The 57,671-nt window shown below is 58.9% G+C and carries 46 protein-coding genes (2 of these 46 running past the window's edge); 25 read left to right on the top strand and 21 right to left on the bottom strand.

The annotated features are described in order from the left end of the window. The 8 genes in view from Q0K02_RS03650 to Q0K02_RS03615 are tightly spaced (at most 60 nt apart) and all read right to left on the bottom strand, a layout consistent with a single transcriptional unit that may run on beyond the window. Positions 1–856, bottom strand: partial view of a DUF4422 domain-containing protein gene (locus Q0K02_RS03650; protein WP_294485166.1) — the beginning only. The gene continues 1,082 nt to the left of window position 1, outside the view; the window shows 856 of its 1,938 coding nt (coding positions 1–856); it begins with the start codon at positions 854–856; its stop codon lies beyond the left edge, outside the window. Between the two features lie 13 nt (positions 857–869). Continuing rightward, the gene (locus Q0K02_RS03645) at positions 870–1,847 is read right to left on the bottom strand and encodes a glycosyltransferase (RefSeq protein WP_294485164.1); all 978 of its coding nucleotides are present in this window, start codon (positions 1,845–1,847) and stop codon (positions 870–872) included. Positions 1,848–1,859: 12 nt separating this feature from the next. Continuing rightward, positions 1,860–3,011, bottom strand: coding sequence for a UDP-galactopyranose mutase (gene glf / locus Q0K02_RS03640; RefSeq protein WP_294485162.1), 1,152 nt, complete (start codon positions 3,009–3,011; stop codon positions 1,860–1,862). Positions 3,012–3,025: 14 nt separating this feature from the next. Continuing rightward, entirely contained in the window at positions 3,026–3,949 is a 924-nt protein-coding gene (locus tag Q0K02_RS03635) for an NAD-dependent epimerase/dehydratase family protein (RefSeq protein WP_294485160.1), read from the bottom strand. Position 3,950: 1 nt separating this feature from the next. Beyond that, positions 3,951–5,009: a CDP-glucose 4,6-dehydratase gene (rfbG, locus tag Q0K02_RS03630; protein ID WP_294485159.1), complete on the bottom strand. Its 1,059-nt coding sequence runs from the start codon at positions 5,007–5,009 to the stop codon at positions 3,951–3,953. 6 nt (positions 5,010–5,015) lie between these two features. After that, positions 5,016–5,798 carry a glucose-1-phosphate cytidylyltransferase gene (gene rfbF / locus Q0K02_RS03625; protein WP_294485157.1) on the bottom strand — a complete coding sequence of 261 codons (783 nt, stop codon included), beginning with the start codon at positions 5,796–5,798 and terminating at the stop codon, positions 5,016–5,018. 60 nt (positions 5,799–5,858) lie between these two features. Next, on the bottom strand, positions 5,859–6,938 hold the full coding sequence (locus Q0K02_RS03620) for a glycosyltransferase (protein ID WP_294485155.1): 1,080 nt from the start codon (positions 6,936–6,938) through the stop codon (positions 5,859–5,861). Positions 6,939–6,975: 37 nt separating this feature from the next. Then, entirely contained in the window at positions 6,976–7,812 is an 837-nt protein-coding gene (locus tag Q0K02_RS03615; RefSeq protein WP_294485153.1) for a site-specific integrase, read from the bottom strand. 1,317 nt (positions 7,813–9,129) lie between these two features. Between Q0K02_RS03615 and Q0K02_RS03610 the strand changes: the two genes are divergently transcribed. The 7 genes from Q0K02_RS03610 (at position 9,130) to Q0K02_RS03580 (ending at position 16,828) form a co-directional block, all read left to right on the top strand. Continuing rightward, positions 9,130–9,888, top strand: coding sequence for a GntR family transcriptional regulator (locus tag Q0K02_RS03610; RefSeq protein WP_294485151.1), 759 nt, complete (start codon positions 9,130–9,132; stop codon positions 9,886–9,888). 32 nt (positions 9,889–9,920) lie between these two features. Further along, entirely contained in the window at positions 9,921–10,889 is a 969-nt protein-coding gene (locus Q0K02_RS03605) for a tripartite tricarboxylate transporter substrate binding protein (protein ID WP_294485149.1), read from the top strand. A 27-nt stretch (positions 10,890–10,916) separates the two neighbouring features. Further along, a complete protein-coding gene (locus tag Q0K02_RS03600; RefSeq protein ID WP_294485147.1) occupies positions 10,917–11,348 on the top strand; it encodes a tripartite tricarboxylate transporter TctB family protein in 432 nt (143 codons plus the stop codon). A gap of 64 nt (positions 11,349–11,412) precedes the next feature. After that, the gene (locus tag Q0K02_RS03595) at positions 11,413–12,927 is read left to right on the top strand and encodes a tripartite tricarboxylate transporter permease (RefSeq protein WP_294485145.1); all 1,515 of its coding nucleotides are present in this window, start codon (positions 11,413–11,415) and stop codon (positions 12,925–12,927) included. A gap of 12 nt (positions 12,928–12,939) precedes the next feature. Beyond that, positions 12,940–14,616: an FAD-binding protein gene (locus Q0K02_RS03590; protein WP_294485173.1), complete on the top strand. Its 1,677-nt coding sequence runs from the start codon at positions 12,940–12,942 to the stop codon at positions 14,614–14,616. Continuing rightward, positions 14,616–15,647 (top strand): hypothetical protein, encoded by a 1,032-nt coding sequence (locus Q0K02_RS03585; RefSeq protein ID WP_294485143.1) that lies wholly within the window; start codon positions 14,616–14,618, stop codon positions 15,645–15,647. The genes Q0K02_RS03590 and Q0K02_RS03585 overlap by 1 nt, the downstream gene beginning before the upstream one ends. A 251-nt stretch (positions 15,648–15,898) precedes the next feature. Beyond that, entirely contained in the window at positions 15,899–16,828 is a 930-nt protein-coding gene (locus tag Q0K02_RS03580; RefSeq protein ID WP_294485141.1) for a DNA-processing protein DprA, read from the top strand. A gap of 238 nt (positions 16,829–17,066) precedes the next feature. Here the strand turns inward: Q0K02_RS03580 and Q0K02_RS03575 are convergent, their stop codons facing one another. Genes Q0K02_RS03575 through Q0K02_RS03565 form a run of 3 tightly spaced genes read right to left on the bottom strand, consistent with a single transcriptional unit; the run spans position 17,067 to position 23,595 of the window. Further along, entirely contained in the window at positions 17,067–17,510 is a 444-nt protein-coding gene (locus tag Q0K02_RS03575; RefSeq protein ID WP_294485139.1) for a hypothetical protein, read from the bottom strand. Next, the gene (locus Q0K02_RS03570) at positions 17,507–20,851 is read right to left on the bottom strand and encodes a UvrD-helicase domain-containing protein (protein ID WP_294485138.1); all 3,345 of its coding nucleotides are present in this window, start codon (positions 20,849–20,851) and stop codon (positions 17,507–17,509) included. The genes Q0K02_RS03575 and Q0K02_RS03570 overlap by 4 nt, the downstream gene beginning before the upstream one ends. Continuing rightward, positions 20,848–23,595, bottom strand: a complete 2,748-nt coding sequence (locus Q0K02_RS03565; protein ID WP_294485136.1) for a PD-(D/E)XK nuclease family protein — start codon at positions 23,593–23,595, stop codon at positions 20,848–20,850. The genes Q0K02_RS03570 and Q0K02_RS03565 overlap by 4 nt, the downstream gene beginning before the upstream one ends. Before the next feature lie 165 nt (positions 23,596–23,760). Here Q0K02_RS03565 and Q0K02_RS03560 point away from each other — a divergent pair, with 165 nt between their 5' ends. The 5 genes from Q0K02_RS03560 (at position 23,761) to Q0K02_RS03540 (ending at position 30,012) form a co-directional block, all read left to right on the top strand. Continuing rightward, positions 23,761–24,711, top strand: a complete 951-nt coding sequence (locus Q0K02_RS03560; protein ID WP_294485134.1) for a WYL domain-containing protein — start codon at positions 23,761–23,763, stop codon at positions 24,709–24,711. Positions 24,712–25,725: 1,014 nt separating this feature from the next. Beyond that, positions 25,726–25,989 carry a type II toxin-antitoxin system HicB family antitoxin gene (locus Q0K02_RS03555; RefSeq protein WP_294485132.1) on the top strand — a complete coding sequence of 88 codons (264 nt, stop codon included), beginning with the start codon at positions 25,726–25,728 and terminating at the stop codon, positions 25,987–25,989. Between the two features lie 119 nt (positions 25,990–26,108). Then, positions 26,109–27,128: a GNAT family N-acetyltransferase gene (locus tag Q0K02_RS03550; RefSeq protein ID WP_294485130.1), complete on the top strand. Its 1,020-nt coding sequence runs from the start codon at positions 26,109–26,111 to the stop codon at positions 27,126–27,128. Positions 27,129–27,531: 403 nt separating this feature from the next. Further along, positions 27,532–28,329 (top strand): hypothetical protein, encoded by a 798-nt coding sequence (locus tag Q0K02_RS03545; protein WP_294485128.1) that lies wholly within the window; start codon positions 27,532–27,534, stop codon positions 28,327–28,329. Between the two features lie 504 nt (positions 28,330–28,833). After that, entirely contained in the window at positions 28,834–30,012 is a 1,179-nt protein-coding gene (locus Q0K02_RS03540) for an MFS transporter (protein ID WP_294485126.1), read from the top strand. Positions 30,013–30,162: 150 nt separating this feature from the next. Here Q0K02_RS03540 and Q0K02_RS03535 read toward each other — a convergent pair whose 3' ends face one another. The 4 genes from Q0K02_RS03535 to Q0K02_RS03520 form a co-directional block, all read right to left on the bottom strand. Then, positions 30,163–32,613, bottom strand: a complete 2,451-nt coding sequence (locus Q0K02_RS03535) for an ATP-binding protein (protein WP_294485124.1) — start codon at positions 32,611–32,613, stop codon at positions 30,163–30,165. Next, on the bottom strand, positions 32,610–33,557 hold the full coding sequence (gene hemC / locus Q0K02_RS03530; protein ID WP_294485121.1) for a hydroxymethylbilane synthase: 948 nt from the start codon (positions 33,555–33,557) through the stop codon (positions 32,610–32,612). Before hemC ends, Q0K02_RS03535 begins: the two co-directional genes overlap by 4 nt. Before the next feature lie 391 nt (positions 33,558–33,948). Then, positions 33,949–34,188: a zinc ribbon domain-containing protein gene (locus Q0K02_RS03525; RefSeq protein WP_294485120.1), complete on the bottom strand. Its 240-nt coding sequence runs from the start codon at positions 34,186–34,188 to the stop codon at positions 33,949–33,951. Positions 34,189–34,192: 4 nt separating this feature from the next. Then, on the bottom strand, positions 34,193–34,807 hold the full coding sequence (locus Q0K02_RS03520; RefSeq protein WP_294485118.1) for a D-sedoheptulose 7-phosphate isomerase: 615 nt from the start codon (positions 34,805–34,807) through the stop codon (positions 34,193–34,195). Between the two features lie 394 nt (positions 34,808–35,201). Between Q0K02_RS03520 and Q0K02_RS03515 the strand changes: the two genes are divergently transcribed. The 6 genes from Q0K02_RS03515 to ychF all read left to right on the top strand — a co-directional run bounded on the left by Q0K02_RS03515 (position 35,202) and on the right by ychF (position 43,097). Then, complete coding sequence (locus tag Q0K02_RS03515; protein WP_294485116.1) at positions 35,202–36,077, top strand: NAD(+)/NADH kinase; 876 nt, start codon at positions 35,202–35,204, stop codon at positions 36,075–36,077. Between the two features lie 446 nt (positions 36,078–36,523). Beyond that, entirely contained in the window at positions 36,524–37,960 is a 1,437-nt protein-coding gene (gene gatB, locus Q0K02_RS03510) for an Asp-tRNA(Asn)/Glu-tRNA(Gln) amidotransferase subunit GatB (RefSeq protein ID WP_294485114.1), read from the top strand. 68 nt (positions 37,961–38,028) lie between these two features. Then, on the top strand, positions 38,029–40,680 hold the full coding sequence (locus tag Q0K02_RS03505) for a PBP1A family penicillin-binding protein (RefSeq protein WP_294485112.1): 2,652 nt from the start codon (positions 38,029–38,031) through the stop codon (positions 40,678–40,680). Positions 40,681–40,925: 245 nt separating this feature from the next. Then, positions 40,926–41,108, top strand: coding sequence for a hypothetical protein (locus Q0K02_RS03500; protein WP_294485110.1), 183 nt, complete (start codon positions 40,926–40,928; stop codon positions 41,106–41,108). After that, on the top strand, positions 41,105–41,962 hold the full coding sequence (locus Q0K02_RS03495) for a ubiquinone/menaquinone biosynthesis methyltransferase (RefSeq protein ID WP_294485108.1): 858 nt from the start codon (positions 41,105–41,107) through the stop codon (positions 41,960–41,962). Before Q0K02_RS03500 ends, Q0K02_RS03495 begins: the two co-directional genes overlap by 4 nt. Positions 41,963–41,993: 31 nt before the next feature. Continuing rightward, positions 41,994–43,097 (top strand): redox-regulated ATPase YchF, encoded by a 1,104-nt coding sequence (gene ychF, locus Q0K02_RS03490; protein ID WP_294485106.1) that lies wholly within the window; start codon positions 41,994–41,996, stop codon positions 43,095–43,097. A 262-nt stretch (positions 43,098–43,359) separates the two neighbouring features. On the opposite strand, the gene Q0K02_RS03485 is transcribed toward ychF, so the two are convergent. The 3 genes from Q0K02_RS03485 to Q0K02_RS03475 form a co-directional block, all read right to left on the bottom strand. Continuing rightward, positions 43,360–43,779: a lysozyme inhibitor LprI family protein gene (locus tag Q0K02_RS03485; RefSeq protein WP_294485104.1), complete on the bottom strand. Its 420-nt coding sequence runs from the start codon at positions 43,777–43,779 to the stop codon at positions 43,360–43,362. A gap of 415 nt (positions 43,780–44,194) precedes the next feature. Next, positions 44,195–44,896 carry a DUF533 domain-containing protein gene (locus Q0K02_RS03480; RefSeq protein ID WP_294485102.1) on the bottom strand — a complete coding sequence of 234 codons (702 nt, stop codon included), beginning with the start codon at positions 44,894–44,896 and terminating at the stop codon, positions 44,195–44,197. Positions 44,897–45,004: 108 nt separating this feature from the next. Next, positions 45,005–46,450 carry a phospholipase D-like domain-containing protein gene (locus Q0K02_RS03475; protein ID WP_294485101.1) on the bottom strand — a complete coding sequence of 482 codons (1,446 nt, stop codon included), beginning with the start codon at positions 46,448–46,450 and terminating at the stop codon, positions 45,005–45,007. 204 nt (positions 46,451–46,654) lie between these two features. Between Q0K02_RS03475 and Q0K02_RS03470 the strand changes: the two genes are divergently transcribed. From Q0K02_RS03470 to Q0K02_RS03460, 3 genes are all read left to right on the top strand, one after another. Further along, positions 46,655–47,440 carry a nitroreductase family protein gene (locus tag Q0K02_RS03470; protein WP_294485099.1) on the top strand — a complete coding sequence of 262 codons (786 nt, stop codon included), beginning with the start codon at positions 46,655–46,657 and terminating at the stop codon, positions 47,438–47,440. Beyond that, a complete protein-coding gene (locus tag Q0K02_RS03465) occupies positions 47,437–48,294 on the top strand; it encodes a DUF368 domain-containing protein (protein WP_294485097.1) in 858 nt (285 codons plus the stop codon). The genes Q0K02_RS03470 and Q0K02_RS03465 overlap by 4 nt, the downstream gene beginning before the upstream one ends. 206 nt (positions 48,295–48,500) lie before the next feature. Further along, a complete protein-coding gene (locus Q0K02_RS03460) occupies positions 48,501–49,136 on the top strand; it encodes a hypothetical protein (protein WP_294485096.1) in 636 nt (211 codons plus the stop codon). 456 nt (positions 49,137–49,592) lie between these two features. Here Q0K02_RS03460 and Q0K02_RS03455 read toward each other — a convergent pair whose 3' ends face one another. Both Q0K02_RS03455 and ligA read right to left on the bottom strand, forming a co-directional pair. Beyond that, on the bottom strand, positions 49,593–50,021 hold the full coding sequence (locus Q0K02_RS03455; RefSeq protein ID WP_294485094.1) for a TOBE domain-containing protein: 429 nt from the start codon (positions 50,019–50,021) through the stop codon (positions 49,593–49,595). Positions 50,022–50,223: 202 nt separating this feature from the next. Then, positions 50,224–52,299: an NAD-dependent DNA ligase LigA gene (gene ligA, locus Q0K02_RS03450; protein ID WP_294485092.1), complete on the bottom strand. Its 2,076-nt coding sequence runs from the start codon at positions 52,297–52,299 to the stop codon at positions 50,224–50,226. Between the two features lie 151 nt (positions 52,300–52,450). On the opposite strand from ligA, the gene Q0K02_RS03445 reads away from it, so the two are divergent. Next, the gene (locus tag Q0K02_RS03445; RefSeq protein ID WP_294485091.1) at positions 52,451–53,500 is read left to right on the top strand and encodes a lipoate--protein ligase; all 1,050 of its coding nucleotides are present in this window, start codon (positions 52,451–52,453) and stop codon (positions 53,498–53,500) included. Between the two features lie 163 nt (positions 53,501–53,663). Here the strand turns inward: Q0K02_RS03445 and yfcE are convergent, their stop codons facing one another. Beyond that, complete coding sequence (gene yfcE, locus Q0K02_RS03440) at positions 53,664–54,212, bottom strand: phosphodiesterase (RefSeq protein ID WP_294485089.1); 549 nt, start codon at positions 54,210–54,212, stop codon at positions 53,664–53,666. A 904-nt stretch (positions 54,213–55,116) separates the two neighbouring features. On the opposite strand from yfcE, the gene Q0K02_RS03435 reads away from it, so the two are divergent. The 3 genes from Q0K02_RS03435 to Q0K02_RS03425 form a co-directional block, all read left to right on the top strand. Continuing rightward, positions 55,117–55,803 carry a cytochrome c3 family protein gene (locus tag Q0K02_RS03435; protein ID WP_294485087.1) on the top strand — a complete coding sequence of 229 codons (687 nt, stop codon included), beginning with the start codon at positions 55,117–55,119 and terminating at the stop codon, positions 55,801–55,803. A gap of 135 nt (positions 55,804–55,938) precedes the next feature. Next, a complete protein-coding gene (locus Q0K02_RS03430; RefSeq protein ID WP_294485085.1) occupies positions 55,939–57,060 on the top strand; it encodes a 4Fe-4S dicluster domain-containing protein in 1,122 nt (373 codons plus the stop codon). Between the two features lie 42 nt (positions 57,061–57,102). Next, positions 57,103–57,671 carry the 5' portion of an RnfABCDGE type electron transport complex subunit D gene (locus tag Q0K02_RS03425; RefSeq protein ID WP_294485082.1) on the top strand. The gene runs 433 nt beyond the window's last position, so only the first 569 of its 1,002 coding nucleotides appear in the window; its start codon is at positions 57,103–57,105; its stop codon lies off the right edge, out of view.

Raw genomic sequence — 57,671 nt, 5'->3', positions numbered from 1 at the left:
CGACAGGTATATTATTTTGAGAAAATGCAGGAGAAATCTTTTTTACTATAGCAGTATCTTTAAAAACTACAAGAGGAAGTTCCAGAGATCGTATCTGTTTGTCAGTTTTTAACCATGTATAATAGATACCAAAAAGGCGTTCTCCTAGATGTCCCGGTGTTCTGTAACCTTCAACAGAATAGCTAGACATATCTACACGTTTTTCAAACTCTTCAAGAATATCAAAAAGCCATGCACAATAGTCGTGGAACAATTTTTTATTCATAATAAAAATATTTCCAAAGTACGCTTTTGTCCCGTTTATATAGGCATGAGCTACTTCACTGAATTCAGGATACATTTCATCAATAATATCCAACATGGTATCAATATCGGATATATGAAGAAGATTTCCATCTTTTTTATATTGTTCGTAAACAGATTTTCTATCTACATCCTTCATGTCTGCAGGAATCATAGTAATAATATCATACTGCGAAACTTTATTTTGGATATATTCACAATCATTAAGAAAATGTTCACGGCATGAATTTTCGTCTAAGCGCGGCACAATAACATTACTCCAGCTATCTCTTTTTACTGTATCCGCTTCATTAAAAGAAAGATACCTACGATAATGGCACAAACCATAATAGTCGGCATTTACATTCTTCCATGCCCAATACTGAACAGTAAGCTCACAATAACTTTCACGCTTATCAGATATATTTACACCGGTATCATCACCGATCATATCAGGATTTTCCCGTTTATCAAAACATGCTCCACATCGAACAGGTACATAAATATTGTTATCGATCTTGAAGCTCTCAAGATCTATTCGATGAGAAACAAAAACTTTTATATTCTTTTTCATAAATCACTCCCTTCTATGCTATAACTTCACATGCTTTCGTATAATCATTATTTTTTAATGCCAACAAAAAATTCCTAGATTGAGTATCAAGTATTCTTTTCGTTATATTATACATTTTATTATCAACGCATGAACAAAGATCTATAAAAAACAGCTTCTGTTCTTTTGTCATTTTACAATTTTTAAAGTGCATTATTGCTTGACTAATAAAATGAATAGCATAAAAATACCATATATCTTCATTTGATCCATATTTTTTTAGTTTTTCCTTGGCATATCTACGCGTAAAAATAAAATCATGTCTGCATTTTTTATTTTTTGATTCATTATCTGTTATTGAACCTCCAGCATTTTTTCTGTAAAATAAAAGATGATCAGGCACAATTACTATACTTGAAGCGTTTACTATGCAATCAATATGGAATGGTACATCTTCGTAAATAATACCTGGTATGAATTTTATATTGTATTTTTCAAGAAAACTTTTCCTTATCAACCTATCCCAGGCTGCAATACAATTAACAATTTGCCCTTCTGAGCGAAGGTCAAATATCTTGAATTTCATATGATAATAAAAAATTTCGTCACGATAGTAGCCGTAGGTTTTAGTATCATTAAAAAATAGCTTAAAATTGCAAATAGTTATTTCAGCCTGTGTTAATTCTGCTTTTGTATGAAGCATATCCAACATGTCAGGATGCATAAAGTCATCACTGTCTAAAAAGCTGATATATTTGCCATGAGAATACTTCAATCCCATATTTCTTGCGCTGCTCAGGCCTTGATTTTCCTGAGAAATAATGTAAATTCTATTATCTTTTTTCTGATATTCTTTTAGAATATCAAGACTTCCATCTGTTGAACCATCATTGACACATATAATTTCGAAATTTTGAAATGTCTGTGCAAGAACACTATTTATACATTGATGTAAAAATCGTTCCACATTGTAAACAGGAATGACGACAGAAATCTCAGGAGCTGTATTCACAATAATACCTCATTAATATGTTGACAAAATAACTTCACTTATATTCAGAGCTCGCTCCAAAGCCTGATCCATATTGTAGTATTTAAAGTCTGCCAACCTTCCGCAAATATGCAAATGTTTCAGTTGATTAGCCATAGCGGCATAACGTTTATATTGTTCCTGACTGTTTTGTGTAAGTACAGGGTAATACGGTTCCGTATCGCCGAACGGGTCGTACGATAACGGATACTCTACTTCGTAGGAAGAACCTTCAATGTCTTGCCCAGAAAAATGTTTAAAGTCGACGATACGGGTGTATCCTTCAGCTTGCGGATATGCTACGACAGGGTATGGCTGTATAGATCCTTTTTCCTTGTATTTCCATTCAAAATGCAAACTTCTATAGGGGAGTGGGCCTTCTTTGATGCCGAAAAGTTCATCCAATGCGCCCGTATAGATCACAGGGAACTCGACTGGAATTCCACCGAGCAGTAACTGATTCCCCTCAGCGTTCACCTGAAGATGATTCAGAGCATCAACGCCAAGTTCTACAGAGATATTGGGATGATCAAGCAGATTCTTAAAGAAATGTGTGAAAGAAACTTTTGGCATTACTTGGAATTCGTCATCAAAATATCCTTCATCGTAACTGAAACGCAAGGGAACGCGTTTCAAGATGCTAGGATCTATATCATTAGGTGAGATACCCCACTGTTTAGCTGTGTAAAGACTATAATCCTTTTCAAAAAGGAATTCGGCATAGCTGCGTACCATGGGGTCGGCGCATTCCAATACTTCCACTACTGCTGCACTGCTTCTCCCAGAGAAAACCACAGTAATACGCCTTTTCAGCTCTGCTGCTTCTTCCGGTGCGTAGAAGTCGTCGATAGTCTTGAAATTAAAGGGGGTCGGTGTATAGATACCGTCAATCTGTGCACCGCATATCAGATGAAAATCCTGCCATTCGGCATAGCGACGGACATAGTTTATAATTTTAATATTAGATGTATGAAATGCATGAGGTCCATATTTATGCACAAGTATGCCGTGATCATCTATATAATCGTACATATTACCGCCAATATGATCACGACGTTCCCATATGACAACTTTTTTTCCGGCTTCTGCAAGTTCTCGTGCAATGACACTTCCAGAAAGTCCACAACCTACAACAAGAGCATCCATAGCTTTTCCCGATATTACTTGACCCCAAGTTCTGCTTTCCACCACCGGATTACCCGACTACATCCTTCTGAAAAGCCAACTTTTGATTTGAAGCCCGTGTCTCTCATGGTTAAAGAAGTATCAAACACTGATAAATCCAAATTTACTCCTGTAAAAGGAACCGTTCCAAAAATAAATTCCAGCTGTGGGGCGACAGCAGCTTGCATTTCCAAAAGAAATTCACGAAGTGGTCGAGCATGACCACTTCCGATTAAGTAATTTCTGAAAGAAATACCTTTTTCAGCAATAAGACGGAATGCAAATGCTGCATCATCGATGTAGACAAAGTCATAATATTGTGTTGCAGCGGTAAATTGAGGAGATTCTCCATGTAAACATTTGAGAATCGATGTGTTGATCAAACGCCGACTATGGTCACCTACACCATAAATATTGGTAAGTGTACACCAGATAAAATCAATACCTACCTGTACCGCAAGAGCTTTACACATTGAGTGTGCCGTTAGTTTGGCTGCACCATAAACATAGCCCATGCCAAGACGGCAGTCCTGGGCCAAGGTCGCAGCCAATGTCTCTTGTTCCATGATACTTCCCGCGCCTATGAAGCGGAAACACCCAAGTTTTTTGGCTGTCTGCAGACATTCAGTGCTTGCCTGCACATTCTTCAGTTGAAGAGCGGTATCTATGCGTTGATCTGGAGAGACCCCTGCCCATGCAAGGTGTATAAAAACAGCTTGTTCCCCTGTCGGGATTTTTTCCACGAGAGACGAAATGTTCGCCAAATCGCAGAATACGGGAATGCAGTTCACATTTGAGGGAAGCGTCGCTTCCCGTCCCTCACGCACTACGGCATAGACCTTGTAGTCGTGAGCGAGCAGCTCCCGCAGAACAGCGCCGCCCACAAAGCCGCTGGCACCGGTGACAATGGCTGTTTTCATGCTATTTCTCCAGATACCCGGCAATTTCTCTGTCCATTTCGGCGGGAATGTCGCCGCCTGCAAGCCATACTTTCGCCCAGGCACAGGTCTTTTCCACAGCCTCGGCGATATGCCAGCGCGGCGACCAGCCAAAGGTTGTCTTGATTTTTGTGCAATCGAGCTTGAGGTAGTTCGCCTCGTGAGGGGCGTTCTGCTCTGCCTGATTTTCCCAGCGGGCGTCTCCTCCCCAAGTCTCACAGAAAAGATCCACAAGCTGTCCGGTGGTCACACAGTCGCAATCATCCGGGCCCACGTTGTACCAGCCCGCGAGCGAAGGATTTTTCCACTGAGCCTGCACGATCATGAGATAAGCCATAACGGGTTCGAGAACGTGCTGATATGGTCTTGTGGAGAAAGGGTTGCGCACTCCAATGACTCTGCCCGCCTGCTGCGCACGCACACAGTCGGGAATGATGCGGTCGTTGGCGAAATCACCGCCGCCGATGACGTTTCCCGCGCGGGCCGTACTTATGGGAAGCGTGCCGCCCGCAAAGAAGCTGCTCTTATAGCTGTGCGTCACAAGTTCCGAGCAGCTCTTGCTGTTGGAATACGGGTCGAATCCGTCCAGAGGTTCGTTTTCCCGATAGCCCCAGCACCATTCGTTATTATGGTACACCTTGTCTGTAGTGACGTTGAGAAAGCTCTTCACGCAAGATGAGAGCCGCTCGCATTCCAGAAGGTTTACCGTGCCCATGACGTTGGTTTCGTAGGTGTAACGTGGATCCTTGTAGGAATCACGCACGATGGGCTGGGCAGCAAGATGAATGACGATTTCCGGCTGTGCCCTGTCAAACGCCTCCTTCAGCATGGCGAAGTCTCGGATATCCCCAATGACACTCGTCATTCTTCCTTCAAGACCGGCTATGGAAAACAGATTGGGCTCTGTGGGCGCTGGCAGGCTGTAACCTGTCACTTCCGCGCCCACACCAAGAAGAGCACGGCACATCCAGCTGCCTTTGAATCCGGTATGACCGGTGACAAACACGCGTCTGCCACGGAAAAAGTCGAGAGAAAAAGTCATAGCGGATCAGTCCTCCCACACCTTCCACGGAGCCTTGCCGGAATCCCACATTTCGTTGAGTTCAATCTTGTCTTTCAGCATGTCCATGGGATGCCAGAAGCCGTTGTGCTTGTAGGCCTTGAGCTCACCATCCCGGGCAAGCCCCATGAGCGGCGTGCGTTCCCAGATGGTCTTGTCACCTTCGGTGATATAGTCAAAGATCTTCGGTTCAAGCACAAAGAAGCCTGCGTTGATCCAAGCGGAAGAGGCGTTCTTTGGTTTTTCCTGGAAAGAACGGATGGTACTGCTCTCGTCCAGATCCAGTACGCCGAAACGCCCCTGAGGCTGAACGGCGGTGAGCGTAGCGAGACGCTTGCTCTTCTTATGGAAGTCCACAAGTTTGGCTATATCCACATCGGAAACACCGTCACCGTAGGTGAGCATGAAGGTGCCGTCCCCCAGAATGTCCTGCGCCCGCTTGATGCGCCCACCGGTAAGAGTGCCGGAACCGGTATCCAGCAGCGTGACTTTCCATGGTTCGACGTGCTTGTAATGCACCTCGACTTCTCCTTTGGACAGGTCGAACGTAACATCAGAATTATTGGTGAAGTAATTGGTGAAATATTGCTTGATGTATTCCTGCTTGTATCCGCAGAGCACCACGAACTCGTTGTACCCGTAATGGGAGTATATCTTCATGATGTGCCAAAGTATGGGCTTTCCACCGATCTCGACCATGGGTTTGGGGCGAATGTTCGTCTCTTCTCCAAGTCTTGTGCCGAGCCCTCCGGCAAGAATAGCTACCTTCATAACATCTCCATTATTCAGATGGTTGTATGTTTTGCAGTACTATTGACAATAATAGTTCTATTATATATTATATATTTTTCTTCTCCAACTTGCAATTTTTATGGAAAAAATACACACTATCTTCATATTATTGCAGTTTCCAATATATAAAATTTTTTCAAAACCTTTTAATTTTTTTAACATTGTAACATCTTTTCCTGGAAATTTTCCTATACGTAAGCTTAATAATCCATTCTTTATACTACTAAGTATGTTATTTTTAGGAGTCATATTCCAGTTATACATTGAACGAGCCATTTCATATACAAGTCCTGGTCGTTCCCATGCCTGACAGATGCTTATGGCTGCACGAAAATAAAAAACACAAAATTGTTCAAACAAAGGCTGGTTTTCAGGCAGCAATTCCCATTTTCTCCAGAAAGAATGAATTTCATCAAGAATATGGATATAATCAAAGGCTATGCCTGTCTTTTTTGAATAGGCCATCCCTGTGATAGAATCGGTTCTACGAAAATATCGATAGAGTTTTTTCTGAACAAAACGTACTTTATGATGTAAGGAAAAGAAATTGATGATGAATGCGTTGTCTTCAAAACATAGGCCTTCTGGAAAACGAAGATTAATGCTTTCTATTTTTTCACGAAGAAAAAGTTTATCCCATACAACCATGGAAAAATGGGAAATTTCATCGATAGTTACCACATGGATACCGGAAAATTTCACCTTGAAATAGTCGGAACTCACGTTTTTCAGATTGTTTCCGTCCCTAATAAATTCTTCTGCACTGAAATATACAGCATCCTCATAGCCTGTATGTGCTAAAAGTGTTTTATACATGTCTGGATGGATTTCATCGTCACTGTCCACAAAAGATATCCATTGGCCATTGGCCGCATCCAATCCAGCATTGCGCGCAGCAGAAGCACCACGGTTTCTCTGTGTAAAAATACGAATGCGTTCATCTTTAGCAGCATATCTGTGAAGAATAGATAACGATGAATCTGTAGATCCATCATCTATACATATAATTTCAATGTCATTAAAGCTTTGATTAAGTACGCTATTAAGACATCTATCAATGTATTTTTCAACATTGTATACAGGAATGATGACAGATATAACAGGAGAATACTTGCTCATGATATTTATATATTGTTTTGCTTGTAGTAAGTATAATTTATTTCATGGTGTTAAAACATCCCATGAAACTGCACAGTTCCGTCTGCGGAATCCCCATATCCATCAGAAAACCTGCAAAACTGTGCCGGAGATCCTGAATGCGGAGATCCGGTCTTCCCAACCTGGTGCGCAGAAGATTCCAGGTATAAAAAACAGAAGTGAGACGCTGCCCGGAGGATGAAGCAAAGAGCCACGGCACATCTTTGCGCCGGGGAAGTCTGCGAATGAGTCTGATGGATTCGGTATTCAGAGGAATAAGTCTGCTCTGCCCCGTATAGGTCATCGTTGTAGCAAGAACGGCACGTCGCAGATGCACGTCCTGCCAGCGGGCGTAGAGAATTTCCGACTTGCTGGCTCCGGTCAGCAAAAGCAGATGGATGGCCTGCGCGCTGGGGCGATCGGCATATTCCTCAAGCAGGTGAACAAGCTTCAATGCTTCTGCAGGCGTAAGAATTTCAGGAGCCCGTTGCTGCTTGTTCTTGCGCACGACCATATTCTGGAATGCGGCATCACTCTTGAGCTCTCCCATCCGCACGGCAAAGTTCAAAATATATTTGACGAGCCAGAACAGACGATACTGCGAGCTGGAGGACAGGCCGTTGTCTTCCAAAGTGGAGAGCCATCCCCTGAGTTTTTCTTCGGAAATTTCAGTCAGAGGACAGCTTCCAAGGTAGGGCAGGATATGCCGGTTCAGATAACGCTCGTCGGTCTTCCAGCTCCTCTTATGTTGCTGCACGTAAGGAAGATAGCTGCTCCTGACGAAATTCTCGAACAGACACAGCTTATTGATATCCCTCACACAGTTTGTGATGAGACGATGTTTTCCCCCTGCCATACGCGAGTCCTTTAATCGGAGCGTCCAAAAAGTGTACTTTTTGGTTGGTAAGGAGCGAGGGAAAATTGACGTTATTTTTTTGCTGGAATTTTCGGATGTTCCCTGCTATAGGTCTGGAAAGAAACTGACAGTATTATGAGTGTCAAAAAAGTACACTTTTTCGACATGTTATCAAAAATTATATTGACTTTTTTTCAGTGCCCAAAATGCCAGATCTGAAATAAAAAATTCTTCTTTTTCTTTTCCAGCATGGGCACATCCATACTATTAAAATACCTTCATATTGATCGGATTCGCTTGAAAACACTGTATATAAAAACATAAAATCATATAAAACATATAGATATCACTTCAAAAAACGTTTAAGAGAAGTTTTGGCGCCGTCGAAACTTCTCTTTTTATTATCTTTAAAATTCACAATTCTCTCTCAAATATCACAAAAACCATCTTAGGCTATGGGCATCGTTCAACAGTAAATTCAGTCATTCAGCAAAGATGCAAAAAAGCCTTTCACAGGCAACGAATACGCGATTCACAATGCTGTCATGAAAGCCTGGCATGCTCTTCTTTTTCCCTGCGGTGCTCAGGCGTCCCCCACTCCCCTGCCCTGCTCTTAGAGAATGGGGAACCTGTCGACTTGGAAATGCGACTCACCCCGGAATCCTGTCTGTAGATTTTCAGCACAAGCATCATCCCTAGCCGAAAAACGCTCCGCAACGGATGAGCAACGCCGCCACATGTGTCCGTCGGTATTCTCTGCGCTATCACGGCACAGTGACGGAAGATAACAATAGAAATACAGCCTCGATTTTCCTCAAACAGACCCAACGAAACTCCATCCCCACAAAAGAAGCTCCGCAGAAATAAAAGGTCTTCGGAAAGCACCAAAAGACGGCACGACATCCATCCTGTGCCGACCACAGGAAGACCTCCGCCGTATCTTAAAGAATATACGGATCCAGTGTGGGCTTCCGCGGCAGTGCGATCGCAACGCTCCTGACGATCCTCAAAAAAAGCCGTCCATCACGCCTTCCCCTGTCTGCCTCACATTCCCGCCAGAGCCAGCCCAAAACTTTGCGCCTCAAGTTTTTTCAGACATTATGCTGTCGAAACCGCACTATCAAAAAAGTAAACATTTTCTTAAACACGTCTCAAAGCTGCTCCTCCCGCTTTCAGGTTGGAATATATTAATTTTTTCTTTTTATTATAAGATATTATCAAAAAAATAATCTATTTTTGCCCCCTGGTGCTTCTTGGGATGATTGACAAAAAAATTGCTTTATTCATATATAGCAATAAACAAAATTGGAAAAAAATATGAAACAAGCTCTCGACTCCTCCTTCTCCCCGGTCTATGCCCGTCTGTACCGGGAACTTGTGGCCAAAATTTCTTCAGGCCAATGGAAGCCCGGAGAACAGCTTCCCACGGAGCGTCAGCTGGCGCAGGAAAATCAGCTCAGTGTCGGTACCGTGCGAAAAGCCATGGAACTGCTCGTCCAGGCAGGCTACTGCTACCGGATTCAGGGCAAAGGCACCTTTATTTCCGACTATGCCAGCAGTCAGACCAAGTTTTTCTATAAATCTCGCCACTCTCTGTTCGACAAGGATGTCGATATTCTTCCCCGTGAAGTCGCCGTCGAGGAAATCCGACTGCCTGACGACGTGGCTGGATATCTGAACTGCGCCCCGCAAAGTCGCGGCATTCAGGTGCGGCGCACGCTGCTCGGCAGAGATGAAAACGGCATGTTTCCTCTGGCCTGGTGCGTTTCCTACTTTCCCTATGCCGAAGCCTCCGCGCTCATGGACATACCGTCCGACGACTTTGTCAAATATCCCCTCTATCTCATTCTGGAAAAACACTGCCATCTCTCCACCGTGTTCTGCGACGAGTTCCTGCAGATATGCACGGAACTGCCGGCACGCGTACAGGAGGCGCTCGGTCGTCCTCGCCACACCGTATGTTTCGAGATGAGCATGGTTTCCTATACCTTCGGCAAAATTCCCTTTGAATTCCGCCTGAGCTACATGCTCAACGAATCGACCGGAATGATCCGCAGGCATGACTTCCGTCAGTAATCTGACAACACTCAACGCACCTGGAGACTGTTATGAACAAGCTGCTGTCGTCCTTACTCGTCGGCACTCTCCTGCTTTTCGGGGCCGCGCCCGACACACAGGCCGCCTTTCCCGAAAAACCCGTCACCATCGTCGTCAGCTTCGCTCCCGGCGGAACCGGGGATCTGACCGTCCGCATGCTGGCCAATCCGCTGGAAAAAATTCTCGGTCAGCCGGTAGTCATCGTGAACAAGGGCGGCGGCGCAGGCATGCCGGGCTTCGAGTACGTTCTCAAGTCGAAGCCGGACGGCTACACCATTTCCGCTCCCGGCGTCGGCGCCTGCATTTCTTCCGCCATGTTTCTCCGCAACAAGACCTACAATTTCGACGACATGTCCATCGTCGGCGGCTACATGCTTCTGGACCGCATTCTGCTCGCCAGACCCGACAAGCCCTACAAGACCTGGCAGGAATTCATCGACTATGTGAAAGCCAATCCCGGCAAGGTGTCCGTCGGCAGCGGAGCCTCTCAGGAAGCCACCGAAGTGCTCCGTTCGTTTGCGCTGAAAAACGGTCTGGACATCAACTTCGTCATGTACAAGAGCGGCGGCGAGGCCTCTGCCGATCTCATCGGCGGACACATCGACGCCTGTGAGCTCGGCGTAGGCACGGCCGCCTATCAGGCTGCGCGCAAGGGCGAACTGAACGTTCTGCTCAACCTCGGTCTCAGCGACATTCCCGACATTCCCAACGTGCCCAAGCTGCACGCCGATCTCGGCCATCCCTTCTACGCCAGCCTGAGCTACGGCTTCATTCTGCCCAAAGGCACCCCGGAAGACATCCGCGCCACGTGGGAAAAAGCCCTCAGGCAGGCCCTGAGCGATCCGATGGTTCAGCAAAACATGCTGAAGGCCGGTCTGACGCCGAAGTTCATTGCGCCCGCGGAATACCGTCCCATGCTTGACGAAACGACTCAGAACCTCGTGAAGCTCGTAGAGTACATCAAAGACGCGAAAAAATAGCGAGCCTTTCAGCTTTTCGGAGTTTTCATGAACAATGACAGATGGATCGGGCTGGGATTTCTTGTCCTGTGCGCCCTTATGTGGTTCGTCATCATTCCCGGGCAGACGGAAGGAGCGGATGAGGCATTCGTGCCGAGACTGACGGTGATCGGCCTTGCCGTTCCTTCCCTCATCATGCTTCTCCGTCGTCCGCAGAGCGTGACGCCGCTGAACTTTGATCCCGGCGCCTTCGCGCGTTCCACGCTGCCTGTCCTCGGCCTGTTTATTGCCTATATCGTCGGGGTGAGCTTCGTGGGATTCTATGTGTCCACGGCCTGCTTTCTTGTCCTGTCCCTGCTTCTTTTCGGCGAACGACGGGCGAAAACGCTGATTCTGGCCCCCGCCGGTCTGCTTGTGTCCGTCTATGTGGTGGTTTCCGTGTTTCTCAACTTTCAGCTGCCTGCCGGTCTGCTTATCTGAGGAGCGCCTATGAGCCATATGCAACGTCCATCCGACAACATCTGCAAGGCAGAAGGAGCAGCGCATGTTTGATCAACTTATGGAAGCCCTGGGCATGGTGCTGCAATGGCAGAACTTCTTCTGGGCTCTGTTCGGCGTGACCTTCGGCATCATCATGGGAGCCATCCCGGGGCTGAGCGACAACATGGCCATCGTGCTGCTTCTGCCCTTCACCTACTACCTCGGTCCCATTCCCGGCATCGCCATGCTCATGGGCCTGTCCAAGGGGGCCAACTTCGGCGGCTCCATTCCCGCCATTCTGTTCAACATTCCCGGTACGCCGCAGGCCATGATCACCACGTTTGACGGGTATCCGCTGGCAAAAAGCGGAAAAAGCGGCAAGGCTCTCAAAACGGCCCTGTTCGCCTCCGTCACCGCCGATACCGCCAGCGACCTCGTGCTCATCTTCCTGGCGGCTCCCGTCGCCTCCGTCGCGCTGCGCATCGGCCCGCCCGAGTACAGCATGATTCTGCTGTTCTCCCTGGTCATCATCAGTCTGGCCGCCTCCGGCAGTCCCTGCCGCGGCCTCATTGCCACATGCCTCGGTCTGCTGCTCTCCACTGTCGGCTGCGATCCGGAAATGGGCACGCCCCGCTTCAACTTCGGATTCATCGAGCTGGCGGAAGGCATAGGCATCATGCCCATGGCCATAGGTCTGCTGGCCTTTTCCGAAGTGCTTCTGCAGGCGGAATCCTGGTACAGGGATCGCCGCTCCGGCAAGAAACTGGAGGAAGTCCGTCTTTCGGCCAGGGGAACCGATGCCGACAGACTTACGCCTGCCGAAATGAAGCAGTGTCTTCCCACCATTGCCCGCTCCACCCTCATCGGATCGTTCGTGGGCATCGTGCCCGGCATAGGCACGACGGTAGGCGCGTACCTCAGCTATATCTGGAGCAAAAAGAAGTCCAAGCATCCCGAGATGTTCGGCAAGGGCGCCCTGGAAGGCATAGCCGCCTCCGAAGCCGGCAACAATGCCGTGAACGGCCCCAACCTCGTGCCTCTGGTCACCCTCGGTATTCCCGGAAACCTCGCGGCGGCGCTCATTCTCGGCGGCTTCATGATCAAGGGCCTCATTCCTGGACCCCAGTTCATGGAAAGCAATGCACCCCTGCTCTACGCCCTGTTCATCGTTCTGCTCATCAGCAACCTCTACACGTTCGTTGTGGGCGCAGCCTTCATCCGCTGTGCAAGAAAACTGGTCTCCATTCCCAAGCCGGTGCTCTTCAGCGTTGTTCCCATGTTCTGCCTCATCGGCTCGTACGTGAACAACAGCAGCCTGTTCGACATATGGCTCATGCTCGTCTTCGGCGTGCTGGGCTATGTTTTGACCAAGCTGAGAATCAGCCTGCCGACCATGATCGTGGCCTTCTTCCTGGGATCTCTGCTTGAGCACAAGATGCGCCAGAGCCTGCTCATTTCCCGCGGAGACTGGACGGTCTTCCTCGACAGACCCATCGCCTGTGCATTTCTGCTGCTCACGGTGGCCATCATTCTTCTGTACATCGTGCGTCACGGCTTCGGCAAAAAGAAACAGGCCTGAGCCGGCAACCTCATACGCAAGGACATTTCTATGAAATTGCAAGCCATGGAAACGGATTTCCTCATCATCGGCGGCGGCAGCGCCGGCTGCATCGCGGCCATGCATGCCCTGCAGCTGAATCCCGATCTCAACGTCACCATCTTTGAAAAAAGCGACATCGTGTACGGCGGCTCCATTGCCCGCGGCATGGACGCTCTGAACATCGTGGCCATTCCCGGACAGACCACGGCGGAACTTTATCTGGAATCCGTGCGCGCCATGACGGCGGGCGTGGTGGACGCCGGTCCCAGCTACGTCATGGCCGAACGTTCCTATGCTCTGCTCAAGGAAATGGAAAGCTGGGGCGTCACCTTCCCCAAGGATGAGAACGGCCAGTACAAGACGCTGAAATATCATGTCAAAGGCAAGTTCCAGACGGCCATGGACGAGCCCGAGCTCAAGGCCATGCTGGTGAAAAGAGCGCTCGATCTCGGCACGCGTCCCGTCAATCGCGTAATGGCGCTGCGTCTGCTCATGGACAACGGCCGCGTGGCGGGCGCCGTGGGCATGAACGTCCGCACGGGCCAGATGGTCGTATGCAAGGCCAAGACCGTGCTGGTGGCTTCCGGCGGCGTGAGCCGCTTCACCCTGCCCAATTCCGAATATCTTTACGGCGTGTACGACTATCCCGGCAACACCGGCGACGGCTTCGTCATGGCGCTGCGCGCGGGCGCCGGAGTGACCGGCATGGAATACACCCAGCGCACCATGCTCATCAAGGACACCAACATGCCGCTGCTGGCCATCTGCGTTTCCCGCGGAGGCAGGGTGCTCGACTGCGAAGGCAACATTCTGATGGAAGGCGAAGTGGCGAACACCAACGTGATGAACGAAGCCTTCACCAAGGGTCGCGGTCCCGTTCACATTCAGCTCAGCCATCTGCCCGAAGAACGCATCCGCGAGATCGAGCACATACTGTTCACCACGGAACGTCCGGTCAACGAGCGCTTCTTTGCCGGTCGTCACATCGACTTCCGCAAGCAGGACATCGAGCTGTGGCCCACGGAATACTATCTGTGCGGCGGTCACGGTCTTGCGGGCATACGCGTCAACGAGCGCGCCGAAACCGCCGTGCCCGGACTGTACGCGGCAGGCGACGTGGCCAGCGTGGCCAAGCAGCATCTGACCGGCGCGTTCGTGTTCGGCGAAGTTGCCGCGGAACAGGCCGTGAAGTACGTGGCCGAAGCCCCGGACACCGCCATCAACGAAAACGACGTGGCCGCCGTCAAGGCCGAACTCGACGAACGTTTCACGGCCAGAAACCGCGACATCGACGTTCACGATCTGGAACGCAAGGTGCGCCGCATGGTGGCCGACTATCTGGTGTCGCCCAAGAACGCCCACAAGTTTGAGCTCTGGCAGTACTGGTCGAAGACGTTCCGCGAAGACATCAAGCACGTCGCCGTACACAACGGACACGAACTTTCCAAGCTCTATGAAGTGGAAAACATTCTGCTGTGCGCCGACTGTTCCGCCGTTGCCGGAGACTTTCGCAAGGAAAGCCGCTGGGGCGAAAGTCACTACCGCAGCGACTATCCCCAGCGCGACGACGCCAACTGGAAGTGTCATGTGGTCATCAAGATGAAGGACGGCAAGCTCAATGCAGAAAAGGTCAGGGTTTCGGAACTGAATGAGGAGGTCTCCCTGTGATGAACGACAGCAATATCGCCATTGACGTTTCCAAATGCCTTGCCTGCGGCAATTGCGTTGACCGCTGCATCATGGACAATCTTCGTCTGGTGCTTCCTCCCTGCCGTCAGGCTTCCCTGCTGGACATCAACTATCAGGGCATCCTGCGCCTTGCCGCTCAGGGAAACATGACCGAAGCGGCCCGCGAACTGCGCCGCTGCACGCCTTTCGGCGGCTTTCTTGCCGCTTGGGGCGACGCTCCGGCTTCCCGCGCCTGCTCCCGCGGACACAGCGGCGGCGCGCTGAACTTTGCCGGCATTCTCGCCTATCTCGTGCGCACCCAGGAAGACGCCGTGTACGGCCCGGCCGATCGTCTTCCCCGCTCCCACAAAAAAGCCGTGGTGGCAGGCAGCGACGCGGCCGCCCTTCAGGCCGCCTTTTCCCTCCGCATGGGCGGCCACGCCGTCACCGTTCTGAGCGCTTCGCCCTGCCCCTCGGTGGAAGGCGTGCCCGCTCCGGTTCTGGAAAAGACCATGACCATGCTCAAGGGCATGGGCATAGCGTTTGAAACGACCGACGCCTTCAACGTCGAAGAACTCTGCAGGATCTTCGACGCAGTCATCCTCACCGGCGCTGCCGCGGACGGCATGAGCGCCGACGAATACGGATTTGTCCGCGACAACCTGTTTGCCGTCATCGGCGGCGACAGTCGGAATCCCATGCAGGCCATGGCCGGAGCAATGCGCGCCGCTCACGCCGCCCGCAACCTTCTGGAAGGCTTCAGCGTGGACTATGAAGGCAACCAGCGCGTGGCCCGCGGTCTGGAACGCTTCCACGGCCTTTCCGAAGAGCAGGAAGACGCTCCCGAGGCCGCGCCCGTGGTCTGCTCCGGCGACGGCTTCACGGAAGAGGAAGTCAAGGCCGAAGCGTCGCGCTGCCTCGGCTGCGGACGCCCCGTCGAGCGCAACATGACCTGCTGGTACTGCCTGCCCTGCGAAGTCGTATGCCCCACGCAGGCTCTGCATGTGCGCATTCCGTATCTGATCCGCTGATGCGCGTCTGACGCGTCTCATCAACCTGACAAGGCCGGCACGCCCCAACGCGCCGGCCTTGTCGTTTCTTTGCCTTTCTTCCCCGTTCCGCAAAAGCCTTTCGCCTCTGCGTCTTCTTCGCGCCCCCGCCGTCACGATTTCAAGGCGAATCGTCCACCCTGCCATAGATCAGAAAACAAAAGCTTCTCTGCGGCCATCCGCCGCATTGCTATATTGAGCATCTCCTTCAATCTCATCAAAGGATCATGGAGATGTTGTCATCCCGGCACATTATTGCTCTTCAGTCTGTAAAAGGTCTTGGAAACATCAGCGTCAAGCGCATTGCCGACCATGCTTCAGAAGACGACATTCCTTCCGACGAGGCGCTCTGCGCACTTGTCACGACGTGCATTGCGGAAAAAATCATCACAAGAGTAAAAAACGTCACGGCGGAATCCGTGCGGCAGGGGCTGGACGCCTCCGACCGCATCATGGAAAAAGCCGCCCGCAGCGGGGTCGGCATTCTCTCCTACGGAAGCGACAACTACCCGCAGGAAATGCTTTGCGCCGTCAACTGCTCCGGCAGACCCGACATTCCCCTCACGCTCTACTGCAAGGGCAACCTCGAAGCGCTCCAGCACCCCGGCGTGGCCGTCATCGGCACCCGCCATCCTTCTCCGGCCGGTCGCAGGCATGCCGAATACTGCGGAGAGCGACTGGCGGAAACGGGCTGCAACATCATCAGCGGCCTTGCCGCGGGCTGCGACGCCGCGGCGCATCGCGGCGCGCTCTCCTGTCCCGGCGGCAGAACGACGGCCCTGCTCGGGCACGGTCTGGACACCGTGTATCCCAAGGAACACGCGTCGCTGGCCCGGGACATTCTGGAGCACGACGGACTTCTGATAAGCGAATATCCTCTGGGGACCCGGGTCACGCCGTTCACGCTGACGGCCCGGGACCGTCTTCAGGCCGCGCTTGCACGGAGCGTTCTTGTCGTGCAGGCCTCCGCCCAAGGCGGAACCATGCTGACCGCCCGCATGGCGCTGGCCGCCGGAAAAGCGCTGTTCTGTCTGCACTACGCCGCCGACGATCCGGCGGAGGAAGAAAAGACGCAGGGCAACCGCATGCTGATACAGGAAGGCGGAACGGCACTTGATCCCCGACTCTTTGCCGACAACATTCTTGAAATTCTCAACACCTGAGAACGGCGCGAGGTCCCGCAGGCTGTCGAAGCGCCGCACTATGCGGCGCTTCGACAACGCATGTCAGGCGGAGCGTCCGCCCCCATTTCTGAAACGGCCACGGCGTGAAGAGACGCCCCGATCCGGCAATCCGGCGCGTCATTTCCACCGCTCGGCCGACGGCCCCTTTTCCGAAAACACGCGCCGACAAACATCGGAGGCCGCGCCCTGCAACACCGGCCTGCAAGCCCCTTGCCCTTCACAGCGCCGTGCGTGCCCGCCTCAAGCCCTGCGCCGCGCACACCACGTCCAGCACCCGTTTCAGCTCCCCTTCCCTGTTCAGATCCACAGGCACCAGCCTGTCCAGACAGCCGTGAGCCGCCAGCTCGGCCTTTTCCGCTTCCATGGCGGCATCGTCCAGCCAGAAGAAATCACTGTTCCAGTCCAGCGCTTCCGTTTTCAGCGTCGTCCACGCTGCGGGCCTGACGCTCTTCTCAAGCGCGGAAACGATGTCCGCAGGCAAAAACTGCCCGAGATAGTATCGAATCCAGGGCAGATCCTCCAGGCTGCGGCAATGCGTGGTCAGCCAGAAACAGTCGAAAAGACGCGTCGCCTCCGCCACAAACTCCGCGACGCCGGGCGCGGCGCGCTTCCGACGGACGGTCAGAAGCACGCCGTCCACATCAAGATAAAGTCTGGTCATGCCATCGCCGCCGACTGGAGAGAAAACTCCAGCATCTTGCCTTCCAGAGGAAGATGCATCCAGCACCGGCACTCGCGCCCCATGTCGGCAAAGGCCTGAAGATATCCGGCCATCTGCACGGCATACGCCTCCTGAAGATGCTTCAACAGCGCCTCGTCCGTCGCGAACCGTGCATAGTCGCCGCACTTGTGGTCGATGATGAGACACGGACCGCATGTTCCGTCCTCATGCCGCAGCTCCACCAGCATATCGACGCGCATCGTCCGGCGAAGCTCGCCTTCCGGCGTTTCCCGGCAAACTTCCAGCGGCCACTCCGTGCGCCAGACCAGCCTGTCGCCCTCGCGCCTTGTCCGCGCGGGCTCCCAGCGCTTCTCCACCTCTTCGCACAGACGCTCCGCCGCCTTGTCCAGCCAGGATTCCGCGTCGGGCCATATCGGCGTCTGCTCATTCCACAGCGCGCAGAACGCCCTTCGCCTCTCCATCCAGCGGCCCGAGCTCTGCTCGCGCTCCCGCTTCTCCCGGCTCATGCCGAACCAGAGCGTCAGCCAGGCGTGAATCATGTTGCCGAGTTCGCTGCGCGCAACCTCGTCCGACGCCGCCACAGGCACGGCGTCGGCAAAACGCCACAGCGACAATGCACGGCTCTCCGGCACCTCTTCCGCAATATTTTCCTGCACCGCGCGCTCCGGCCTCGTCGGAAATCTTCCCGCAGACAGGCCATCCGTCGCCTCTCCGCCGCTCTCCTCCGGTTTCAGCATGCGCACCAGGCACGGCTCACCGAAAACGTCGCCCTCGCCTTCCTGGAGGCTCTGCACCGCATCCGCAGCCTCGGCGTTCAGAAAACAGGAAAGTCCGCCCAAAAGCACACCTTTTTTGTCACTGAAACGGCCCGTCACAATCAGCACGCTTTCCGCCCGGGTCATGCCCACGTACAGCAGACGCAGCTCCTCGCGGAGACTGGCCTCGCGATACCTGTCCTCCGCGCTCTTCACCGCAGAGGCCAGAGGCTCATATGCGTCGGGAACAGAAAGATCCTTTTTCTGGAGACACGCAAAAACGGAAGGCAACCAGAACAGCTCCTGCGCGGAAAGCGGATCGCCCTGGGGAGCCTGACTGTCCGCATGCACCTTCACGCCCCACGCGGAACCTTTGTCCGGCGCAAAGCTGAAGCCGTGCAGCAGCACTACCGGCCTCTGCAATCCCTTGGAAGCGTGAAGCGTCCATACCTGCACTGCGCTCTCGCCGCCGGAAGCCATGCCCGGCTTCTGCTCCTCCAGCCAGTCGAACCAGCCGTACATCGTCACCGGCTCGCGCCTGCTGTGCATGGCCGACTCGTACTCCTTCGCCAGCACGCGCAGCGCTTCCAGATTGGCGCGGCGCTCCTGTCCGTGACTCCAGGACGAAACAAGACGAAACGCGTCCGCAACGTCCATGACTTCGTCCAGCAGTTCCGAGGGCGTCAGCACCCAGGCCCGCTCATGCAGAGCGCGCAGCGCCTGCCAGCAGGAAATTCCCTCTTCCAGCTTCCGCGCGGACGCCGCTTCAAACCAGTCGCCGCCCGGATGGAACAGATGATACAGTTCCGCAAGATCCAGCTGACTGCCCCATCCGTCCGCGGCCACACGGCAGGCTCGCACACACAGGCGCACTTCCTCCTGATCCAGCAGTCCCTTGCGCGACACGCAGGCCCGCAGGCCGAGCGCTTCCAGCGCGTCCGCCACGCTGCAACAATCGTCTCCCGTGCGGCAGAGCACGGCCACGTCTCCGGCCTGCACGGCGCGGAACTCGCCGCGCTCCTTGTCGTACACGAGCGTTTGTTCCTCCAAAAGACGCTTCACGGCGCGTGCCACGGCGGCGTCGCAAACCTTCTTCGCCGTCTTCGCGTTCCCTTCCACAAGCCAGAACTGCAAAGAAGAAAGCTGTTCCGCCTGCTCCCTGACCTTCCGCCTCGCCTCCGGCGTCATGTACGGCGCGTCGGACGACTCTTCAAGATAGCTCTGAACCGCAAGTTCCTCGTCTTCCTTCAGCAGCGCGTCGCGCAACGGCGCATTCACGGCGTTGAAAAACGCGTTGGTGAATCGCAAAATCGCCGGAAGCGAACGATGACAGACCGTCAGATCCGCCCTGTTCCAGCCCTCGGTTCCCCGACGCGTCAGCTCCGGCGCGGCCCCGCGGAAGCCGTAGATGGACTGCTTGTCGTCGCCGACGAACACCACGCGGCCGTCCGCGCCGAGAATGCGGCAAAGACTGTTGAATATGCTCAGCTGCATGGGACTCGTATCCTGATACTCATCCACCAGCAGCATGCGGAAGCGTCCGCGAATCCGATCAAGCACCGCAGGTTCCCGCAGCGCCTTGACCGCAAGCTGCTCCATGTCGGCAAAATCCACCACGCCGGACTGCTGCTTGAGAAGCTGAAAACGTTTCCGGCAGTCCTCGGCAAAGCCGAACATGCGGCGGATCAGCGTCATGACGTCCCGATGAAACTCCGGCGTCGCCAGCGCTCTGAGGCCCAGTTCCGTGAGTTCCTCCCCAAAAGCGGCGTTTCCGCTGTCCAGGGGGCGGCCCATCAGAGAAAACCAGTCCTTCCAGCGCATGTGCCCTACCGGCAGACTTTTCACGAAGGTATGATACGCCAGCGCCTTCTTCGCCATCGCTCCGGTTCTGGTGCTTTTGACGTAGTTGCTCAGATCGCGCTGCTCCTCCCAGGCCGCCCGCAGATCGCGCTCCACGCTCTCCAGCGGCTCGCCGAGGCCGTTCACGCACGCAAAATACCGTTCCATCTCATGGCAGGAACGCTCCGCCATTTCCTCAAGACGCCGTTCCATGCCGCCGGTTCTTGCCGCCGTCAGTATGGCGTGCGCCGTATTTTTCCACTGATCTTCGGGCTTCGTCTTCTTCTCACTGTACTTCACCCTGTCCAGACCGAACGAGGAAAACAGGGCGGCTGCGTCGCCGTATTCCTCCACGAAGGGCACGGACGCCTGCTCGAACATGGCCTCGGCGTCTTCTTCGGAAAGCTCGTCCGCCCGGGGCGAAATGCCCGCTTCCAGCGCGTATTCCTGCAAAAGCCGCAGGCATACCCCATGCACGGTTCCTATGTACGCGCCTCCCACCCGGGAGGCCATGTCGCAGGCCCCCTGCCGGTACAAAGCGGCACAAATGCGCTGTTTCAACTCGGCCGCCGCCTTGCGGGTAAACGTGACCGCAATGATTTCTTCCGGCATGCAGGGCCGGCATCCCCCTTTTCCCTCCAGAGCGTCCATGTAGCGCCGCACCAGATCAAAGGTCTTGCCGGTTCCCGCGCTGGCCCGGATGACAAGTTTTTCCACTCCGCTCATACCGACGCCTCCTCTTCCGCCGCGTCGCGCTTCACGCCGTCCCGGCGTCCGCACAGAAAGCGGAACGCGCAATATGTGCAGGTCGAATCCTGCTTCTGTTCCTCGTGAACGGCAAGCACCCCTTCACGCATGGCCGAAAGCGTCGCCTCCAGCGCCTCGGCCACCTTGTCCCACTGCTTTTCAAGATCCGGCTCCGCTGCGGAATCCCCCACGCGGACAATGTCCGCCAGAGGAAGCAGCACATACCACGCGTCCCTCACGTCGGCCGCGCGCTCTCCGTTTTCCGCGCCGTGCTTCAAAAGATACTGATACGCCGCAAGCTGCGCCGCCATGCCTTCGTCCACGCTTTTCCGATACGCCGACCGGCGCGACCATTTCATGTCCACAATCAGCGAAGGCGACGCTTCCCCCGCCCGGGCGAAGGCCAGATCGTATCTTCCGCGAAGAAGAACGTCCTGAAATTTTGCCTGTGCCGTCTGCTCGGCGCTGTGAAAACGATACCCCTCCCTGTCGGCGACGCTCATGAAGCGGCTCAGCGCTCGATGAAGCGCCGCGGCCATGCCCCTCAGTTCGCCGCTTCTGCCCGGATGCGCCATGCGGGCCCCGCGCACCCTCGCCTGCTCCCGCAGCAGGGCAAGCAGCGTTTCTTCGTCGGGCGTCGCGCCCTCCCGGAATACCTGCTCCGCCGCCTCGTGAGCCATGTTCCCCTTGACCACGGCGTCCGGGAGCAGCGACTCTTCATCGTCGGAGAGATGCAGCACGTATTGCAGATACCAGCGCAGGGGGCAGGCCAGCAGCGTCTCAAGCGTGGAGGGAGAAAGGCTCTCCGGCATCTGCAAATGCCGCTTCCGGTCCGTTTCCGGCAGAGCCGCTTCCAGCTGTGGAAGATCCTCCCGCTCCTGACGCCAGAATCCGCCGAAGCGCTCGTCCACATGTTCTTTCGGCGTATCCGCATTTTCTTTCTGCCTGTCCGAACCTGCCAGCACCTCTGCGGCCGACACCGGCTCGGGGAACGGCGAACGGATACCGAGACTTTCGACCGCGGCGTCGAGCCGCAGCTTCAAAGGATGCGGCGCCGTCTCTTCCCCCTGACGAAAACGCGGCGTCACCATGATGAGACGGCGCGCGAAAAAGAACGGACGACTTGCCGCTTCCTCCTGAAAACGACGTTCGGCCTCCACATCGGAAAGCGCAAAGCCCCGCGTCTCCAGCCATGCCCGCTCCTCCCGGCTCCAGGCAACGGATTCACGCGGCGCTGCGCCTTCGTCCACGGCGTTCCACCACACCACGGTGTCCGCCCCGCCCCAGAGCTGACCGGGCTCGTCCAGCACAATCCAGGGCATGCCCGGAGACGTTCTGCGCCTCTTTTCCCCCTCGCCGAGCACGGCGTCGATCACCTTGTCCCATTCCGGCGCGGACATCTCTTCCCGCATGTCGGCCACCGTCTCGCCGAGGCGCGCGCAAAGTTCCGCCGTCATGTGCAGTTCCGAATTTTTGTCGTCCCGGGCAGCCTGCGCGGCCCACTTTCCCAGACGCTGCGCCAGAGCGCGAGCCTTTTGCGGATCGACCATGCCCTTTGCCGCGCCGCCTTCGGGCACGATCCAGCTAAGCGCCGTCCTCAGGCGTTTTTCTTCCCCGCATCCGAGCTTTTCCGCTTCGTCCCAAAGCTTCCGCCACGGCCCCGGCCACGACTTCGGTTCCTGATCCCAGGCAAGCTCGCTCTCCGACGCCTTCAGCGCGTCCAGAAATCGCCCGGCCCAGAACTTCGGCACCGGACTTGCGGGCAGCAGCAGAAACTGCCGCAGCGTTTCAGGATCAAAGGGAAACAGATGCAGACGCAGATACAAAGGAAGAATCTGCTCGAACGGCCGCCCCTGCGCCCGAAGGCACGCGCCCGTGTCCGGCAGGCCGCAGCGACGCAGCGCGCCGTCGAGCTCGACGCTCTCATCCGCCCGTATCATCACGACGCGGCCGAGATCGCCCGCATGCCGATGCCGGGCCAGCGTCGAAGCCAGCGCCTCAGCCGCTTCCGTCGTAAAATCCGCCTGCAGAATCATCAGGGAATCGTCGTCATTTCCGAACGCCGTCTGCTTCGACTGAGCTCCGTCAAGCAGCGCAGCCGCCGCGCCGAGGCGGTTTTCCGCAAACGCCGCGAGCCTCGCGGTCTCCTCAACCTCCACGCCGTTCTTCTTCAAAAGAGAAAACAAACGCTTCCACGGCGCGCTCCAGCAGCACAGGGGATGAGCAAGACTCACGCGCGACACGCCGTCGATGCCCCAGGCGTCCACGGCCCGCAGCACCCGCTGAAAGCGATCCGCCATGCCCGGAATCCCGGCCCGCCCCAGCAGCGCTTCCAGACGAAAAAACTCCGCAAGCCGCGCAGGTGCTGCGTCTTCGCGCTCCGCCGAAAGCGCCGCATCTTCGAGCGCGCCCGACATCTTCAGCTCGTCGCGCATGGCAAGGACGCGCCTTGCCGTGTTCCACGCGTCGGCCTCAAACGCCCGCGCATAAAACGCGTCGGGACTCTCCGCCGTCCGCTGCCGGAGCAGCTGCTGCACAACGGCAATGCGGCGGCTTCCGTGAACAACGCGCGCAGGAAGTCCCAGCTTTTCTTCCAGAAGGGACAAAAAGCCCGCTTCCCCCGTCACATGAACGCCGCAAACGGCCCTGCCTTCGGCTTCCGCCGCCTCCAGTGCCCCTGGCCACGCATGACCGTCCATATGACGGCCGAGTATTACCTGCATCCGACACGCTCCTCACTGTCTGCGCCGAGCCTCGCGCTTCTGCGCATGTTACGCTTCACGATAGGGCTTTTTGCCGCGCTCTGCCACATCAAAATCAGGCTCCTCTTGATTTCGGCGCAAAATAGCGCCATGCTCCTGCGGTACATCCCTTTCTTCGAGGACAACATGACGCGCTCCACGCCAGAATTATCGGCCGCAGGCTCCAATCGTCTCGTTCGACTGCTCCGCATCGCTCAGGAAATCCGATGCTCCCCGCAGCAGACGCAGGAAGCGCTGCAGAAAAAATTCGGCATCAGCCGCAGTCAGTACTACAAGGACAAGGCCGCGCTGGCCGAAACGGGCTTCTGCTTCACCTTCAACCGCAAGACGGGCTTCCGCATCACGGAAGACAGACTCACGCCCATCACCGGCCTCACGCTTTCCGACAGGCTCGTGCTCATGTTCGCGCTCGAATACCTCAGCAGCGAAGGCGACGGAACCCTCGCCGCCCTGGCCGTGGAAACCGGACGCAAACTGGCGGGCGGTCTTTCTTCGCCCTTCCGAGAACAGCTTCAGCAGTGCTTCGATTCCTGCATCACCTCCAAGGTGTTCGGCGCGGAACCGGAAGTGCTCCAGACGCTGCAGAAGGCCGTGTACGAAAACCGCCGCGTGCGCATTTTCTACACGCGCGCCACGGACTGGACGGAACGCTGGCGCACCATTGATCCCAGACGGCTGTACATCCGGCAGCACGCCATCTACGTGTATGCCCGCACGGCCGACGAGACGCCGCCCGCCTGGAAAATCTTCCGGCTGAACCGCATCAGGAAGGCCGAACCCACGGACATCTGCTTTTCCTGCGAGTCGCTGCAGGACGACGGCTTTGCCGACAAGCAGCAGAACTCCTTTGCCGGCGTGTTCGGCGACACGCTCTTCGACGTCACGCTGCGCTTTACCGGCAACGCCATGCACTACGTGCTGGAACGGCAATGGCATCCCAGTCAGCAGATACGCCGCTCCGCTCATGAACTGCTGTTTTCCGTGCGCGTTTCCGATCCTCAGGAAGTGGTGCGCTGGGCCAGACAGTGGGAAAACGAAATGGAAGTCGTCTCCATAACGCCGGTCAGCGAGGAATAGCGTTCTGCGGTCCGCCCCCGGGCTTGTGCTCCGAGCGCAAAACTGCGCGCCCCGGAGCGGACGCTTCCGCCGGGGGCCTTTTCCGACAGCGCCGAGTCGTCTCTTTTCAGGCTATTGCGCCACGCTCTCCTACTCAACCTTTGCCGTCAGCGCCGGGCGCGTTTCGGCAAAACCGGGCGTATGCCAGGCATCTGCGGCAAGCGCACCCGGACAGCCCGCCGCGCCTGCCGGACGAAGCCGGACAACGAGCGCGCCGACAATTCTGCTGGAATCAGAACTTCCAGTATTCGCAAGCGTAGGAGAGCATCAGCACCATGACCACCAAAAGAATATACACAAGGCTCATTTCTTCCATGCCGCGGGAATATTTCTTCATACGTCTTTTACCACTCAATGTTTCTTTATACATGACTTTTTAGCATATGCCGGATATATCTTCCGCGCCGTCCACAACAGGGTGGACGAAAAAACGCCGATGCGCTCTTCGACAACGACGGAGCGCGGCGGTGAGTTCCGCCTCATGCGCCGTCCGGCAGATGCGCGGCAAGACCGCCCGCAGCCCGGACAGCAGAGACAGGTATTTTCGGAAGCGGAACAGAAACCGGGCAAGGAGCGCCCGTCGCAGAGCAGATGTTCCGACAGTCTTCTTACTATAGACGTTTTAGCAACAATGTAAACTGCGCCCCTGCCGCGCGAGTCCGGCAGCGCCCCGGCGCGTTTCCCTCAGCCGCTGCGTCGGCACGCCGCAGGCTCCCCGCCTCGCCCACGTCCCCGAAAAACGCTTGGAAGCCGCGCCGTCTTCCTGCTCCCCACGGCGCGGACTTCCCGCCGACAAACAAAGCGCCTGCCCATGCGCGCGCTGCCGAAGCTGCGCCATTCCGAACGCGACGGCGGAGCTTTCAACGACGCGCGCCGTTTTCCCGCCGACGTTGCATTCCCTCTCCCGACGCTGTACCATGATCGGCATGCCCGGCGACGACGCGCCGTCGGACGGTTCAGCAAAGGAGGCCCCGCGTGCTCTATCCCATGTTCGTCCGCCATCAGCCTTTCGGCGGTTTTTCCGGCGAACTTCCCGATCTTCCCGGATGCGTCCCGGAGGGCGACACGCTGGAGGAGATGCTCGACAACGTGCAGAGCGCCGCGCTGCTCTGGCTTGAGGAACGCCATGCCTCTGTGCTGCCCGAGCCTTCCGCGTCGGAAGATTCCGACGACGCCGACTGCCCGCCCATGCTCGTGGAAATTCTTCCGCCAGAGTCGCCGCAAACCAGCAACGACTGACGCTCTGTCACAACTTCGGCCCGCCCGCGCTTTTCAGGCGTTGCGGAGCGCCGCGTCCGCGGCCTTTGCGAGAATGCGCCCCGGTCTCTCCGTCCGGGCGTCTCAAAAAAATCTTTGCCATGGAAACGTTTATTCTGTCCCACGGTTCCCTTGACTGGAACCCGCCGCTGGCCGCCCTGTGGACGGCCATTGCCGCGCGCTCCGGAAGAGCGGATCCCTTCAGCTGCACGCCTGCGTGGCAGCTCTCCTTTCACGACGCCTTTGCGCCCAGACGGCGTCTGTTCATCCATGTGGACGAAGAAAACGTGCTGACGTTTGCGGAGCTCACGCTGCTTTCCGGGCACATTCTTCTCGCGCCCGTGGAAGCGCACTGGATTTCCGCAAGTCCGCTGCTGGGCCCGAATGCCGACGACCTTCTCGTGCGTATGCTTCCCGCTCTGGCCGACTTCTATCACGGCGCGCTCCCCTGCCTGCTCCTCAGCGGTCTGGAAGAAGGCAACGACCTTTTTCCCCGACTCTCCCGCCGCACGGCCGACATCTTTCATGTGCTGCCCCAGCCCGCCACGCTGCAGCGCAGCGCCTCGCTCATGGGCGGCATGGACGGCTATCTTTCCCGGCGCTCGGGCAACTTCCGCGCCAAGATGAAAAAGGCGCGCCGCAAGGCCGCGGAAAACGGCGTGACCTTTGAACGCGTCGTGCCCGCCACGGTTCAGGAAGCCGACGCCGTCTATGCGCGCATGGTCGCCGTTGAGGAACGAAGCTGGAAAGGCAGAGAGCACTGCGGCATGACGGAACCGCCCTCGCTCGAATTCTACCGGGTGATGATGCGGCGACTTTCCCTGTACCGCGGCGGCCGGGTGATGTTCGCCGCGCAGGAAGGCAAGGACATCGGCTTCATTTTCGGCGGCATGGCCGGACGCTTCTACCGCGGGCAGCAGTTCAGCTACGACGCGGATTATAAAACGCTTTCCATCGGCGACCTTCTGCAGATGGAACAGCTCGCCTGGCTATGCGAGGAAAACGCCGTCCGTTACGACATGGGCATGAGCGATCATCCCGCCATGGCCTACAAAACGCACTGGGCGGAGCTGGAACAAAAACTCCTCGCCTGGCTGCTCATCCCAAAAGCACGGCTGTAAGTAAACGGAGTGGATGGCGTCGCTCGGCTCCAGAGCGCTCCGCGGCGCTCCTGGCCGTCGTATCCCGAGCACTCCGAGAAGCGGCGTCTGCGCGTCCTTTCACGACAGGCCCCGCGCCCGGCGTCCGACCGGACACTTCCGCTTTTCTCCGAGCTCCTTTCGACAGCCCCTCCGTCAAGGCGCTCTGCTCTCTCCTTCCCTCGGATTTTCCTGACAAAATCACCGACGACGGCAAAAACGCCGAGCCTTGTCCGCAGATGGAACAGAAGCGCAACACGGCGTTCTCCTTTATTTTTTCCGAAGATGCGCAGCTCAATTCTGGATTTCTTCCCCTCTTTCCTCTACACTTCTTTTCAGAAAACTCGCCGCGCTTTTGTAACCCTCTTTTCTTCGGAGGCTGTTCATGAAAAAATGGCTTATCGCTCTGGCGGCTCTGATCGTCCTGCTGGCCGCAGGCGTCACGATTCTGTTCTTCTCCCTCAATTCCATTGTGGAAAAGGCCGTCAACACCGAAGGCCCCAAAATCACCGGAACGTCCGTGCATCTGGACAAGGCGGACATCTCGCTCTTCTCGGGCAACGGCGTGTTCCGCGGCTTTTCCGTGGGCAATCCGGCCGGATTCAGCGGCCATGCGGCCACGGTGGGAGCCGTCGCCGTCGATCTCGACACCTCCACGGTGTTCAAGGATGTGGTCGTCATCCGCAGAATCGCCGTGGACAACCCCGAACTCGTGTATGAACTCGGCAGGAAAACCAGCAACTTCGACGTGATTCTGAAAAACATTCAGGACTACGCCGACAGTCACGACGAAGGCGCGGCCTCTTCCGGCGGCGAGACAAAGAAGGACGACGAAAAGTCCACAAAGAAAGTCATCATCGACGAGCTCATCATCCGCAACGCCAGGGCCACGCTCAGTGTTCCGATGCTCAAGCTCTCCGTGCAGGTGCCTCTGCCGGAAATCCGCCTCACCGACATCGGCCGGAAAGAATCCGGCGCGAGCTTCGCCCGCACCGCTCTTGTCGTGGTGAAGGAAGTTTCCCGCACGCTGGCCGAAGCCACCGCAGCGCAGACGAAGAATATCGGCTCCACGCTGCTGAAGGGCGGAGAAACCGTGGGCTCCGATCTGCTGAAAGGCGGCGAAAAGGCCGGCGACACGGCAAAGAACCTGCTGAAGGACGGTCTCAACCTTTTCAAGAAGTAACCCTTGAGCGCCTCGGCCGAATCCGGCTGTTGATCCCGCTCCGACAACCTTTTCCCGTGCCCGCGCCTGAGGCAAGCTGACGCTCTCAGGCGACGCAAGGCGCGCCGGAAAGAAGGCGCAACGCTCCAAAACAGGCGAAAAAACGCCCCTCACGTCTCAATGACGCGCCCCCTGCGGCCCCTGTCCGTTCTGCGGACAGGGGCCTTTCTTTTCACCTCCCGAAAAACGCCGTGAACTACATCTATAACAATCAGAAATTACTTGTTTTTTATAAAATTCGTCTGTGCGGCACACGCTATTCCGAAGTCGCCGCGGCGATGATGCCCAGGGGCACGGTCACGGAAGAGCGCGACAACGCGCATCAAAGATCAGCCCTCGAAACGCCTCTCCTCAGGCCGCGGCGAAGGATGAATGCGGCGTCTTGCCACGCGCCCCGCACTGGACTAGCATGACAGCCCGCACCCGTGCCGTCCGGCATGTTCACCCCGACCTTCATCTTTTGCCATGAACTACAGAAAAATCCTTCTTCTTTCCCTGGGACATCTTTCCTGCGACCTCAATTCCCACGCGCTGCCCGCCCTGCTGCCCTATCTTGCGGCCGCTCACGGCTTCGACTATCAGACCTGCGGCTTTCTCGCCTTCGCCTATTCCGCCGTGGCCTCGCTGGTGCAGCCGGGCCTCGGCCTGCTCGCCGACAAAATAGCCCGCGGCTGGTTCATTCCGCTCGGCATTCTCATGGCGAGCATGGGCATAGGCGCTACCGGCTTTCTCTCCAACGAATACGCCATGTTCGTCTCTCTGGTGCTCGGCGGCATAGGCGCGGCGGTCTTTCATCCCGAGGCGGCACGCTACGCCAACATCGTGTCCGGCGATCACAAGGGCGTGGGACTCAGCATCTTTTCCGTGGGCGGCAACGGCGGCATGCTCGTAGGACCGGTCATCGTCATGCTCGCGGTCGGCGGCGTTCCGCTCGGCGGCATGACCCTGGGCGGCTTCGGACTGCACGGCACCGCAGCCTTCTGCCTGCTCGGCGTCGTCATGGCGTCGGTGCTGCTCTGGCGCGTTTCCGCCTGGGACATGGAGGCCAGAACGCCCAAGGCCGCGCAAAGCACCGGCTCCGCCGCCAACGAATGGGGCTCCTTCGGCATCCTTTCCGGCTGCCTGCTCACCCGCATGGGCCTCACCGTGGCCTTCACCACCTATCTGCCGCTCTACTGGCAGGGCGTGTTCCACTCGTCCGTGTCCACCGGCAACCTCATGCTCGTGCTGTTCTCCATCTTCGGCGTGGCCAGCAATCTTTCCGGCGGCGCGGCCGCCGACCGCTGGGGCTTCCGCCGCGTCATACGCTGGGCCTCCTTCCTCTCCCTGCCCATTCTCGCCGTGTTTCCGCTGGTGACCAGCCCGTGGCTGGCCGGCGTTCTGCTGGCTCCGCTCGCCATCGCCCTGTTCGCGCCGTTCAGCTCCATGGTCGTGCTCGGTCAGCGCTATCTCTCCAAAAACATGGGCTTCGCTTCGGGCATCACCCTCGGGGTGGCCGTCAGCGTGGGCGGCATGTTCGCCCCCGTGCTGGGCCGGGTCGCCGACCTCTGGGGCGGTCTGGCTCCCGCCATGCATCTGCTCACGCCTCTGGCCGTCATCGGCGCGGTGTGCGCCTGCTTCCTCCGCGAACCGAAAGCAAACTGATTCTTCCGCGGCACCTCGCCGCGCGCACGAAAAAAGGCGTCCGTCCGTTTCTCCCCTCGGAAAAACAGGCGGACGCCTTTTTCAAACTATGCGTTCGTTCCCGGCGCGCCCAGCGCCCCGAAACGCCGCGCTGCGCAAAAAGCGCGCCGCTCAGGCCCGCGTTCTGCGCTTTCTAGTCTTGAAGCTGTGCTCGGCCAGCCAGCCGAATTCGCTCAGCCTTTCGTCAACCTTGTAAAACAGCGTATCTCGGGCAAAGGTGCCGTCCTTGCGGCGACGCCCCACCGGCATGCCGGTAAGCAGTTCCATGGCTTCCGAGATGTGCGTCACGGGATAGATGGCAAAACGCCCCTCGCGCACGGCTTCGACGACCTTGTCGTCCAGCATGAGATGTTCCACGTTGTCGCGCGGAATGATGACGCCCTGCTCGCCCGTGAGTCCGCGGCGGGAACACAGCTCGAAGAAGCCCTCGATCTTGCGGGTGACGCCGCCCACGGCCATGATCTGCCCGGACTGACTTACCGCACCGGTAAAGGCCAGAGACAGGCGGATGGGCACTTCCGACAGGGCGGAGAGCAGCGCCGCGAGCTCCGCGCCGGACGCGGAATCGCCTTCAATGCCGCTGTAGCTCTGCTCGAAGCAGAGGCTGCCGGAAAGCACCAGCGGCTTGTTGTGCGCAAACTGCGAGGCCAGATAGCTTTTCAGAATCATCATGGCCTTGGTGTGGATGGGGCCGCCGAGCTCCGCCTCGCGCTCAAGGTCAATGATGCCGCCGTGTCCCACGCCCACGGTGCAGGAAATCTGATGCGGCAGGCCGAACTCGTAGTCGCCGCTCGTGGTCACGGCCAGACCGTTGACGCAGCCGACCTCGGAACCCGACGTGCGCAGCTTGATGACGTCGCGGTCGTATTCCTCCATGAAGAGTTCCTCGACAAGATCGGAGCGATGCCGACGCGCTTTCAGCGCCGCGTTCAGACTGGCTTTGTCCACCACGGACTTGCCCGCCATGGCGGCCGTGGCCGACGCCTCGATGAGCGTTTCGCGCATGAGCGGAAAACGCAGCGTCAGCTTCCGGTGATCCTCGCACAGCTCCGAGCCGTGATCCACCAGACCGGCCAGCGCTTCGCGGTCGAACGGCAAGAGATCGGCCTCGTCCATGATGCGGGCGAGCTGGCAGAGCCACGACCGCACGGACGGCGCCGTGCGCTCGGTTTCCGAAGCCATCTGTGCCTTGATCTTGAACTGCTTGGCAAAACGCTCGTCGCGCTCCAGCAGCATTTCGTACAGATCCTCCTCGCCCACGAGCACCACTTTCAGATTCAGGGGCATGGGTTCCGGCTCTATGCCCTTCACGCGGGAGGTGTCGTTGAAGTCCGGGTCTTCGATGCGGGCCACGCCGGAGCGCAGCGCGCGCATGAGTCCTTCCCAGGCGGGGCCGTTGGCCAGAAGATCGTTGGCGTGCAGCACCAGATAGCCGCCGTTGGCGCGATGCAGCGAACCGGCCTTGATGAGCGTGAAGTCCGTGACGAGCGCGCCCATTTCCGATTCCCTTTCCACGCAGCCCAGCAGATTGCCGTAGGTGGGATGATCCTCCACCACCACGGGCGCGCCGCGCATGTCGCCGTTGTCCACCAGCACGTTGACGCTGTAGCGGTACAGATCCGGCTCCTGCGGCGCGGGGCTTTCGCCGTGCCCCGGCAGGGACGGCCCGTCCTTGGGCAGAAAAAGCTCCAGATGATCCAGCACGTCGGCCCGAAGATCGTCAAAGAACGTGCGCAGCGCGTCGGTCTTCTCCTCGCAGCCGGACAGGCGGCAGGCCTTGTCCGCCACCGGCGAGACCAGACGGTTCAAGAGATATTCCGCCGCCTCGCGCTCAAGCTGACGCTCCTTTTTCTGAAAGCCCTTTTCAAGCTCGCCCATCTTGCGGACAAAGGGAGCCATGCTCTGCAGCAGCTGATCCGCTCTTTTCTTGAACTCCCGGCGCTCCAGCGCGTCCAGAAGCGACACTTCCTCGTCGCTCAGGCGCTTGCCTTCCTTCATGGGAAACAGCGACAGCGCTCCCTGCTCTTCGGCTTCGAGCGCAAAGCCCTTTTCTTCGGCCATGCGCTCAAGTTCCCTGACCATGTTCGAGCGCGCTTCGCGGAACTCTTCGCGTCCGGCGCGGCGCTTGCGCAGAAACACGTCGGAATCAAGCCGCGCGGGCAGCTCATCGCGAAGCTGACGGAGCGCGTCGGCCAGCGCATCGCGCATCTGGCTGCCCTGTCCGGCAGGGAGCTGAATGAGAACGGGCCGATCTTCGTCCTTGAAATTGTTGACGTAAATGACATCCGGCGGCGTGGCTTCCCGACGGGCGAGCGGTTCGAGAAAATCGCACAGCATGTAGGTGCGCCCCAGATCGGGCGAGCCGGAAAGGTACACGTTGTACCCGGAATTGCGGATATGCACCGCAAGCTCCAGCGCGGCCAGCGCCCTGGGCTGCGCCGGGCGACGGCGTCCGCCCCGGGGAATGGCGCGGCTGTCCTCCCACGGAACGCGTTCCGCGGGCCAGCTGGGGCGCAGCTTGTCCGCAGACAGCGGCGCTATGGTGCGAAGCGCAGGACTCATGCCTTTTCCCCGTCTTCTCCGTTGTAAAGTTCAGCCAGAATGCGATCTGCGCCTTTGGAAAGCAGTTCCTCCGCCAGCGCGCAGCCCATGAGCTCCGCCTGTTCCGGCGAGGCCTCGGCGCGTCTGAATCCGCGTATCACCGTTTTGCCGTCCACGCCGGCCACCAGCGCGGAAAGTTCCAGCTCGTTGCCGTTCAGCACGGCATGGGCCGCAATGGGCACCTGACAGCCGCCGTCCAGACGACGCAGGAACGCGCGCTCCGCAGAAACGCACAGGCGCGTGGGCTCATGCTCAAGGAAGGAAAGAAGCTCGCGCAGATCGGCCCTGTCTTCACGCATTTCCACACCGAGCGCGCCCTGTCCCACGGCAGGCAGCATGTCCGGCGGCGTGAGATCCTGCTGGAAGGTGGCGGAAAGTCCCAGACGCTTGACGCCCGCGCGGGCGAGAATGATGGCGTCGTACTGCCCTTCCTTCATCTTGCGCAGACGCGTTTCCACGTTGCCGCGAAGCATGGCCACGCGGATGTCGGGCCGCAGCGCCAGAACCTGCGCCTGTCTGCGCAGGGAACTTGTACCGAGCACGGCCCCAGCAGGAAGAGCGGAGAGTTCCGCATAGCGCTCGGAAAGGAAGAGATCGTTGCACACTTCCCGTTCCGGAACCGCGCCCAGAATCAGCCCCTCGGGCAGCACCATGGGCACGTCCTTCATGCTGTGTACGGCGATGTCCGCCGCGCCGGAAAGCAGCGCCTCCTCTATTTCCTTCACGAACAGGCCCTTGCCGCCCACCTTGGCGAGGGGCACGTCGAGAATGACGTCGCCCTTGGTCTTGAGCACGAGCAGTTCGACTTCCAGATCGGGATACTGCGCCGTGAGGCGTCCCTTGACGTGTTCCGCCTGCCAGAGCGCCAGCTTGCTGCCGCGCGTGGCAATGATGATTTTTTTCATAAAAACTCCAGAGTTGCCGGAACCGACGCGCCTCAGTTTTTATCAGGACGCCGTCGGGTCTTCCGTCGCGCCGGGGGCGCGGCCCCCCGCGGGGAAACGGCAGAATGAATGACGCCGGCTTGCCCGGCAGCTCGAATTTTGCCTGCTTTCCGGAAAAACGCTCCGCGCTTCCTGGATGCGCCACGCCGCCGCGAAAATACTCCGCGAAAAAACGGCTTTCCCTCCGCACGCCGACGCAGACGTTTCCGACGCGTCCGGCGCACTGCCTTACGGCTGCGGACCCGCTCCGAACAAAGACAAAATCATGGACGCGATGCACCCGCGTCGCGTCCATGAGGCATTCAGAAAAAACGCTGCGTCGCCGCAGAAAAACAGGCTATGTTCCCGCAGACTAGTGACCGCAGCTTGCGCAGTTGCCGCCGGAGCATCCGGCGCACCCGCCGCCGGACGCCGGAGCCGAAGGAAGATCGAAGGAATCGGGCGTTCCGTCGGCCAGACGGCAGGAGCAGCGGGAAATCATCTTTTCCGTGTCCGTGGAATGGCACTTGGGGCAGGAAGGCTTTTCGTCGCCGAAGACGAGATCCTCAAAGGTATGATTGCAGGCTTTGCAGCGATATTCGTAAATAGGCATGGAATCAGGCTCCTTTCGGGCCCTCGCTGAGGGCCTGAACATTCTCGAAGAGATAATGATCGATAAGCTGACACAGAAGGTGCATGCACGCTTCGTGCATTTCCTGGATCAGCGGAGTATGCGAATGGGGTACGTCGAGCAGATAGTCGCACATGGCGGCCATTCTGCCCCCGCCCTTGCCGGTGAGTCCCACCACCGTCATGCCCGCGGCGCGGGCGGCTTCGATGGCCTTGACGACGTTGGCGCTCCCGCCCGACGTGGAAAAGGCCACCAGCACGTCGCCGGGACGGCCGAGGCCGGACACCTGACGGGAAAAGACTTCTTCATATCCGTAGTCGTTGCCCACGGCGGTCAGCGTGGACGTGTCCACCGTGAGCGCCACGGCGGGAAGCGAGGGGCGTTCCATGAGAAAACGACCCAGAAGTTCTCCGGTCATGTGCTGGGCGTCGGCCGCGCTGCCTCCGTTGCCGCAGACAAGAATCTTGCCGCCGTCGGCAAGACTGCGCGCCATGCGGCGGGAAGCGGCGTCGAGCACGGGAGCGGCGTCGGCAAGGAAGCGGCGACGCAGCTTCGCGCCCTCTTCCGCATGTTCGTGGATGATTTCAAGAGCTGTTTTCATGATGCTCCATAAGCGCTTGACGTGAGCGGCTCTCGCCGCGACTTTCAGAGAAGGAACCATACTCCAAAGCGCCGACACTGACAATGGCCGGGGCCCGCCCACGGCGGGCACGCGTCCCTTCCCCGCAGAAGAGAAATAACGTTCCCATGCGCTTCGGCAAGGGGCAAGACCGCCTTTTTCCGCAAATTTCTCCGAGCTTTTGCCAAAAGCCGCAGCCTTCCGGCTCCCGGCGGGTCCGCCGCCGACATCCGGCCGTTGTTTCAATTTTCCATTGCGCGGGTTTGTTCTTTAGAGTACAAGAGCCTTTGTCCGGTCCGCCTTCCGGCGAGCGCTCCTTCGCCGCGCCGTCCGGGCGGCCATTCCCCGCCGTTGCAGGCGATTTCAAGGATGTTTCATGCAGCCCATCTCCCGTCTTCTCATTCTTCATAAGGACAACCCTCAGCCGGAAAACGCCGGGCGGGCCCTGATTCCCTGGCTGCGCTCCCGTCAGGTGGAAGGCGTGCTGCTTTCCGCCGGCGCCGACGCCATGACCATGCGGGCCGAGGCAGCCGCCAGTGACGCCGTTCTCGTGCTCGGCGGCGACGGCACCATGATAGGCGTGGCCCGCCGTCTGGCCGGCATACGCACGCCCCTTGCCGGCATGAACTTCGGCAGGGTGGGCTTTCTGGCCTCTCTTCCCGCCGAGGGCTGGGAAGAACCTCTGGCCGACATGCTGCAGGGCCGATGGGAGCTGGAACGACACCTCACCCTGCACTGGCGCATCCTGCGGCGGAAGGGAGACATGCTGGAGCCCCTCAGCGAAGGCGTGGCCATCAACGACGTGGTCACCGCGCACGGCGTGGTCGCCCGCGCGGTTTCTCTGAGCCTGAACATCGACGGCGTCCACTTCAGCACGCTGCGCTGCGACGGCGTCATCGTGTCCACGCCGCTCGGCTCCACCGCCTACACGGCCTCCGCAGGCGGCCCGCTCACCATTCCTTCCATGAACGCCCAGCTCGTCACGCCCATCTGCCCCTTTGCCGGGGGCTTTCCTCCCATCGCGCTGCCCGCCTCTTCCTGCATCCGGCTGGAAGCCTGCCGTCAGGGCGATCAGGTACTGCTTTCCGTGGACGGGCAGGAAAATCTGCCGCTGGACTTCGGCGACGTGCTGGAAATCCAGGGCACGCCCGATCAGCTCCACATGCTCGTGAGCGACAAGAACTGGTATCTGCGCCGCCTCATCGATCGCGGCATCGTCACCTCCGGGCCGGGCAGACGGGAAAACGGCTGAAAAAGCCTTCCGCGCTCCGCCTCGCCCGGCGAAAACGCGCGCCCTCTCGCCCTTGCCCCTCGCCGAGGCAGGGCGCAGGCCGCAAAAATCCCCGAAGATCTTGCGCCGCATCGTTTCCCGAAGACGCGGCAGCTTGCCTTCCCTGCGTTCGGCGACTCCCGCGAACCTTCCGTCCGACAGCGAAACTTCCTCCGCTCCGCGTTCTCAGTTTGCTCCCGCGCCTCGTCGGCGCCATCCGGGCCGCCGCCCGCCCTGCGGCAAAAAGCGCCCGTCGCGTGTTCCGCCGCTTTGGCCCGTCCGCGGTCGCCTCTACCCGGCCGCCTCTCCCTCCCGCGACGCCCTGAACGCGCACCCGGGTTTCGCTTGAGCCCCGCGCCTTTTAATGATAGCAATACAGATTCCTCCATTCGGAGCTTTGTTTACCAGCTATTTTCAGGGAGTACCCCATGTCTGCATACGAGGCTGTCATCGGCCTGGAAGTACATGTACACCTGGCCACGGCCAGCAAACTTTTCTGTTCCTGCCCCAACTCCTTCGGCGACGAGCCGAACACCAACGTCTGCGAAGTGTGCTCCGGCATGCCCGGCGTGCTGCCCGTGCTCAACCGCAAGGCCGTGGAATACGCCACGCGCATGGCCCTCGCCATCCACGCGCAGATCAATCAGCGCTCGCAGTTCGCCCGCAAGAACTACTTCTACCCCGACATGCCCAAGGACTATCAGATATCGCAGTTCGAGCTTCCGCTGTGCGAACACGGCTGGCTCGACATCACGGTCAACGGGCAGAAGCGCCGCATCGGCATCACCCGCATCCACATGGAAGACGACGCGGGCAAGAACATCCATCCGCAGGGCGAAAACTTCAGCTACGTGGATCTCAACCGCGCCGGCACCCCGCTCATCGAAATCGTGAGCGAACCTGATCTTCGCAGCGCCGAAGAGGCCGTGGCCTACCTCAAGAAGCTGCACGCCATGGTGGTGAGCCTCGGCATCAGCAACGGCAACATGGAGGAAGGCTGCTTCCGCTGCGACGCCAACGTGTCCATCCGTCCGCGCGGCGAAACGAAGCTCGGCACCCGCACCGAACTGAAGAACCTCAACTCCTTCCGCAACGTGCAGCGCGCCATCGAATTTGAAATCGCAAGGCAGTCCGATCTGCTCGACGACGGCGAAAAGGTGATTCAGGAAACCCGCCTCTACGACGCGAACCGCAACCTCACCGCCCCCATGCGCAGCAAGGAAGACGCGCAGGACTACCGCTACTTCCCCGACCCCGACCTTCTGCCCGTGGTCATCACCGACGAGGAACTCGCCGAATGGGCCGCCACGCAGCCCGAACTGCCCGAAGCCCGCATGGCCCGCTACATGGGCGAACTCCAGCTGCCTGAACAGGACGCCGAACAGCTCTGCTCCGATCCGCATCTCGCCGAGCTCTTTGAAAAGACCTGCGCGCTCGGCGCTCAGCCCAAGAAGGCGGCCAACATCATGCTCGGCATGCTGTTGCGCGAAATCAATCAGACCGGCGTCAGCAGCGCCGACCTCAAGATCACGCCCGAAGCCATCGCCGAGCTTGTCACCATCATCGGCAACGGCACCATTTCCGCCAAGATTGCCGCCGACATCTTCCCCGAGCTCATGAAGGGCGACGTCATGCCCACGGCGCTCGTCAAGGAACGCGGCCTCGTTCAGGTTTCGGACACCGGCGCCATCGACGCCGCCGTGCAGAAGGTGATCGACGCCCATCCCGCCGAAGTGGAAGCCTACAAGGGCGGCAAAACCAAGCTCGTCAGCTTCTTCGTCGGCCAGGTCATGCGCGAAATGCGCGGCAAGGCGAATCCCGCCATGGTCAACGAAGCTCTGGCCCGTCTGCTCGGCCAGAACTAGCGCGCAGTCACGGCGTTCCGCCCCCCGGGCGGAACGCTTTCCCCGGACACTTCACTTTCCCTATTGCCATGAGCGACAAAGACTGGAACAACGACAACGGACTCGACAGGCTCGATTTCGGAACGCCCGCCCCCGGCAGGAACAAGAAATATTCCAGGCCCGCGGCGGAGGACGACTCCGACAGCGAACTGCTTTCTCTGGACGCTCCCGGAAAATCCCGCAGAAAACGCCGCAAGGGCCGCGGATTCTTCGGCACCATACTCTATCTTTTCGGCACGCTGGTCGTGCTCGGCGCGCTGGGCGCGGCCGCAGGCGGCTACATGCTGTATCAGTGGGTGTCCGACGATCTGCCGAGCTTCAGCAAAATCGCCGACTACCGTCCGCCGCTGGTGACCACCGTGCTCGCCCGCGACGGCAGTCTCATCGGTCAGCTCTACCACGAACGGCGTTTTCTCGTCACGCTCGACCAGCTTCCCAAGTTCGTGCCCATGTCCTTCCTCGCCGTGGAAGACGATCAGTTCTACAATCACCCCGGCGTGGACATCAAAGCCATCGTGCGCGCGGCCATAGCCAACTTCCAGCACGGCTCCACAAGGCAGGGCGGCAGCACCATCACGCAGCAGGTGGTCAAGCGCCTCATGCTCACCCCGGAAAAGAGCTACGAACGCAAGCTCAAGGAAGCCATTCTCGCCTACCGTCTGGAAAAGCAGCTCAGCAAGGACGAAATTCTCACCCTCTACATCAATCAGATATTCCTCGGCAACAACGCCTACGGCGTGGAAGCCGCCGCGCGCGTGTACTTCGCCAAGAACGCCAGGGATCTCACCATTGCCGAAGCCGCGCTCATCGCCGGTCTCGGCCAGTCGCCTTCCGCCTACAATCCCTACCGCAATCCCGAAGCCGCCCAGAACCGTCAGCGTCACGTGCTGCGCCGCCTGCGCGACCTCGGCTGGATCAGCGACGCCCAGTACGACGAAGCCATCAACCAGAAGCTCGAATACAAGGCCATGCCCTCGTCCAATCCCGACGGAGCCTGGTACATGGAAGAAGTGCGCCGCCTGCTCGTGGAAATGTTCTCGGAAGAGAACTGCAAGAAAAACGGCTACGACTTCGGCATCTACGGCGAAGACGCCGTGTATGAGCTCGGCCTCACCGTGCACACCGCCATGGATCCCGTGCAGCAGAAGGCCGCCAACGAAGGTCTGCGCCACGGTCTGGAAGACGCCACCAAGCGTCACGGCTGGCTCGGACCGGTCAAGCATCTCGAACCTTCCGAATACGCGGACTTTCTCAAGAAAAAGGACTTCCAGCTCTCCGATCTCGACGACGACGGCTGGGCGCTCGCGCTCGTGACGAGCGTGAACAAGTCCGGCGCGGACGTGCTGCTCTCCGAAACGCAGCGCGGCTACGTGAGCGTGCGCACCATGAACTGGGCGCGCAAGCCGAACAAGCGCGTGGCCGGTTCCGTCACCGCCGTGGTGATGCGCGACGCCACAAAAGTGGTCAAGCCCGGCGACGTCATCTGGGTTTCCCGCGACAAGACTCCCGCCGCGCCCGCCAAATCCCAGAAGAAAACGGGCAAAAACGTGACGGAAGCGCCCAAAAACGCACAGAACGCCGTGCTGCGTCCCCATGAAGCCGTCATTGCCCTGCGACTCCAGCAGTATCCCGACGTGCAGGGTGCCATGGTGTCCATCGAACCGCAGAGCGGCGACGTGGTGGCCATGGTGGGCGGCTACTCCTTCGGCAGCTCCGGCTCCCAGTTCAACCGCGTCACGCAGGCGCAGCGCCAGCCCGGCTCCTCGTTCAAGCCCATCGTCTATTCCGCGGCGCTCGACAACGGCTTCACTCCCGCCTCCATGCTGCTCGACGCCCCCATCATCCTCATCGACAAGTGGACGAAAAAAGCCTGGCGTCCCGGCAACGACGACGGCAAGTTCAACGGCCCCATGCCGCTTTACCGCGCCCTCGCCCGCTCCCGCAACCTCTGCACCGTGCGCGTGGCGCAGCAGATGGGCGTGGAGCACATCATTGCCCGCGCCAAGGCCCTGCGCCTCACGCCCGAGTTCCCGGCCACCCTGTCCATCAGTCTGGGCGCCGTGGCCGTGTCTCCGCTCAATCTGGCGCAGGCCTACACCGCCTTCGCCAACGGCGGCAAGGTCAGCTCGCCGCGCTTCATCACCAGCATTCAGGGCCCCTGGGGCAACACCATCTATGAAAGCCAGCCCGAATCCGTGCAGGCCATCACGCCGCAGAACGCCTACGTCATGGCCAAGCTGCTCGAAGGCGTGGTGAACTTCGGCACCGGCGGCAAGGCCCGCGTGCTGGGTCGCCCCCTCGGCGGCAAAACCGGCACCACCAACGACGAAAACGACGCCTGGTTCATCGGCATGACGCCCTACCTCGTCACCGCCACCTACATAGGCTACGATCAGCTCCAGCCCATGGGCCGCGGCGAAACCGGCTCCGGTGCCGCCCTGCCCGCCTACATCTACTATGCCAGGGAGGCGCTCAAGGCCTATCCGCCCGACGACTTCCCCAAGCCCGACGGCATCGTGTTCGCCGACGCCGACGGCATGAGCATGCCTTTCATTGAAGGCACCGAACCCGGCACGGGCTACGGCCTCGACGCCCTCGACGGCGACGTCGATCCCGCGCTCGTCCAGCAGGTGGAGGAACAGGCTCAGCAGGGCGAAGATCTGCTCAAGGACATGTTCTAATCGCTCGCCGGGAGCGGGCCGCGCGGCTCACTCCCGGCGTCAGCGTCCGCTCCGGCGGAGCGTCGGAACGCAAACCGGAACAAAGATCCGAAAAGCGCCGTCCGAGACACGTCAACATAAAAAGGCTGGGGGGCATTCCTTCCCGTCTTTTTGACCCGCCCGGTTCCCAGCCGCGGTGGCCGGGGCCATTCCCCACAGGCGGGTTTTTTTGCCTTCAGCTTGCGGCCGTGCCGCAGGAGTTCATAATGGAAAAACTGGAACGTGAAATCATGCAGGTGAGCAAGGAAATCGCGGTGAAGTTCATCGAATCGCAGCGCCTTTCTCCCAGCAATTTCGAGGAAATCTTCCCCTCCATCTACCGCGTGGTCATGGACACCGCCCTGAAGGGCAGAGAACGCCTCGAAGAAGAGGAAGGAGACGAGCAGTGAGTCAGAACATGTCCGGCGACGAATCCCTTTCCCAGAAGCAGGCGTCCGCATCTTCTGCCGAAAACAGCCGTCCCGCAGCGGACGCGGCCGCAGACAACGCCGGAACGTCCGCAGACGCCGCGTCTTCCGAACGCGCGTCCTCCCAGGAGCCCGGCGACGAGCACACCCGCAACGTGTCGGAAATGTTCGGCCGCATGACGCCGTGGTACGACCTGCAGAACCGCGTGTTCAGCCTTTTTCTGGACTGCTGGTGGCGGCGCAATCTCGTGCGTTCCGTGGTTCCCGGCCCCACGAACACGGTCATCGACATGGCCGCGGGCACGCTCGACGTCACCCTTGCGCTGATACGCCGCTATCCTGAGCTGCGCGTGTACGCCACGGACATCTGCGAGCCCATGCTCCGCTACGGCGAAGAGCACAAAATGCGCGCCGGCGAACGCTCCCGCGTGACCACCATGGTGGCCGACGCCCGGCACATGCCGCTTCCCGACGGCTGCGCCGACGCCGTGACCATCGCCTTCGGCATCCGCAACGTGCGCCCCCGCATGGAGGCCCTGCGCGAAATGCATCGACTGCTCGTACCCGGCGGCAGAGCCTGCATTCTGGAATTCGCTCCCGTGTCCACGCCCGTGTTCGGCCCGTGCTATCACTGGTATCTGCGCCACATCATGCCCAAACTCGCCGGACTCGTCAGCCATTCCACGTCGGCCTACGACTACTTCGCCGACACCATCGAAAACTTTCCGAAGCCCGCCGCCTTCAGCGACGAACTGCGCGAGGCGGGCTTTGCCTTTGTTCAGCACATTCCCTTCACGCTGGGCGTCGCCAATCTTCACATAGCCGTGCGCGGCTGATGCGCGTCCCGCCTTATTCCGGAGTTTTGTCATGTCACTGAGTCTAGGTATCGTCGGTCTGCCCAACGTGGGCAAGTCCACCCTGTTCAATGCGCTCACCAAGGCGCAGAACGCCGAAGCCGCCAACTATCCCTTCTGCACCATCGAGCCCAACAAGGCCACCGTGGCCGTGCCCGACAAACGCGTCGACGCGCTCACCGAGCTTGTGAAGCCCGCCAAAACCATCTATGCCACCGTGGACTTCGTGGACATCGCCGGTCTCGTGCGCGGGGCCAGCAAGGGCGAAGGTCTCGGCAACCAGTTTCTGGCCAACATCCGCGAATGCGCCGCCATCGTGGAAGTGGTGCGCTGCTTCGACGATGAAAACATCGCCCATGTGGACGGCAGCATTGATCCGCTGCGCGACGTGGACACCATTGAAACCGAACTGCTGCTCGCCGACCTCGACACCGCGGAAAAGCGCCTCGATACGCTGAAGAAAAAATCCAAGTTCGACAAGGAAATGCAGAAGGCACAGCCCGTGCTCGAAGCGCTCGTCGCCCATCTTGGCGAAGGCAAGCCCGGGTCCACCTTTGAAGTGCCCGAACTCAACGAACCCTTCAAGCAGGTGTGGCGCGAACTCTCCCTGCTTACGGCCAAGAAGTTCATCTACTGCGCCAACGTGGACGAAGCCGGCATCGAGGAAGACAACGAACACGTGAAGGCGCTGCGCAATCTGGCCGAATCCCGCGGCTGCGGCATCGTGAAGATCTGCGCCCGCCTCGAAGAGGAACTTCAGGGCCTCTCCGACGCCGAACAGGCGGAAATGCTGGAATCCTACGGCATTGAGGAAAGCGGCCTCGAAAACATCATCCGCATGGGCTATCACACGCTCGGTCTGGCGAGCTTCCTGACCGCCGGCCCCAAGGAAGTGCGCGCCTGGACGTTCCGTCAGGGCTGGAAGGCTCCGCAGGCCGCGGGCGTCATCCACACCGACTTTGAAAAGGGCTTCATCCGCGCCGAAGTCATCAGCTACGAAGACTACATGAAGTACAAGTCCGAAGCGGCCTGCCGCGCTGCGGGCGTGCTCCGCGTGGAAGGCAAGGACTACGTAGTTCAGGACGGCGACATGATGAACTTCCTGTTCAACGTGTAAGACTGATGCCGCGTGATCGCCCCTTTCTGGAGCGGCGGTTCACGAACAACCTTTCCGCATAACAAAGGCGCGTTGTCAAAACGCGCCTTTGTTATGCACCGGCGAAAGACATGCCGCAGACAGCTTTTCTGTAGCGTCACGGCGAGCCACGCGCTCCGTGACGAGGCATCTTCGGCCTCAGGTCTTCGATGCGTTTTCCTTCACGCAACGATGCGCCAACGTCTCAGACGCCGTCCGATTCAAGGATACACGGCACAGGGCCCTACTCGCCCTGCCCGGCCATGCTTCCCAGTTCCTGCGCCTGCTTTTTCGTCTCCCTCGCCAGAAAATCCGCACCGAGAACCGGTCCCATGGTGCCTTCCTCATAGCCCATGATCGCGTCCGACATGGCCTCCTTGTACTGCACCCACAGGCGTTCCGCATTGCGAAGACGATTCTTGCACGCCTTCGGATCACCCGTATCGCCGCACCGCTTCATGGCCGCCTTGTAATTGCTGTTCAGCTCGGCATCCCAGTACTTGTAGGCCTGGTCAAGGCACATGCGCATTTCCATCGTCACGCCCCCCGACTTTTCCATGCAGGCGTCAAAGCCCGGAGCCAGTTCCTCTTCCGCCAGACACGGCTGAACGGTTCCCAGACACACGAGCAGCGCTCCCACGCCCAGCATCGACGCTCTTTTCATACCTCGCTCCTTCACAGTTTTCCTCCTGCCCCTTCATCGCGCCTCGCGCGCAGGCCGGAGACGTTTCACCCGCAAGAAAAACTGTTTCAGTGTAGTACAAAAAGCCCGCGCCGCAAAGTCCTGCCGAAACTGTGATGCGGCAGAACTCTGCGGCGCGAAATCGCTTCATAAGCGTTTGAGAGCGCCCCCCGTCAAGTCGTCATCCCTTCGGGAACCAGGCCGAGACGGACAAGGCATATCATCCTGTTGCTACAACAATTAACTATCCGTCATGCCACCTTTAACAATAAAAGTCTGCTGGAATTCCGGTGGAAAGGCATCACGCCTGCGCAATCCATCAGATGTCATGAAGGGGCTTATGTCCTGCTCCGGCGCACGTTGGCGACGCGCCGGAAACGAAAAGGCGAATGCTCTTCTAGCCCGGCAGAAGCTGCTGCCTTGCCTGCGCCACTTCCTGCTCCAGCGCCGCCTTTCTCTCGGCGGACAGATGCAGCGCCGAGGCCAGACCGTCAAGATAGCTGCGTTCCATAAAATGATCGACGTCCACAATGAGACAGGAGAGCCGATACAGATCGTCGCCCTGCTCCGGCGAACGCACTTCCGCCGCCAGTCGGGACGGATCAATGGGTTCGCTCATCAGGCCGTTCATGACTGCGGACATGTCTCTGCCCGGACAGATCTGCTCCACCAGCTTGAGAATGCGTCCCTGTTCCGTCGCGTCGATATGCCCGTCGGCCCGGGCCGTGTACACCATGGCGCGAAGCATGAGCATGGCCGTATTGTCCAGCGCAGGCGCGGGCACGGAGGCTCCGACCGTCGTCCCGGTCGTCTGCCGGGAAATCACTTCGACGTTCTCCGTCTGAGCGCCACGGCTCTGACTCCACTTCTGATAAAAATTCCAGGCCACGGCGCCCGCACCCACCAGAGCGGCGTCCTTCAGCACGTTCTTGGAAACAAAGCTGCCCAGAAGCGCGCCCAGAGCTCCGGCTCCGAGCAGTCCGCCGAGTCCGCCGGGCGCTTTGGAAGTGATATCGGAAGCCGTGTTCTTCGCCTTGTCGGCAAAGGAACCAAGCGTGGATTTGAGTTCAGGGGAATTCAGAATATCGAACAGCGACATGGCAAACTCCTTGCATGACATAAGGTAGCGTATGTTACTCACATACGGCATTGGGCGGATAAGTCAACGACAGAAGTCTTGCGTAATATTGCGCTACCTTTCAGGGCGTCAAATATACGGACTGAGCAGCCAGCACAGCGAATCGAACAGCTTTGAGGGAAGCGCGGCACGATCATAGTCTTCGTAGCGCATCCGGCGCGAGCGGGACAGCACCTCATCGGCGTAGTCCGAAAGTTCCTTCTGAAACGCCGGATCGGCCACCTCGACATTGAGTTCAAAATTGAGAAAGAGACTGCGCGGATCGAGATTGGCCGAACCCATCAGCGCATACCAGTCGTCCACCAGCAGAAGCTTGGTATGGGCGAACGGCGGCGGCTGATACCAGATGCGCACGCCCATTCTGGCCAGCGGGCCCTGATAGCGGCGGGAGGCGTGATGCACATAGAAAAGATTGTTCTGCGCCGGAAGAATGACGTCCACCTGCACGCCGCGCTGCACGGCGGCCACCAGCGCGCCGGACAGCTCGCGCGGAGGAATGAAGTACGGCGTGAAAATGACGACCCGCCGTCTGGCCGCGGAAATCACGCCGCACAGAAGCTGATGAATGTCTTCCCGACTGCGGCCGAGCCCGTCGAACACCAGACGGCAATGTGACGCGCCCTTCTCCTCCGGTTCCATGAGCGAAGGCGGCGTGGGCAGCTTGCTCACGAAAGCCCAGTCCATGAGAAAGGCTTCCTGCAGGCGCGCGGCCACAGGCCCGGTGCAGCGGAAATGGATGTCCTGCACGCGTCCGCGCCGCGGCAGCGTGACCAGATGATGATCCCCGATGTTCATGCCGCCGGTAAAGGCCACGGTTCCGTCGCAGGCGAGCACCTTGCGGTGCGTGCGCAGATTCACGGCAAACATGGGCGGCCACAGGCGCGGCGGCAGAAACATCTGCACCTTCACGCCCTTCTCGCGCAGCTTGCGCCACGGCTTGCGCAGCGAATAGATCATGCCGCCCAGCCCGTCCACAATGAGCCTGACGTCCACCCCTCGTCTGGCCGCATCTTCAAGCGCGTCGGCAAAGGCGCGGCCCGTATCGTCGCCGCGGAAAATATAGGTGGAAAGGCAGACCATGCGTTTGGCCTGACTTATGGCTTCCAGCATGGCCGGATAGGCCTCTTCGCCGTTCTTCAGAAGTTCCAGCCGGTTGCCGCGCATCATGCGGCGTCCGGTGAGGGCGCGGCCCACCTTCAGGGCCTCCCATTCCGCAGGCAGAGAATCGTCGTCCTCTTCGGAGTTCAGGCGGCGATCCAGTATTCTGTCGGACGAATCCTGCCTCCTGGCCGCCTCGTCGAGAAGGCGTCCGGCCAGGCTGTCGGCCCGGCTGATGCCGAAAAGCGAATACGCAAGACTCCCCAGAAACGGCAGCAGCATGATGCTCGCCACCCAGGCCAGAGCGGACTGTGAATCCTTTTTATGCAGCAGCGCGTGTACGACGCAGAACAACGCCCAGACAAAACCAACAACGGCGACCAGCGCCCCGAACACGACAAGAGTCAACGATTCCATGAATGTTCCCTGTCTGAGGAAAACCGCAGAGAAACTGCAGAACCGGCAGCCCGCAGCGCGCATGTCCGACGCCCAGCCCGTGTTCTGCTGCAGAAGGGAAAACCGATGCCGACGGCGACAACGCCGAAAGGAAGTTCTTCCCCTTTCGCGCATTTTCCTCTATGCTGCACGAACATTCTTTAGCACATACCTTCAGGAAAAGCCATGATACACATAGAGAATTCCCGTTGCGTCCGTTGCGGGCTGTGCGCCCGAGTCTGCCCCCTGCACTGCTTTCACGTTTCCGACGAAGGCGTGCGCATTCATCATGAAGAATACTGCATGCACTGCGGTCACTGCGCGGCCGTCTGTCCTCAGGCCGCCGTGCAGCTGGACGGCGTGAATCCCGACACGCTCGCTCCCGCGGCTCCGCTGCCCGATGCGGACAGTCTTGCGGCGCTCATCCGCGGCCGCCGGTCCGTGCGCGAGTTCAAGGAACAGAACGTGCCGGAAGAGCTGCTGCTGAAAGCTCTGGACGTCGCTCGTTACGCGCCCACGGGCAAGAATCTGGAAAACGTGAGCTGGCTCGTGCTGGAAGGCAGAGACGTGCTGCGCCGCGTGGCCGACGCCGTGGCCGACGCCTTCCGCGGAGACAAGCGCCTCGCCGGTGTGGTGCTTTCCCACGACCGGGGCGGAGACCCCATTTTCCGCGGCGCGCCCTGCGCGGTGTTCGCCTGCGCAGGCGGCTCCTATGATCTCGACATCGTGAACTGCTCCATTGCCGTGTCCTCGCTCGATCTGCTGCTTCCCGTCATGGGCCTCGGCGGCTGCTGGGCCGGCTACGTCATGCGGGCGGCGGCCATGAGCGAAGACGTGCGCAAGGCCATGGGCGCGGAAGACGGTCTCATCCCCATGGCGGGACTCATGATAGGCGTTCCCGACATCCGCTACCGCCGCATTCCTTCCCGTCGCGAGCTGCGCGTGCGCCTGGTGAAGGGAGACAAGGCATGAGGGAAAAACTGCGCTACCTTCTCTGCGGACTGGCCATGGGCGCCGCCGACGTGGTGCCTGGCGTGTCCGGCGGCACCATCGCCTTCATCACCGGCATCTACGACAAGCTGCTGAACGGCATCAAGGCCTTCAACATCACGTTCTTCCGGCTCTTCTTCACCGGACGCTTCAAGGAAGCCTGCGCGGGCATTCCCTGGGGCTTTCTGCTGCCGCTGGTCATCGGCATAGGCACGTCCATCTTCAGCCTTGCGCGCCTGACGCTCTATCTGCTCCACGCCTGGCCCGAAGCGCTGTGGGCCTTCTTTTTCGGGCTCATCATCTCGTCCATCGTGCTCATGACCCGAGGTCAGCGCATGCCCGCAGGCAACGTGCTGCTGCTCGTCGCAGGAGCCGTGGCGGCCTGGTTCGTCACCGGAGCCGAAGCCATGACGGCCTCCCACGCCCTGCCGAACATCTTCGTTGCCGGATTCATCGCCCTGTGCGCCATGATTCTGCCCGGCATATCCGGCTCGTTCATGCTGGTCGTCATGGGTCAGTACGCCTTCATCCTTTCCGCGGTGGTGCATCTCAATCTGCCGGTGCTTCTCACCTTCATCGCCGGGGGACTCTGCGGGCTCATGAGCTTCAGCCGCGTGCTCGCCGCGTGCTTCCGACGCTATCCCTTGCAGACCAACGCGGTGCTCATCGGCTTCATGGCCGGATCGCTGCGCACGGTATGGCCGTGGCACAACGGCACGCTGCCCGCGCTTCCGCCGGTCATGGACGGCATGGTGCTGCTCGCACTTCTCACCTGCGCCTGCGGCGTGGCCCTGCCTCTGCTGGTGCAATACATTGCCACGAAAAAAACGTTCTAGCGTTCGTCCGTTTTCTGTATCCGTGCAGAAAACGGACTTTTTTTTCCTGCAACTTTCTCTTTGAAACAAAAGTTCCGCATTTTCTTCATCGACACCGCTTGACAAGCGCGTTCTTCACGGCGAATATCCATCACCCTTTCCCCGGTCCGGGGCGGTCATTTGCTGCCTTTTTCGCAGAAAACAGACTTCATCACGATGTGCCTGCCATGAATATCCGCTTTTCATCTTTGCAGAACAGGGAACTTTTTTCTGATCTGAAAACCATTGCCTTCGCACTGCGTCTTCTCTTCGGGCTCGGCCTGGGCATTCTGGTTCTGTTCCTCATTTTCTGGTGGGATGCCGGCTCCCTTCATCCCTTTGCGGAAGTCGGTCCCACGGAGTTCAGTCAGACGCTGCTGCTTCTGACAAGCACGGCGCTTTTCTTTTCCGAGGCGCGCCGCTGTCCGGACATGCGCCGGGCTCTGACGCTTGTCGGAGGACTTACCGGCTGCATGCTCATACGCGAGCAGGACTACTTTCTCGACATGATCTCCCACGGCTGCTGGAAGTGGCCGGCCCTCACGCTGGCCTTCGTCTGCCTGGCCTTTGCGGTCTCGAATCTTCGCGACGCCGTCGCCGGACTGGCCCGGCTGGTCCGCTGGCGGCACTTTCCTCTTCTTCTCGCGGGACTCGTCATTGTTCTGGCGTATTCCCGACTGTTCGGCACAGGCGTGCTGTGGAAAACGCTGCTGCCGGACGGCGACTGGCGCGCCGCAAAAAATGCGATGGAAGAATCCAGCGAACTGCTCGGATACGCGCTCATCTCAACCTCCGCGCTGCTGCTGCGCTTCGGCAAAAAATAGTACGCCGCTCCACCTGTGTGTGGGGGGGGGAGCGACGCATGCGCCGCCGCTGCGAAGCCCCTGATTTTCCCGACGCCTCGATGCAAAACGCCTCGATCCGGCATGAAGAGTCCGCTCCGTCACGACGGAGGAGCCTGCGCGCCTCGCCTGGAACCGGCATGGAGAAAAGAAACAAAGGATGCTGAAAGTAAGGCGTCAGAGCTGCCGCGACGCCAAAAATGAAAAGCGACGCGACGCAGAGACACGGCATCAGCGACGCAATCAGCGATGCGACGCCCGGACATCAGAAACACGCGGCTGAGACACAACGGCAGAGAGATGCCGTCAAAAATACACGAAAAAGGGGCACGCGAAAGCGTGCCCCTTTGCCTGTACAGGAAAAGTTCTTCCAACCAGAAGCAATCTGCGCTGCCTGCCGTTCGGCTTGACGCCGCCCGCCCGTGCAGGTTTTGAGCGTTACTTCTTGACGGCGATCAGAACGTTGGGAGACTTGAACATGGCGACCACGGTGCAGCCGCGTTCCAGACGCAGACGGTTCACGCCTTCCAGCGTGACGGTGGCGTTGATTTCCATGCCGCTGGGGGTCTGAATGAGCACTTCGCCGTTGACGAAGCCGCGCACCAGCTTGACCACCTTGCCGGTGAACTGGTTGCGGCAGGAAAATTCGTATTCGTTGTCGTCAGCCACAAGCATGATTTCCGTAGCCTTGACAAGGGCCACGGCTTCCTTGCCTTCGGCCAGGGAAAGATTCTGGAAGCTGGCGTGGGAAATCTGGCCGTAAATCTTTTCTCCGGTTTCCAGGGTCACTTCGACCTCATCGCTGAGGCTTCCGGGGATAACAGCAGTGATTTTTCCGGGATAGGCATTGCGAGAGCTGGTCTTCATCATAATCTCCTGATCAAATAAACGCTTATCAGCATATCTCCTCACGGCCACATGATACACAGCCAGACCGCCTCCGCGGCCCCGGCAACTGCCATCCATCGTCCGTCCATGGGAGGACACTGAAAAAAATCTGGCCCATCATATCCAATAAAACACCAACGCGCAAGTGCGGCAAGGGGCTTTTTCGATACCCGACGGGATATTACTGATGGCTTTCCCCCTGAAGCAGGGCAAGAAATCCGTTTTCATCCAGAACGGTGATACCCAGAGTTCTGGCCTTGTCAAGTTTCGAGCCGGGGTTTGCGCCAACAATCAGATAATCCAGCGTCTTCGACACCCCGGACGCCACGTTGGCTCCGGCGGCTTCGGCCATTCTGCGGTACTCGTCGCGCGGGCGGGAAAGCGTGCCCGTAAAGAGCACCTTGCGACCGGCAAGCGCACCCGTGCCCTCTTCTTTTCGTCCGCCCTTCGGCCAGAGCCCCATGGCGCGGAAGCGTTCCAGAAGTTCGCGGTTGGAATCCGTTTCAAAAAAGGCGCGAATGCTTCCCGCCACCTCGGGACCGATGTCCGGCAGGCTCATGAGCTCCTCGACTCCGGCCTTTTCCAGCTCGTCCATGTCGTGAAAATGCTCGGCCAGCGTGCGCGCGGTCTGCTCGCCCACCTGTCGAATGCCCAGCGCGGCAATGAAGCGCGTCAGCGTTGCGGAACTCTTCGCCTGCTCCAGCGCGGCCACGAAATTGCCCGCAGACACCTCGCCCATGCGCTCATAGCTCATGAGCTCCTCCCTGGTCACGGTGAACAGATCCGCCGGACTCTTCACCCGCCCGGATTCAATGAGCGCTTCCACCCATTTCGCTCCCACGCCGTCCACGTCCAGCCCGGCCTTGGACACGAAATGCACGATGCTGCGCATGATGACCGCCGGACAGGCCATGTTCAGGCATCGCCACGCCGCCTCGCCTTCCAGTCTCCGGGCCGGAGAGCCGCACACGGGACACACGTGCGGAAATTCAAAGGGAACCAGACCTTCCGGTCTTTTTTCCAGCACGGGCCCGATCACGTCGGGAATCACGTCCCCGGCGCGCTGAATGATGACGATATCGTTCTCGCGCAGATCAAGACGGCGGATTTCATCCTCGTTGTGCAGCGTGGCGCGGCTCACCATCACGCCGCCGAGGCTCACGGGCTCGAGTTCCGCCACAGGCGTGAGCACGCCTGTGCGTCCCACCTGAACGGCTATCTTCTTCAAACGCGTTTCCGCCTTGCGGGAGGTGAACTTCCAGGCCACGGCAAAGCGGGGCGCGCGCGCCGTAAAGCCCAGCGCGGCCTGCGCCTCCCGGTTGTCCAGCTTGTACACCACGCCGTCTATCTCAAAGGGCAGATCGTCGCGAATGCTCTCAAGGTGCCTGTAGTAGGCAAGCGCCTCGTCCGCATTCCGGCAAAGACGCCCCTCGGGCGGCGTGTCGAAGCCCCAGTCCTTCAGCGAAGCCATGAGCGCCGAATGCGTCGTCCACAAGGTCATGCCCGGCGCGTCCACCTCGCCGAGACTGTACGCCAGAAAACGCAGCTTGCGGCTCGCCGTCACGTTGGTGTCGAGCTGACGCAGCGATCCCGCCGCGGCGTTGCGCGGATTGGCAAAGCGCTTCTGCCCGAGTTCGGTCTGCCGCTTGTTCAGCTCCTCGAATTCCCGGCGGAACATGAGCACTTCCCCGCGAATCTCGATGCGGCGCGGAAAAGGCCCGTTGCCCCGCAGGCGAAGCGGCAGATTGCGCACCGTGCGCATGGCTTCGGTCACCACTTCCCCCACTTCGCCGTCGCCGCGGGTGAGCGCCTGCACCATCACGCCGTTCTCGTAGGCCAGTTCGCAGGCAAGGCCGTCCAGCTTCGGATCCGCCCACCACGCCGACATGACGTCGGGCCCGGCTTCGGGCAGCGCGCGCGAGGCCTTCTGCACGAAGCCCTCCCACTCCTCAAGGGAAAACACGTTGTCCAGACCGTACATCCTTTCGCGGTGAGGACGCGTTTCCAGATACGGCAGCACGGCCCCGCCCACGCGACGCGTGGGAGAATCCAGCGTGCGCAGATCGGGAAAGCGTTCTTCCAGCTCCACCAGTTCGCGATACAGCGCGTCGTAGGCCTCGTCGGTGATCTCAGGCGCGTCCAGCTGATGATACAGGCGATTGTGACGGTCTATCTCCCGGCGGAGCTTCGCCGCGCGGGCCTCGGCGCGGGCATGTTCGCCCCCGGCGGGAGCGTCGAATAATGAAAGCTGATCCATGACTTCCTCGAATCTGCAATAGAGTGGACTAATTGAACTTCGCTCTTTTGCGGCATACTGCCACGACGCCGTGCCGAGGGCAAGCGATCCCCCTTGCGCAGCGCTCTTCCGCCCCTTATAGTCGAGCGCACCCGTCATCAAGGAGTCCGACATGTACGCCCTGCGCATAGCAAGCACCGATCCCGCCTTCAATCTGGCTCTGGAAGAAACCCTCTTCAACTCGCTCGGCCCGGAGAATCCGGGCATCTTTCTCATCTGGCGCAACGCGCCGTCGGTCATCATCGGCTGCCATCAAAATACCGCCGAAGAAGTGAACGCCGCCTACTGCCGCGAGCACGGCATTGCCGTCGTGCGCCGCCCCACCGGCGGAGGCGCCGTGTATCACGATCTCGGCAACGTGAATTTTTCCTTTCTTGTGTGGGTGGAGAAAAACCGTCTTGCCGGATTCGAGGCCTTCATGCGCCCCATGGTGGCCGCGCTGCGCGACCTCGGCGTGAACGCCGAATACACAAGCCGCAACGACATCACGGTGAACGGGCGCAAGGTGTCGGGCACGGCGCAGCGCCGCTCCGGGCAGCGCATGCTGCACCACGGCTGCCTGCTCGTGGATGTGGACACCTCCGAGCTCAGCAATGCGCTGGCCGTGGACGTGGAAAAATTCCGCACCAAGGGCGTGGCCTCGCATCGGGCGCGGGTGGCGAATCTTCGCGAATTTCTGCCCGCGGGACTGAGCGGCTCGCAGTGCATGGACATGGTGATCGAAGCCATGACGCGCCGCTGCGCGGACGAAGAGCGCACGCTGGATCCCGCCCTCAGGGAGCAGGCCGAGGCGCTCGCAAACGCCCGCTACCGTCGCTGGGAGTGGAACTGGGGGCAGTCGCCGCGCTTTACGGAAAAACGCCGTCACCGCTTCGGCTGGGGCAGACTCGAATGCCTGCTCGACGTGCGAAACGGCGTCATTTCGGGCTGCCGCCTGTTCGGCGACTTTTTTGCCCTGCGCGACATCCGCGAGCTGGAAACCATACTGACGGGCAAACGCGCCGACGCGCCTTCCCTGCGCAGAGCGCTGGCCGACGTGCCGGTGGAAAGCTGGTTTTCCGGCGCGCGTCGCGAGGAACTTCTCGACATGCTCTGCGGCGATCCCGTCCGGGACGATAAGGCTCAACACGCCTCATCCGGCAGCGAGTCCGAACCTTCCTAGCCGAGGTCGGCCGCGCTCCGGGAAGATCGCCCGGCAACACGCTCCCGTCACGCGGACGGCAAAAACGGCCGAGCAACCAAAAGCTCCCCCGCCGCGCCGGAGCAGAACCATCGCAAAAAAAAAACGCGCCTCGTCCGCTGCGGGAAAGAGGCGCGTTTTTTTATCAGAAGGAGCACTCCCGATACACGGAGCCGTCCTCAAGATTCAGCCAGCGAAACACGCCGTTCTCCCACAGCATGCAGCTGTGGGCGCTGCCTTCCTTGGGAATGGAAACGGAGCCGGGGTTCATGGCCACAAAGCCTTCGTGCCTGTTGCACACGGGCACATGCGTGTGACCGTACAACAGGATGCTGCCGGAAGGGAACGGGGGCGGCGTCTTTTCGTTGTAGTGATGGCCGTGCGTCGCATAGGCCTCGGCATTGCCGAGCGTCAGCACGGCGTATTCCGCCATGATGGGAAAGTCCAGCACCATCTGATCCACTTCGCCGTCGCAGTTGCCGCGCACGCACAGCAGCTTCTCGCGCAAAGGATTGAGCATGGCCATGACCTTTTTCGGCGCGTATTCCTCCGGCAGATCGTTGCGCGGGCCGTGATAGAGAATGTCGCCGAGAATGAGCAGTCTGTCGGCGTTCTCCTTTTCAAAGTATTCCAGCAGTCGGCCGCACCAGCGGGCCGAACCGTGAATATCGGAAGCAATGATGAGTTTTTTCATGCGATCTCCTTTGCGCCGACCATGCCAGAGTCGAGAAAAAAAATCGAGTCCCGACACGGCTGTCGCGGGGAGGGAAGCCAGGCGCGTCCGCCGTACGACGCCGAAAGCGCCCCGAACACGCGACGCCGGGAAGAAACGCCGCTTTCAGGCTTCCCTTTGCCGATGAGCATGACGCCAGGCCTCCCGGAAGACGCCCTGCCGCGCGTCACGTTCCCGGCAATCCGTCTCTGCCTGCGCGCCCTGCTGCAAAGCAGCGCCGATTCCCGGCGGACCGGAGTCGGTCAGACACGGCCCGACGCTTGTCCGACAACATGTTCCCGCCTTCCCGAACGCTCGGGAAATGCCTGTTCCGCCCCTTCCCGGGAACATGTGACATGGCGCGGAGTTGTCACAACGCCGATAAGTTTCTCACACGACAACAAAAAAAATTTTTCACATATACGCAACAGGAGAGCAATGTCAATTCATTTATTTTTCATAATAATATAAATATATTACATATAATACCCGCATCTGCCGTTTTTCATCGCCGCGCAATGGGCCCTTCGTTCCGGCAGCTCGTGCCGATGCTCTCCGCGCGGCGTCCGTCCTTTTGCGCAAAACGCAGCGTCTCAACTCCTCAGGCGATCCGACGGCGCATGTCCATTTCATCCAAGAAAAAAAGGATGATGCGCCAACGAGGCCTCCTTTCTTCCGCCAAGTTCCGTTTTGAACGACAAAAAGAAAAATTACAAAAAAATCAACTGATAAGTAAGCAATAACATGTGAAAATTATGTTTTTACCCCTTCTCAACCAATGAAACATGTTATATGAAAAAAGCTAAATCAGGGGGAGAAGACATTGCGTAACGTAACATATATCCTGACTGGCGCGCTGCTGATTCTGGCTGTGGGAGGATATCTTATGCCGGAGAAATCCGACCCTCTTCCCAACAGAATTCTCATGGACAACTCGGCCGGCCGTGTGGTCTTCAACCACGGAGCCCACGCCGAAAAACTCGGCATCGACTGTCTGACCTGCCATCACGACGCGCCGACGCCGGAACAGGCCGGAGTGAGCTGCAAGAGCTGCCACGGCCTGGAATTCGACGCATCCTTTAAAGGACACTCCTACACCATGGATCCTTCCACCTGCGCGACCTGTCATCACATGACGCTCTCGCACAAGAAGTGGGGGCACTCCAGGCATACGAAGGAATTCAAGCTCGAGTGCACGTCGTGTCATCACGGCCCGCAGATAGAGGCCCGGCCTCAGAACTGCGCGAACTGCCATGACCGCAAGACCGACATGGGGCCGATTCTCTCCCTGAAGAACGCCGTGCATACGCGCTGCGCCAGCTGCCATGAGGACGCCTTCCGGAAGGACGACATGTCCTCGTGCGCGACCTGCCACACCGCCACGGCGTCACGCGACCTGCAGATGCAGGGCAGACTCCCCAAGAGCGCGCTTGTTCCCTGCTCCACCTGCCACGAGACCGAACCCTCCCGACTGGTTCCCGGAGTCATGTCGGCCTACCACGGTCTGTGCATCTCCTGCCACGAAAAGCAGGGAGGCCCCGTGGACAACTGTGCGCAATGCCATACGAAATAGAGACGGGGAATAGCCATGAAACAGTTTTTTAGGATGATAAGGGATCCTCGATTCCGCCTTGTCTACAACGAACAGAGACCGTTCGGCGAAGGCCCCGCCCCCAGGAGGATTCGCCTCAACCGTGAAGGATTCACCATGGTTGCGGGCGTCAAGAAGAAGACGTTCGTGTACCCCGGCATGCTGCTGGCCGAACATCCCTCGCTGGAAAAAGGCGATCTGCACGCCCCCATCTACGGCGTGATTACGGAAATCAACGCCCGCAGCGTCTTTGTGGACGCCGTGAATCCCGCAGACATGGAACCCGGCACGTTTCCCGATCTGCCTGAACCCGTCGATCTTCTCCGCGAGGGCAAGGAAGGCGAGGAGCTCGTGCTGACCATCAAAAAGATGGGCGTCAACACGCGCTCTCTGGGCTGCCGGGCCAAAACCCTCATCGTGAACGCGCTCAATCCCGAGCCGGGCGTCTGCTGGGCGGAACCCATGCTCGCCCAGCATGCCGACGAAATCCGCACCGGCCTTGAACTGCAGCGCCGCCTGCGCCGCGCCGACGAAATCATCATGGCCGTTCCCACGGGATGCTCCTCGCCCATTTCCGGCGTGAAAACCGTGGAGGTGGATCCCACCTATCCCAACAGCGTGAACGAGCTGCTCATCAAGGAAGTCACCGGCGAGGAAGCCCCGCCGGACGTGGCTGCCGTGGGCCTGCACAACGTGTGGAGCCTCGGCCGCGTGGGTACCACCGGCCTGCCGCTCATGGAAACCGTCATCACCATCGGCACGGCCACGGAATGGGCCAACTACATCGTGAAGAACGGCAGTCTGGTGGGCGAGCTTCTGGAATTTTCGCACATCACGCTGAAAAGCGGAGACACCATTCTCCGCGGCGGTCCGCTTCGCGGCGAAAGTCTGGACAGGCTTGATCGAAGCATCACCAAGGGCGCGTACGGCTTCTTCGTGGTGAACGCCGGGGAAGTGCCGCCTATCGAGGGCGACAGCGCCTGCATCAACTGCGGCGCGTGCATCCAGATATGCCCCACCCGCATCGATCCGCGCATGCTCAGCCGCTACGCGGAATTCGGCAAATACAACATGTCCCGGAAGGAAAACTTCCGGCTCTGCGTCGACTGCGGGCTCTGCGGCTACGTGTGCATCGCGCGTCGGCCCGTGCTTCAGTACATACGTCTTGCCGTCAAAAGGCTCGCGGAAGAGGAACGCCTTGCAAGCCTCACTCCCGTCGAGCCGGTCAGCAAGGGCTAGCCTCTATCCGCGCACGCCGCGAGCACATCAGAGAGAACAGACATGAGCAATTCCAACAACGATATTCTCCTTGCCATCAGCACGCCCCCCTTCTGGCACTGCGGGCGCACCATACGTAAAAACAGCATCCACACGCTCATAGCGCTCGCCCCGGCCGTGGTGCTGAGTCTGATTCAGTGGGGCATGCCGGCGGCCCGAGTCATGGCGCTCGCCGTGGTGGTCTCACTCGTCACCGAAGCCGTCTGCCAGACGCTCATGAAGCAGAAGCTCAGCCAGGACAACGGCACCGCCGCCATTACCGGCCTGCTGCTCGCCTTTCTGCTGCCCGTTTCCGCCCCGTGGTGGCTCGTGGTCATTGCCGCGGCGTGCGCCATGGGCATAGGCCGCATGGCCTTCGGCGGCTACGGCGCCAACCAGGTCAACGCCACCCTCGTGGGCTGGGCCCTGGTGTTCGTTTCCTTCCCGCTCTACATGGATCCCACGGCCTCGGTGCTGCACACCTCGCTCATCGATCCCCTGCTCAAGGCCAAGTACTTCGGCGGCGCGGCCGTGGCGGACTTCCCGCTCTCCGACCTGCTGCTCGGCCGTCAGCTCGGCGGTCTCGGAGCCGC

The organism is uncultured Mailhella sp., from assembly GCF_944324995.1.
GTDB lineage: Bacteria > Desulfobacterota > Desulfovibrionia > Desulfovibrionales > Desulfovibrionaceae > Mailhella.
The sequence above is the reverse complement of the archived record's forward strand: the minus strand, read 5'-3'. Positions and strand labels throughout refer to the sequence as shown.

Coding starts and splice junctions, on each gene's coding strand:
- Q0K02_RS03460 (WP_294485096.1), top strand. CDS start 48,501: ATGAATATCCGCTTTTCATCTTTGCAGAACAGGGAACTTTTTTCTGAT.
- Q0K02_RS03435 (WP_294485087.1), top strand. CDS start 55,117: ATGCCGGAGAAATCCGACCCTCTTCCCAACAGAATTCTCATGGACAAC.
- hemC (WP_294485121.1), bottom strand. CDS start 33,557: ATGAAAAAAATCATCATTGCCACGCGCGGCAGCAAGCTGGCGCTCTGG.
- Q0K02_RS03485 (WP_294485104.1), bottom strand. CDS start 43,779: ATGAAAAGAGCGTCGATGCTGGGCGTGGGAGCGCTGCTCGTGTGTCTG.
- Q0K02_RS03465 (WP_294485097.1), top strand. CDS start 47,437: ATGAGGGAAAAACTGCGCTACCTTCTCTGCGGACTGGCCATGGGCGCC.
- Q0K02_RS03500 (WP_294485110.1), top strand. CDS start 40,926: ATGGAAAAACTGGAACGTGAAATCATGCAGGTGAGCAAGGAAATCGCG.
- Q0K02_RS03455 (WP_294485094.1), bottom strand. CDS start 50,021: ATGAAGACCAGCTCTCGCAATGCCTATCCCGGAAAAATCACTGCTGTT.
- ligA (WP_294485092.1), bottom strand. CDS start 52,299: ATGGATCAGCTTTCATTATTCGACGCTCCCGCCGGGGGCGAACATGCC.
- glf (WP_294485162.1), bottom strand. CDS start 3,011: ATGGATGCTCTTGTTGTAGGTTGTGGACTTTCTGGAAGTGTCATTGCA.
- Q0K02_RS03620 (WP_294485155.1), bottom strand. CDS start 6,938: ATGAGCAAGTATTCTCCTGTTATATCTGTCATCATTCCTGTATACAAT.
- Q0K02_RS03600 (WP_294485147.1), top strand. CDS start 10,917: ATGAACAATGACAGATGGATCGGGCTGGGATTTCTTGTCCTGTGCGCC.
- Q0K02_RS03475 (WP_294485101.1), bottom strand. CDS start 46,450: ATGGAATCGTTGACTCTTGTCGTGTTCGGGGCGCTGGTCGCCGTTGTT.
- Q0K02_RS03580 (WP_294485141.1), top strand. CDS start 15,899: ATGTTGTCATCCCGGCACATTATTGCTCTTCAGTCTGTAAAAGGTCTT.
- Q0K02_RS03575 (WP_294485139.1), bottom strand. CDS start 17,510: ATGACCAGACTTTATCTTGATGTGGACGGCGTGCTTCTGACCGTCCGT.
- Q0K02_RS03515 (WP_294485116.1), top strand. CDS start 35,202: ATGCAGCCCATCTCCCGTCTTCTCATTCTTCATAAGGACAACCCTCAG.
- Q0K02_RS03585 (WP_294485143.1), top strand. CDS start 14,616: ATGAACGACAGCAATATCGCCATTGACGTTTCCAAATGCCTTGCCTGC.
- gatB (WP_294485114.1), top strand. CDS start 36,524: ATGTCTGCATACGAGGCTGTCATCGGCCTGGAAGTACATGTACACCTG.
- Q0K02_RS03565 (WP_294485136.1), bottom strand. CDS start 23,595: ATGCAGGTAATACTCGGCCGTCATATGGACGGTCATGCGTGGCCAGGG.
- Q0K02_RS03525 (WP_294485120.1), bottom strand. CDS start 34,188: ATGCCTATTTACGAATATCGCTGCAAAGCCTGCAATCATACCTTTGAG.
- Q0K02_RS03470 (WP_294485099.1), top strand. CDS start 46,655: ATGATACACATAGAGAATTCCCGTTGCGTCCGTTGCGGGCTGTGCGCC.
- Q0K02_RS03480 (WP_294485102.1), bottom strand. CDS start 44,896: ATGTCGCTGTTCGATATTCTGAATTCCCCTGAACTCAAATCCACGCTT.
- Q0K02_RS03535 (WP_294485124.1), bottom strand. CDS start 32,613: ATGAGTCCTGCGCTTCGCACCATAGCGCCGCTGTCTGCGGACAAGCTG.
- ychF (WP_294485106.1), top strand. CDS start 41,994: ATGTCACTGAGTCTAGGTATCGTCGGTCTGCCCAACGTGGGCAAGTCC.
- Q0K02_RS03615 (WP_294485153.1), bottom strand. CDS start 7,812: ATGGCAGGGGGAAAACATCGTCTCATCACAAACTGTGTGAGGGATATC.
- Q0K02_RS03570 (WP_294485138.1), bottom strand. CDS start 20,851: ATGAGCGGAGTGGAAAAACTTGTCATCCGGGCCAGCGCGGGAACCGGC.
- Q0K02_RS03445 (WP_294485091.1), top strand. CDS start 52,451: ATGTACGCCCTGCGCATAGCAAGCACCGATCCCGCCTTCAATCTGGCT.
- Q0K02_RS03520 (WP_294485118.1), bottom strand. CDS start 34,807: ATGAAAACAGCTCTTGAAATCATCCACGAACATGCGGAAGAGGGCGCG.
- Q0K02_RS03540 (WP_294485126.1), top strand. CDS start 28,834: ATGAACTACAGAAAAATCCTTCTTCTTTCCCTGGGACATCTTTCCTGC.
- rfbG (WP_294485159.1), bottom strand. CDS start 5,009: ATGACTTTTTCTCTCGACTTTTTCCGTGGCAGACGCGTGTTTGTCACC.
- rfbF (WP_294485157.1), bottom strand. CDS start 5,798: ATGAAGGTAGCTATTCTTGCCGGAGGGCTCGGCACAAGACTTGGAGAA.
- Q0K02_RS03605 (WP_294485149.1), top strand. CDS start 9,921: ATGAACAAGCTGCTGTCGTCCTTACTCGTCGGCACTCTCCTGCTTTTC.
- Q0K02_RS03430 (WP_294485085.1), top strand. CDS start 55,939: ATGGTTGCGGGCGTCAAGAAGAAGACGTTCGTGTACCCCGGCATGCTG.
- Q0K02_RS03635 (WP_294485160.1), bottom strand. CDS start 3,949: ATGAAAACAGCCATTGTCACCGGTGCCAGCGGCTTTGTGGGCGGCGCT.
- Q0K02_RS03545 (WP_294485128.1), top strand. CDS start 27,532: ATGAAAAAATGGCTTATCGCTCTGGCGGCTCTGATCGTCCTGCTGGCC.
- yfcE (WP_294485089.1), bottom strand. CDS start 54,212: ATGAAAAAACTCATCATTGCTTCCGATATTCACGGTTCGGCCCGCTGG.
- Q0K02_RS03610 (WP_294485151.1), top strand. CDS start 9,130: ATGAAACAAGCTCTCGACTCCTCCTTCTCCCCGGTCTATGCCCGTCTG.
- Q0K02_RS03505 (WP_294485112.1), top strand. CDS start 38,029: ATGAGCGACAAAGACTGGAACAACGACAACGGACTCGACAGGCTCGAT.
- Q0K02_RS03595 (WP_294485145.1), top strand. CDS start 11,413: ATGTTTGATCAACTTATGGAAGCCCTGGGCATGGTGCTGCAATGGCAG.
- Q0K02_RS03560 (WP_294485134.1), top strand. CDS start 23,761: ATGACGCGCTCCACGCCAGAATTATCGGCCGCAGGCTCCAATCGTCTC.
- Q0K02_RS03550 (WP_294485130.1), top strand. CDS start 26,109: ATGGAAACGTTTATTCTGTCCCACGGTTCCCTTGACTGGAACCCGCCG.